Below are 57671 nucleotides of genomic sequence, written 5' to 3'. Positions count from 1 at the left end.
AACCATCGACTTTTCACCCTTGTTCCGCTCCATGATCGGCTTCGACCGGATGACCTCGGCCCTTGAAACGGCCTATCGTACCGAGCCAGGCGGCTACCCCCCTTACAATATCGAGGTCAACGGAGAGAACGCTTACCGTATCACCATGGCGGTCGCCGGCTTTTCCGAGCAGGACTTGAGTTTGGAGGTCAAGGAGAACATCCTGACCGTGTCAGGCGGTCGCCCCGAGGACACCGACTCGGCTGACCGCAAGTTCCTCTACCGCGGCATCGCCAACCGCAACTTCGAACGGAAATTCCAGCTTGCCGATTACGTGCAGGTACTGGAGGCCCGACTGGAAAACGGTTTGCTGCACATCGACCTGCGGCGCGAGATACCGGAGGCGATGAAGCCCCGGAAAATCGAGGTCAACAGCGGTGCCGGTCGCACCATCGAGGCCAACAAGACGCAAGCAGCGGCCTGAGCGGCGCGCGACCAAATACAACCGCGTTCAGTAGACGCATGCGTCGCTGTGTGTCATCGCCCAACAGAAGCACACATTCCTGACCAGAGGCACTGGCACGGTTGAATACACGAAAAGCCGGGGTTTCGCCCGGCTTTTCGCCGTCCTCGCAAATGCGACGAATCTTCCGGCAGGCACCCAACGAAGCAATTCTCTGCGTATAATCCACCACTCGTCTCGTCCGACTCGATCTGTGTGGAACTCCATGCCCCTGCTCTCCGCGCTGCCCATGGGCGCGCTGATACTGGACCACCAGCAGCGCATCATCTCCGTGAATCCGGCCTTTCTGGCCCTGCTTGGTTACGCCGACGCACAAGTCCTCGGGCGCTCTCTTGCCGATCTGGCGCACGACACCGACACTCAGTTACTCACCGAGTTGCTGAACTCCCCGCAACCCCGTGATGCCTACCAGGAGTTGCATTTCGTCAACGCCAAGGTGAAGACAGGCCCTTTGTCTATCGCCTTCACACGCTTTTTCGAAGACACGAAAGGTCTACCACGACTTCTCTCGATCATTCTGGAACACGCTCAGCGAGCCGACACGCATCCGCTTCTGGCGCACTATGCCAATGACATCGTCTCCGCCTCTCCCGACAGGATCGCGTTCGTGGATCGTGGAGGTTGCGTCAAGGCCGCGAATGCATCCTTCCTCAACGCCATCAAACGCTCGCATGACGAGATCCTCGACCATAATTTCAGGGAAATCGGGAACGACGATCCACTGACCGCGGTTCTTGACCGTTATCTCCGCGATGATCTCGACACTGGCCAGATTCACGTTGAGGATATCCGCGAGACGACCCTTGACGGAGCGTCTCGCGATGCCGAGGTGCGTCTCTTTCCTCACCGCGACGCCGCGGGCTGGGTGACCGGCGTCGTCGTCAACATCCGACAAACCACGATCGCCCGCGACACGGAATTGCGTCTGCTGCAATCGGCCGCCGTCTACGCGGCCACTGCCGAGGGCGTGCTGATCACGGATGCCGCGGGTTATATCGTCGCGAGCAACCCGGCCTTTACCCGAATCACTGGCTATAGCGAGTCAGAGGTGCTGGGCCGCAAACCCAATCTATTGAATTCCCACTGGCATCCTCAGAGTTATTTTATCGGTATGTGGCGCTTGCTGGCCCGCCGCGGCGTCTGGCAGGGCGAGATCTGGAACCGCCGCAAGGATGGCGAGATCTATCTGCAAAAACTCACCATCCGGCGCGTTCTGGACGCACATGGCAAGGTGGTCAATTTCGTCGGCGTCTTCGCCGACTGCAATCACGCACCGCAACGTCGCGCCGACTATTTAATCCATTACGACGCCTTGACCAAACTGCCCAACCGCCTGCTCTTCGAATCGCGCCTTGAACACGCTATCGAACTCGGACACCGCAAAGCCTCGCCGTTGGCCTTGATGCTGTTCGACCTGGATCACTTTTCCTACATCAACTCAAGCCTGGGTCATTTGATCGGCGATGCTCTGTTGCGTGCGATCGCGCTCCGGTTGCGGCTCGCGATCCGCTCCTCCGATACCCTGGCCCGGCTCCGTGCCGATCAGTTTGGGCTCATCTTCGAGGACATTGACCGGAGCGAGGAGATCGAGGAGATCGCACGCCGTCTTCAGGCAACCCTGTCGACCGATATCGAGGTCAGCAACCACCGGATAGCATCCACTGCGTGTATCGGCATCGCCTTCGATGCCAGCATGAAGAGCGACCGCAACGCCCTGCTCGCCCATGCCGAGTCCGCCTTAAGACAAGCGAAGCGACAGGGGATCAACGGTTTCCGAATCTCGCCGGCCGAGCCCGATGAAGCAGTCTCTGAGTACCAGTCTCTGATCGAGCGGCTCCGGAGCGGACTCGACAAAGGGGAATATCGACTGATCTATCGCCCCCGCGCCAACCTGGAAACAGGGATTCATGTGGGCGTCGAGGTACTGCTTCGCTGGGATCAGGAGGAAATCGGTACCATGCCGCCAGAACGCTTCCTGCCGTTGGCCAATGAATGCGGCTTCATGGCCGAACTCGGACACTGGGCACTCACAGTGGCCTGCCGGCAGTTCCAGCATTGGCTGGAAAATGGGTTGAGCATCGGCATTTTTTCCGTTCCTGTCTCCGAGGCACTCCTCGTGCGCGGCACTCTGCCCCAGACCCTCGAATACCTGCTGACGGAAAACCCATTGGCGGCCAGCCGGCTGGATCTGGCATTTAACGGATCCTTGCTTCAGAAACACCCCGAACAGATCGCTGAGGTCTTCGAAGGATTGTGCCGACTGGGTGTCTCGATTACGCTGGATGAAATCGGAATCGGCTCGCTCTCACCGCTGGCATTGCGGCGCCTGCCGATCAAAACGCTGAGGATTCATCGCAATTTTATCGAGTCCTTGCCCGATTCGCGCGATGACTTGGCCGTGGTCCAGGCACTGATTGCCATGGCGCAGGCGCTGGATCTGGAGATTCTGGCCGATGGGGTGCGCACCGACGAGCAGCGACAGCTCCTCCTGACCATCGGCTGTCATCAAGGACAGGGCGCACTGTTCGGAGAACCTCTGTTTAGGCCCCATTTCGAGCACGAATCCGCGCCCAAGCCCTTCGCCTTAACGCCCAGGGCGCTCGAAAATTAGTCGGCATGCCTTGCACCTCCAGGACTTGGCGTGTCTAATCCAACTCCGCGCCCCAGAAAGAGCCTTAGATTCATGCCCGCCCCCGATCTGGCGCCCATTCCAGAAAACCCCGGTCTGGTCGATGTCTATTCGCCTCTGGCCGACCGCTATGACGAAATGCGCACCGCCGATGGCGAGGTGCGTCCGCAATGGCAATATCTGCTCGATGCCCTGCGCACGCTGGGTTCCGTTGGCATTGAGGAGCGCTGGCGTGAGGCCTCGCGTCTGATTCGCGACAACGGCGTCACTTATAACCTCCATGGCGATCCGCAGGGCATGTCGCGTCCCTGGCAACTGGATCTGCTGCCGATGCTGATCCGCAGCGATGAGTGGGCGGAGTTGGAACGCGGCCTGATCCAGCGCGCCGAACTCCTCAACCTGATCCTGCTCGACCTCTACGGACCCCGCAATCTGATCCGCACCGGCCTGCTGCCGGCCGAACTGATCGACGGCAATGCCAGCTATCTGATCCCTTGCCACGGCATCGAGATCGCGGGTGGGCGCCCCTTGGTTCAGTATGCGGCGGATCTGACGCGGCTGCCCGATGGCCATTGGCGAGTCATCGGCGACCGGACGCAAAGCCCCATGGGCGCGGGCTATGCGCTGGAAAATCGCGTGGTGCTATCGCGGGTGCTGCCCAGTCTGTTCCGGGACTCGCATGTGCATCGTCTGGCCGGCTTCTTCCGCTCCATGCGCCGCACCCTGACGCGATTGGCGCCGCGCGTGGCCGAACATGCACGAGTCGTGGTGCTCACGCCCGGCCCGCAAAACGAAGCCTATTTCGAACACGCCTATCTGGCCAACTATCTCGGCTATACCCTGGTCCAGGGCGGGGATCTCTCGGTGCGCGATGGCGCGCTCTGGTTGCGTACTTTGGGGCGACTGGAGCGTATCGACGCGGTCGTGCGTCACGTCAACGATCTCTGGTGCGATCCGCTGGAACTGCGCGAGGACTCCATGCTGGGCGTCCCCGGCATGTTGCAGGCCGCCCGCGCCGGCAACCTGATCCTGGCCAACGCGCTGGGCAGCGGCATTCTCGAACACCCGGCGCTCGCGGCCTTCCTGCCCGACATTTGCCAGCAGCTTCTGGGCGAGTCACTGGTTCTGCCGGACATCCCAACCTGGTGGTGTGGCGACCCCGGCTCGCTCGCTCAAGTGCTGAACAATCTCGACCGCCTGGTCGTCAAGCTCCTCCCGTCGGCTCATCTCATGACGGGCGCCAGAGCGACGGGGCAGTTGGAACTCTTTCCCGGCGCGATGGAGCCGGCCGCGCGCACGGCGCTGATCAAGGCGATCCAGGCCAATCCAGGCGGCTACGTCGCCCGCGAACGGATTCAACCCTCGACCGCGCCGGCACTCATCGACCAGCATCTGGAACCGCGCCCCAGCGTCCTGCGTACCTTCCTGATCGCGGAAGAAGATGGCTACGCCGTGATGCCCGGCGGGCTCGGGCGTGTCGCCCTCAACCACGAAACCGCGCTGGTCTCCAATCAACTCGGCGGACTGGGCAAGGATGTCTGGGTGCTGGCCTCGGAGCCGGAACGCCAGGAAAGTCTGCTGGCCGCGTCCGATACGCAAACCCCCGCGGTCGTGCAGGAGAGCACGGTCTCCAGCCGGGTCGCCGATAATCTGTTCTGGATCGGCCGTTATGCCGAACGCGCAGAAGGTCTGGTGCGTCTGCTGCGGATCACGATTTTCAAGTTCTCGGAGCGGGCCGATTATCCGCTGTCCAAGGTCACCTCTTCGTGCCTGAGATCCCTGCTGGAGGCGTTGACCAACCAGACCCAATCCTTTCCCGGCTTCGTCGGCGCCGGCGCGGATGAGCGTCTGCGCAATCCGATCCCCGAGCTGCTGTCGCTGATCACCGACCCCGCGCGACTCGGCGGACTGCCGCGCACGCTGGAGGCGCTGGGACAGGCCGCCTACTCGGTGCGCGAACGTCTGTCGGCGGACACCTGGCGCGTCGTCAGCGATATCGAAGCCCGTCTGGCGAATCTCACCGAACATCCGCCCACCCAGTTATCGCAGGCACTCGACGAGCTCGACCCCCTGGTCACCTCGCTCGTCGCCTTCTCGGGTCTGACCCAAGAGAACATGACTCACAACGAGGGCTGGCATTTTCTGGAGACCGGACGCCGCTTGGAACGCGGGAGCGCCATCGCCAGCCTGCTGCACTCCACCCTAGTACCGGTCGCCGGCGACCAGGAAGAAAACATGGTGATCGAGGCGGTTCTCGGCATCACCGACAGTCTCATCACTTACCGGCGCCGCTATCACGCGGGAACCCGAGTCGGAGCCCTGCTGGATCTGGTGCTCCAGGACGAAGGCAATCCGCGCGCCCTGGCCTATCAACTGGCGATGCTCGAACGCCTGGTCACCGAACTCCCCCGCGGCGATCTGGCGGTCGGACGCACCGCGGCGGAAAAGCTGGTTCTCAAAAGTCTGACCGGGATCCGCCTGACCGAAATCGACCATTTGATTCAAGCGCATAAACAGGGTACCCGACGGGTCGTTCTAGCCAAGATGCTCGGCGACCTGAGTACCGAACTCGCCGCCATCTCAGATGCCATCACCGCCCAGTATTTCCGCCACGAGGAGCAGCCGCACAGTCTGTTGCGACGCACCGGGACGCTGACGTCATGAAATTCCGCGTCCAGCATCTCACCCGCTACGAGTATGCCGAACCGGTTTCGCTGTGCCATAGCATCGCCCACCTGAAACCGCTCCAGACCCGGCGTCAGCGCTGTCTGTCGAGTCAGCTCCGCGTCGATCCCTGGCCGGCCGTCATGCGCGAGCACGAGGATTTTTTCGGGAACCGGGTGAATTATTTCTCGATCCAGCAAGCCCACAACGCGTTGGAAGTCACCGCCACCAGCGAGATCGAGATGACCCCCCTCGCGCTCCCCGAATCAGACAAGACACCACCCTGGGAACGGGTGGTCGCCCGACTGTATGACAAGGGCGACGGCCTGATGACCAACGCCCGGATCTTCACCCTCCCCTCGCCCCAGATACCGCTGGACCCAGCCGCCCGCGACTATGCCGCCGCCTCCTTTCCGGCCGGGCGGCCGATCCTGGAAGCGACGCGGGATCTGATGGGGCGTATCTATCGCGAGTTCGAGTACGACCCTCACTCGACCACCATCGCCACGCCAATCGCCGAGGTCATGGAACAGCGGCGCGGCGTCTGTCAGGACTTTGCGCACATCGCCATCGCCGCGTTGCGCGGGTTCGGTCTGGCGGTTCGCTATGTCAGCGGTTATCTGGAAACCCTGCCGCCGCCCGGCCAGGTCAAACTCCAGGGGGCCGACGCCTCGCACGCCTGGTTCTCGGTGCTGATCCCAGAGCTGGGCTGGGTCGATTTCGACCCGACCAACGACCAGATCCCCGGCGAGCAGTACATTACCACCGCCGTTGGACGCGATTTTCAGGATGTTACGCCCCTGCGCGGCATCTTCTACGGCGGCGGCACCCACGATCTGCTGGTCGCCGTCGATGTCAACCGGATCGCCGACCCCGTGCCGGCGGTGCCACCCGTTTAAGCCGTGTTAAAACGCTCCATGCACCGTTTGCCCCTCGGTTGGCTGGCCATCATCATCATCATCGTTGCCGTGACCCTCGGCGCCCTGCTGTTCCTGGACACCCAGCCCCTCGTCGAGAAAGATCCCGCCATCACCGCTCAGGAACACGCCTGGGCGAGACACTGGATCGCAACCAATCGACTGCGACTGCGGGGCAGCCAATCGGGTGAATTGATCACGGTCGTCCTCACCGAGCGCGAGACCAATCTGCTCGCCAACGAACTGCTCAACCGACTCGGTCAGGGGCGCGCGTCGCTCCGCCTGGACGATGGCCGCGCTCACCTCGCCACCTCGCTGGCGCTCCCCTGGAACCCGCTCGGAGGCTTTATCAACCTGGAGCTGACGCTGGTCGAGGACGGACACCTTCCAAAGATCGAAACGGCTCGACTGGCGGGCCTTCCAATCCCTGGAGCACTGGTCCAGACGCTGGCGGATCGCGCGCTGACGGCGGTGGAGAGCACAGAGTTACTCCAGCGGGTCGAGCTGAATGACGACCAGATACGCATCGCCTATGAATGGCGTCCCGATCTACTGGAGCGGATCAGCAGCGGCTTCGTCGCCGAAACCGATTTGCCAAATCTCTTGCGCTATCAGGACTATCTGACGCGTCAAGTCGCGCGAGGACCAAGGCGTCAGCCGCTCCAGCTCGCCGACCTGCTGGCGCATCTCCTGGCCAAGGCTGGCGCGCAACCCCCGAGCGCCGATCCGATCGCAGAGAATCGCGCCCTGATCCTGACGCTCGCCGCGTACGTGAACGGACGGACCATCCGTGAACCTGCCGACTCTGCCACCAGCGCCAAGCCTCGTCATCCACGTCCGGTTCTGTTGCGCGGCCGCCGCGATCTGAGCCAGCATTTCATGACCTCGGCGGCCCTGGCGATCCAGGGCGACGACACGCTGTCCGGGATAATGGGCTGGTATAAAGAGATGTCCGACGCCAAGGGTGGCAGCGGTTTCAGCTTCGCGGATATGGCGGCCAACCGCGCGGGGATTCGGCTGGCTCGACTCGCGACCGCCGACCGAGAAAGCGCCCGGCGCGTGCAAGGGATCGCGGAACAGGGTTTGACCGAGGAAGACTTCATGCCAACGCTCGATGGACTGCCCGAAGGCATCGACCAGCGAACGTTCGCGGCCAACTTTGGCGGCACCAACCATGGAGACTATCAACGCCTGATCGTCCACATCGATCGCCGGATCGAGACCCGTCGGCTGTTTCGGGAACCCTGACGGCTCTGCAATGCCGAATCAAGACGTCCGCGCCACGGCCCAGACATCGACCTGCTCCACCCCTGCCTTGAGAAACACGCGGCTCAATTCGGCCACGGTGCTGCCGGTGGTTACCACGTCGTCCACGATCGCCACCCGCTTCCAGGGCGGCTGGCGGGTCAAGGCGAATGCCCCACGAAGATTACGACGACGCGCGCGCGGATCGAGTCCGACCTGGGGCGGCGTTGCCGCGATCCGGAGACAACCCTGTGCATCGACCGGCAAATCCAGCTCTCGACCAAGAACCCGGGCAATTTCGAGCGCCTGATTGTAGCCACGCTTGCGCAACCGCCCAAAATGCAGCGGAACCGGCGCCAGGACATCCGGCAACGCCAGAGCATGCTCCCGCACCGTCTCGGCCAGACACTGCCCCAGCAGGCGGGCATGATTGAGCCGACCGCGAAACTTCGCCCCAACCACCAGCGACGGCACGGCCGACTCATAGCGAAAGGCCGTGATACAGCGTTCAAAGGGCGGGGGTTTTTTCTGGCACCGCCCACAGAGCGTTCCTGGAGGAACCGGTCCCTCGAACGGCAGCGCGCAGCGGATGCACGACTCTCGATTCCACGGCAGCTCCGCCTTGCAACCGGCGCAGAGATCCCGACCGCCCACGCCCGGTGCCCCGCACAGTACGCAGGTCGCGGGAAACAGGACCGAGATCAGAGATGCAAAAGCGATTGGCTGAATCATTTGTAAACCAAAAAATCGAAGATTGGTTGACAAGAGAGCCACGCGATCTAGGATAGCCCTCTTTGTGCGCCAGCCGATCATGCTCGCCCGAACGCGCACTTAACACCGGTATCGCAATCCAGACCATGCCATCACTCAAGTCCGCCATCCGCCACGACTGGACCATCGACGAAATCCAGACGTTGCTCGACCAACCCCTGAACGATCTTCTGTTCAAGGCCCAGAGCACCCACCGCGCGCATTTCGATCCCAACCGGATCCAGGTCAGCACCCTGCTCAGCATCAAGACCGGCGCCTGCCCGGAAGACTGCGGCTATTGCGCCCAGAGCGCGCACCACGACACCAATCTGGAACGCGAACGCCTGCTGCCGCTCGATGACGTGCTGACCGCCGCCCGCGCCGCCCGCGCCGAGGGCGCGACCCGCTTCTGCATGGGCGCGGCCTGGCGCAACCCGACCGACAACAACCTGGACCAGGTGGTCGCCATGATCGAGGGCGTCCACGCGCTCGGGATGGAAACCTGCGTCACGCTCGGCATGCTCACCGGTCCCCAGGCGCGTCGGCTCAAGGAGGTCGGGCTGGATTACTACAATCATAATCTGGACACCTCGCCCGAGTTCTACGGCCAGGTTATCACCACCCGCACCTATCAGGACCGGCTCGACACCCTGGAGCATGTCCGCGAGGTTGGGCTCAAGACCTGTAGCGGCGGCATCCTCGGCATGGGCGAATCGCGCCGCGACCGCGCCTCCATGCTCCGCCAGCTCACCAACCTGCCCGCCCACCCGGAGTCAGTGCCGATCAACCTGCTGGTCCAGGTCGAGGGCACGCCGCTCTTCGGTCAGGCCGCGCTCGATCCCTTCGAGTTCGTGCGTGTGGTCGCCGCCACTCGCATCCTGATGCCGGCCTCCCATGTGCGTCTCTCCGCCGGTCGTCACGAAATGAGCGACGAGTTACAGGCGCTGTGTTTTCTCGCCGGCGCCAACTCCATCTTTTACGGCGAGCGCCTGCTGACCGCGTCCAATGCCGAAGCCGACCGCGATCGCGCGCTCTTTGCGCGTTTGGGGCTCGACTTCGAGGAGATCGAGGCGGAACGCACCGAACCGGGCGGCTGTCACAAAACGATTGAACACACCCACGAAAATTTTTATCGGGAACTCAAGCGTTGAATGATGGACCAGTCAACACTCATGCAGTCGGCCTCCGCGCCCAACTCGATGACCTGAAGGCCGCGCACCTCTACCGCCGCCGACGCGTCCAGGACGCCCCGCAGCAACCGCGCGCCATCGTCGATGGCCGGCCCCTGTTGAGCTTCTGCAGCAATGACTATCTGGGGCTCGCCAATCATCCCGAGGTGATCGCCGCCCTGCGGCACGGCGCCGAACGCTGGGGCGTGGGCAGCGGCGCGGCCCATCTGGTGAACGGTCACAGCGCGGCCCATCACGCACTGGAAGAGGCGTTGGCCGAGTTCACCGGCTACCCACGCGCGCTCCTCTTCTCGACCGGTTACATGGCCAATCTCGGGGTCATCGCCTCACTGGCCGGACGCGGCGACAGGGTCTTCGAGGACCGGCTCAACCACGCCTCGCTGCTCGACGGCGCGCAGCTCTCTCGCGCTACCCTGCGCCGCTATCCGCATGCGGACAGCGCCGAACTCGACCGCCTGCTCAAGGGCGACCAGACCCGGATGATCGCCACCGACGGCGTGTTCAGCATGGACGGCGATCTGGCCCCGCTGCCCGCGCTCGCGCGGATCGCCCGTGAGGCCGGCGCCTGGCTGCTGGTCGACGATGCCCATGGGCTCGGCGTGCTCGGACACGGCGGGCGCGGCTCGCTGGACCACTTCGGTCTGGCCCCGAACGAGACGACCATCTTGATGGGCACCTTGGGAAAATCATTCGGCACCTTCGGTGCCTTCGTCGCGGGGTCAGAGGATCTGATCAAAACGCTGATCCAGCGCGCGCGCAGCTACATTTACACCACAGCCACCCCGCCGGCGCTCGCCGAGGCCACCCGCGCGAGCCTGCGGCTCGCCGAACGCGAGAACTGGCGCCGCGAACGGCTCCAGATGCTGATTGCACGCTTCAGACAGGGCGCGGATCAGCTCGGTCTACAACTCACCGAGTCGCTCACGCCGATTCAGCCTCTGCTCGCCGGCAGTGCCGAGCGCGCCATCGCCTGGAGCCAGACGCTGGAAGCGGCCGGAATCCTGGTCGGCGCCATCCGCCCGCCCACCGTCCCCGAAGGCGCCGCCAGATTACGTATCACTTTCTCCGCCACCCATGCCGAAACCGATGTCGATCGGCTTCTGGACGCCTTGGCCGAACTGACAACTGACAACTGACAACTGACAACTGACAACTGGAATCCATGCCAACCCCTACCGATCACCAAGACCTCGTCATGCTGCATGGCTGGGGCATGAACGCCGCCGTCTGGGATGCCTGCCCGGCGGACACCTGGAACGGACTGAACCAGCACCGGATCGACCTCCCCGGACACGGTCACAGCCCCTTCCCGCCCGCGCTCGACAGCCTCTGGACCTGGGCCGACGCCTGTCTGGACGCGGCGCCGGACCAGGCGGTCTGGCTCGGCTGGTCGCTCGGTGGATTGGTCGCGCTCGCCGCCGCGCTACGCGCGCCCAAGCGGGTCACGGGGCTCGTCCTGCTGACCGCCACACCCCGTTTCGTGCGCGCGGCGGACTGGACGCCGGCCATGCCGGAGACGACGCTCGATCAATTCCATCAGGAGTTGACCGCCGATCCCGCCGCCACCCTCGCCCGCTTCCTCGCGCTCCAGGTGCGCGGCAGCGACGCCGCCCGCGAGGTTCTGCGCACCCTGCGCGAGGCGCTCGCCAACCGGCCAGATCCCAACCCCGCCGCCCTCTCGCTGGGTCTGGACCTGCTGCGCGACGAAGATCTGCGCGGACGACTCCCGGATCTTCGCTGTCCCGCGCTCTGGCTGTTCGGCGATCATGACGCACTGGTCCCGGCCAAGGTCGCCGAACGCATTGAGATCCTCATGCCGGGCGCGCGGACTCAGGTCATCGCCGGCGCCGCCCATGCGCCGCATCTGTCCCACCCGGTCGAGACCGCGCGGGCAATCCGATCCTTTCTCGCCGAGCCGGCGACATGATCGACAAAGGACGCGCGCGCCGCGGCTTCGAGCACGCCGCGACGCACTACGACACGGTCGCCGTGCTCCAGCGCGAACTCGCGGATCGCCTGCTGGAACGGCTCGACTATGTTCGGCTCGAACCCCAACGCATCCTGGATCTGGGCGCGGGCACCGGTTATGCGGTCGGCGCGCTGCATCGCCGCTACCGCCGGGCGCGGGTGATGGCGCTGGATTTCGCGCACGGGATGCTGCTCCAGGCACGCAAACGCGGCGGCTGGCTGCGCCGGCCCTGGTGCGTCTGCGCCGATGCCGAAGCCTTGCCGCTGGCCGATGGCGCGGTGGATCTGATCGTCTCGAACGCCACGCTTCAGTGGTGCGACCTGGAGCGGGCCTTTGGCGAGTGTCTGCGCGTCTTGCGTCCGGGCGGACTCTTCCTGTTCACCACCTTCGGTCCGGATACGCTCAAGGAATTGCGCCTAGCGTGGAGCGAGGTGGACGGCGACTCGCATGTCAGCCCCTTTCTGGACATGCACGACATCGGCGACGCGCTGGTCCGGACCCGCTTCGCCGATCCGGTCATGGATGTCGAGCGCCTGACCCTGACCTACGCGCACGCGCGCGACCTGATGCGGGATCTCAAGCTCCTCGGCGCCCACAACGCCACCCATGAACGCCCACGCGCGCTCACCGGACGCGCGCGACTCGCGGCGGTCGAACGGGCCTACGAGCGTCACCGCGACGCCGGACGACTGCCCGCCAGCTATGAGGTGGTCTATGGTCACGCCTGGGCGCCGGAGCAGAAACCCGGCGCGGGCGGTATCGCGATCCCGCTCAGTGCCATCGGCGGACGAAAACGCTCGGGCGGGCAGGCATGAGCGGCGTCTTTGTCACCGGCACCGATACCGGCTGCGGCAAGACCGCGATCAGCGTCGGGCTGATGGCGGCTCTCCAGGCCACTGGATTGCGTGTTCTCGGCATGAAGCCGGTCGCGTCCGGCTGTGCGCTGACGCCTTGCGGCCTGCGCAACGCGGACGCGCTGCAATTGCAGGAACAGGGCAGCAGCCGGGAGCCTTATGAGCGGATCAATCCCTACGCCTTCGCCCCGCCGATCGCGCCGCATCTTGCGGCCGCCGCGGCCGGCGTCGCGATCGATTTGACGACGATTGTCCGCGCCTACAGTGCGCTGAAAGCCAAAGCGGATCTGGTGGTGGTGGAAGGGGTCGGCGGCTGGCGGGTTCCCCTGGGAGTGGACTTCTCGCTCAGCGATCTTCCGACCGCGCTCGAACTCCCCGTCATCCTGGTGGCTGGGCTCAAGCTCGGCTGCCTCAATCACGCATTACTGACCGCCGAAAGCATCCAGTCCAGCGACACCCGCCTGATCGGCTGGATCGGCAATCAGGTCGATCCCGAGATGCTGGTTCTTGATGCCAATCTCGCCACCCTCACGGCGCTGATCGATGCGCCCTGCCTGGGTATCGTCCCCTGGCTCGACCAAGCGGAACCGGAGCAGGTCGCCGGATATCTGCGGGGGCTCGTGCCGTTGCGGGAAAGTCTCGCGAACGAGGGCGAGCGCTCTGCGTACACGAAAACTCCGTCAGGCACGCCCCGGACAGACCCTGCCCCAGGATCGTGCAAAAAATCATCGCCCGCCATCGCCACAGATCATCCGGCGCCTGACTCGCACTCCCAGGGCAAAATGTAACCCTGCCGCTGATGCTCGCCCGTGACCGCGCGGATGCCATAGACCTCCCGTAGATTCTCGCGCGTGAGAACCTCGCCCGGCGGGCCCAACGCGATCGGCTCGCCCCGATCCAGGAGCAGGAGCCGGTCGCAGAAGCGGCTCGCCAGGGTCAGGTCGTGGAGCACCAGGATCAGACTCCTCCCCTGCCGGCACTGCTCGCGCAGGAGCGACATGACCCGGAGCTGATGCCGGGGATCCAGCGCGGCGACCGGCTCGTCGGCCAGGATGAGCGGCGCCTCGACCGCGAGCGCCCGGGCCAGACGGACCCGCGCACGCTCGCCCCCGGACAGTTCGGTCACCTTGCGCTCGCGCAGATCCCAGACGTCGGTGGCCCGCAGCGCGCCCTCGATCGCGTCCCGATCGTCCAGTCTCGGCGCCCCGCCGCCCCGCCACCAGCTCCCGCGATAGGGATGGCGCCCGAGCGCAACCAGATCCTGGACCGAGATCGGCCACTGCACGCCGTCGTCCTGACTCAGATAGGCGAGCCGGCGCGCGCGCTCGCGCGCCGGCAGGGCCGCCAGATCCCGTCCGCCGAGCCGGATCCCGCCACGGTGCGGAAGGAGCTGCATGATCGCCTTGAGGACGCTGCTCTTGCCGGCTCCGTTGGGGCCAATGAGTCCGAGCAGTTCGCCCTCGCCCAGATCGAACGTGAGGTCATGCACCAGCGTCTTCCCGCCGAGACGGACATCGAGCCCGGCCACCTCGAATCGCGTCACAGCATGTCCCTCCGCGAGCGCAGCACCAGCGCCAGGAAGAAGGGCGCGCCGATCAGGGCCGTGACCACCCCGAGCATCAACTCTCTGGGGGTGTCGATGAGACGCAGGGCGATATCGGCGCCGAGCACCAGCACCGCGCCGCCCAGGGCGCTGGGGAGGAGCAGGCGGCCCGGCCGGTAGGCGACGAAGCGTCGCAGCAGGTGCGGGACCACCAGGCCGACGAAGCCGATAGTCCCCGTCACCGCGACGGTGGCACCGACGCTCAGGGCAGAGCCCAGGATAACGAGTCCGCGCAGCCGCGACAGGTCGACCCCGAGGCTGCTGGCCTCGGCCTCGCCGAGGGCGAGCACGTCGAGCGCCGGCGCGCACAGCAGCAAAAGCAGCAGACCGGCGAGCACGAAGGGCAGACAGAGCCGGACCTCCGCGAAGCTGCGATCGCTGATGGAGCCGAGCAGCCAGAGGACGATGTCCTGCGCGTCGGTCGGATTGGGCGCCAGGTTCAGCGCGAGCGAAGTCAAGGCCCCCGCGAGCGACGAGAGCGCCACTCCGGCGAGGATAAGCGTGAGATTGGTCGAGCCGGCGCGGGTCAGTCCATGGAGCGTCAGGGTCGCCAGCAGGGCGAAGAGCATGGCGGCGGCCGGGAGCATCCAGGGACTGAGCGCGGTGACCCCGAAGTAGAGCATGAGGACCGCGCCGAGACTGGCGCTGGACGAGATCCCGAGCAGACCGGGCTCGGCGAGCGGGTTGCGCAGCAGTCCCTGCAGCGCCGCGCCCGAGGCGCCCAGCGAGCCACCGACCAGCCAGGCCAGGACGACCCTGGGCAGTCGGATCTGACGCACGATCAGTTGCGCTTCCTCCGCACCGGTGCCGAGCAGGCCGCCGATGACCTCCGCGAGCGAGAGCGGTGCGTCGCCGAAGCACAGCGACACCAGACTGAGCAGGAGCAGCAGCGCCAGCAGTACCAGGTTCAGCGGTAGGGATGGCCGTCTGGATCCCAGCAGCGGCCAGCGTCGGCGTCTCCGAGTCAAGCGCTCAGTCCTGGCCAGGGCGGGCGCGCCCCAGGCGGTCGAGCTGAGTCACGATCTGTTCGGCGGCATCGACCAGTTCCAGCCCGCCACAGCCCCAGGTTCCGGTCGGGACGCTGATCGCGGGCGTCGCGTCCAGGATCGCCCGCAGCAGCGGATGTCGGCCATAGGCCGAGCCCGCCGGGGATCGGGCCTGATCGAAGTAACCGAGCAGAAAGAGATCCGGCGGTGACCTCACCAGCCGTTCCAACGGAAATCGGCCCCATCCGGTTTGCCCCTGCTCGGCGGCCAGGTTGCGCAGACCGAGTCGGGTGATGAGATCGTCGACATAGGTCCCCTTCCCCGCCGTGCCGCCGCTCGGACGCAGATAGAGCAGACGATCTGGACGCGTCCGGCCCGCCAGCGCCCGCATGCGTCGCTCCGCCTCGGCTGTTTTGATCTTGCCCACCTCGCCGCGCCCGATCTGGACCGCGATCCGGCGTGTCGTCTCCAGCGCATCGGACCAGTTCCTCGGATACGGAAGCGCGATAACCCGAGTGCCCTGACTGGCCAGCAGGTCGGCGTGCCGCCTGGCGGTCCAGCCTAGATAGACCAGGGCGATGTCCGGCTTTAGAGAGAGCAGATCCTCGACGCTGCCGCGATTCGCCGGATAGGCACGAGCGGCCTCGGCGACCGGGGAGACCCTGGGATCCTGGCTCTGGCGCGAGAGCGAGAGGACCTGCCCCGGATCGGCGACCTGGAGCAGGATCAGATCGGCGCAGAGATCCGTGCTGACGACGCTTGGCAGCGGCTCGGCGGCCTGGGTCGGCAGGGCGAGGAGACAGAGGATCGCGAGCAGACCCACCGACGCGAGTCGTGGCCTGGGCTTGGCGGGCGGGCGTTGGCGGTGGTTGAATTGCCCGCGCCTCCGCGTGAGATCGTCTTGGTTGACGCGGAGATACAGAGACGTAGAGGTTCTCCCGAATTTCAGTGGAACATGAAATTATTTTATACCTGAACCCGTAAGCCGAATCATCAAGTGGGACATGACCGGCCCAAACGCCGTCTTTCCATGGCCCGCGCCGGGGCAGCGATGCTGCTGCACCATGCCGAACACCGCTGCATAGCATGATACGATTCCGGTTAGTATCCCAATTCACCGGATCGAGGCCCGCGTCGCTCGCCGAAAAGATGGCACGCTTCGCCCTTCGACAAGCCTGTCCTGAGCGAAGCCGAAGGGCTCAGCACAGGCTTTTCCCATCGACTGATTTGGGATACGCCCCGATTCCAATCCTTCCCCGCGCTCCGATTTGTTGTCTATTGCCCGCCATGAACGCACATTTCTCTGAATTTCTACTCCCCGACGCACTCCTGCGCGGTCTCGCCAGCGAAGGCTACGAGACCCCCACGCCGGTGCAGTCCCAGGTCATTCCGCTCGCGATGGACGGCGTGGATCTGCTGGTCTCCGCCGCCACCGGCTCGGGCAAGACGGCCGCCTTCCTGCTGCCGATCATGCAGCGCTTTCTGGCGGTTCCCGCGCACGCGGGCGGCACCCGCGCGCTGATCCTGCTGCCGACCCGCGAACTGGCGCGTCAGATCTATATCCATTTCATGCGTCTGGGCAGTTTCACGCGGCTGACCGCCGGGGTGATCACCGGCGGCGATTCCAAGGCGCATCAGATCGCCACCCTGCGCAAGAACCCGGAGATCCTGGTCGCGACGCCAGGTCGGATGCTGGAACTGCTGCAAAGCGGTCAGGCGGATCTGCGCGATCTGGAAATCCTGGTGCTCGACGAGGCGGACCGGATGCTGGACATGGGCTTCGCCGACGACGTGCTGGCGATCCTCGGTCACTGTCGCCCGAACCGTCAATCGCTGCTGTTTTCGGCGACCCTGCATCATCGCGGACTGAAAGACATCACCGACCGGCTGCTGCGCGACCCCCAGGTTTTGGCGATCAATCCGGTGCGCGAGCAGCATCCCGATATCGCCCATCAACTCCTGCTGAGCGATAGCCTGGAACATAAACAGCGTCAGACGCTCTGGCTGCTGCAACACGAAACCTTCGAGAAGGCGCTGGTGTTCACCAACACCCGCGACGGCGCCGTCGCGCTCGGCAATTTTCTGATGGGCCAGCAGCAGCGGGTAGCGGTGCTGCATGGCGAGTTGGATCAACGCGAGCGCAACCGCGTCATGGGCCTGCTGCACAGCGGGCGGGTGAACATCCTGATCGCCACCGATCTGGCCGCGCGCGGCCTGGATGTGCCGGGCGTGCAGCGGGTGATCAATTTCGATCTGCCGCGCTCGGGGGACGATTATCTGCACCGCACCGGGCGTACCGGGCGCGCGGGGGAACAGGGCGTCGCCCTGTCGCTGGTCGGCAAGAGCGAATGGAATCGCATGGAAAGCATCGTGCGTTATCTCAACTTGACCGCCGAGACGCGCGCCATCGAGGGCCTGAAGGCCAAATTCCAGGGACCGACCAAACGCAAAGGCCCCGGCAAGCCGACGCCGGCCATGCGCAAGGCCAGAGCGGCAGCCGATAAACCGGAAGCGCCCAAGGTCAAGGACCGGCTGCGCGATCGCAAGAACATCGGCAAGCGACGCGTGCCGACCAGCACCCAGGGCGTCGAAGCCGGTCATGCGCCGCTTGCCAAACGTCCGGACGATCCGACGAAGACGCGCGGTTAGGTGATTTCCCGTCCATTTGAAGCGTTGATTCCGGTAGACGCTTTTCCTGAAATCACCTTAACTTACGTGCTTCACGCCTTCGCGGCTCAAACGGCTGGATTCAGGCCGATGGCTTGTCGGCCACCGTCAGCACATAGTCAAGCCCGCGATAAACCGTGCGCGCGTCAAGCTTGAGCGCCAGCGCGATCGGCAGACGAGCGGACGGATGCAAACGCGCGACTGCTTCGGGGTGGCGGCGCAGGTACTCATGCAATGGCGCATAGACCTGCTCGCGGATGGAATCCACCCGCACGCCCTCGAATCCAGCGCCCGTAAGCTTTGCCACATACTCGGGGAGCGGATAGACATTACCCGCCGGGATCGCGAATTTGCGCGCGACCTGCCGCCAGGACCAGCGCTGCGCGAGCCGCGCCCACCAGCCGGATTCGGCCGGCATGGGGATGATATCGGCCAGCACCAGACGCCCGCCGGGGCGCAGCACCCGCCGCGCCTCCTGAAAAAAACGTTCGCGGGTCTCGAAATGGAAGGCGCATTCCAGCGCCACCACCTTATCGACCGAAGCGTCTTCCAGCGGCATCGCGGTAGCCGACCCCAACCGCAGATCGATGCGATCCTCCAAACCAGCCTCGCGAACCCGTCGACGCGCCACCTCCACCTGAGAGGCGGTGACATTCAAGCCAACGATGCCGTCTGGACGATAGGCATCGAGCCAGAACAGATCCTGATCGGCGAACCCGAACCCGACATCGAGGACGCGGTCGCCCGACCCCATCCCGGCGCTGTCCGCCACCACCGCGGCCAACGCCTGACAGGCGTCGTCGAGCGAGCGGCCGTCCGTCAAGGCGCTTTCGTTCCAATACCCCAGATTGAGATAGAAGGCATTCTCGGTCGCCACATCGGTCCCCAACAGATCGTAAACCTCGGTGACCTTCAGACGCTGGAAAGGATTGTAGAGCCAGTTGAAATAGCCAAGGCGGTCGCGCGACGCGCCGGTCGTTGGAATGGATGGTGACATGAGTGCGGTCCGGGTCAACGTTCGGCGAGCGATCTGATTCGACCGATACTGGAAAATGTCATTTTGCTTTCGCTCTATCTCGTAAGGGGCTGTCTCAAACCCGGGGTCTACTATACGTCACCACGCATTGCGATCTTGGTGGCTTGGCGCGCGAACTCGGCGTGATGAAAGCGCATGAAGTCCTAGAATAGGATGTGCGGTCATGACGCAGCAAACGCAGTTTGACGGTTGAGGATCTGTATCAGCGGTTGACGGCTACCTGACCCGACAAACCCACCGCTTGGCGGGTTTTTTGTGGGTGACACTACGGGTGACAATGCAGGACGCGATTTAGGCGATTCGAGGCAAACTAGCGCGATCCTTGCGATCGTAAGTCGTTGAAATTTTGGAGCCGATGCGGGGATTCGAACCCCGGACCTACGCATTACGAATGCGTTGCTCTACCAACTGAGCTACATCGGCATTAGGGCGGACGATTGTAAGATCTTTCGCTGGCAGTCTCAAGCACATTTCCGTCATCAGGAGCCACGAGCGGCGGGGAAATTGTCCCCAATCGCCGTGAGTTTTTCTGTGGATAAGTTGTGTGACTTTGTGATAACGGCTTGACCGGTAAAGCGGATCTGGCCACTGATCAAAAACTCGCCACCTCGCGAAAGCGCTATTCCGGTTCCGCTTTCGCAATCCGACAGCAATTGCGCCCTTCCTGTTTCGCCTCATAGAGCGCCGCATCTGCCCGACGGTAGACGCTCTCCGGCGTATCGCCGACGATGCACTCGGCCAACCCGCATGACATGGTGACCGGGACCGGTTGGCCGTGATAGAGAAATTTCGCCGCCGCAATCAATTGACGAAGTTTTTCCGCGACCTCGAAAGCTGTCTCGATGTCCGTCTCGGGGAGCAGCAACATGAATTCCTCGCCCCCAAACCGGGCAAGGAAGTCACTTTTGCGCGTATGCTTTCCGAGCAGATTGGCGAGGATTTTGAGGACATTATCCCCGGCGTTATGACCGAAATGGTCATTGACTCGTTTGAAGTGATCGATATCCCAGATACTCAACACGGTGGGCCTGCCATAGCGTTTCCAGCGCTCGCATTCCTCGGTGATCCGTTCGTCATAGGCGAGGCGGTTATTGAGTCCGGTTAAGGCGTCATGCACCGCGCGATCACGTTCCTGACTTAAGCGTGTCCGCAGTTCTCCGCTCTCCTCATGCACCTTGTTCAGCGCCTGCCTCAGTTGATTGATCTCAATGTCCGCTGCTTTCAATCGATCCCGCTCCAGACGTTTGCGCGCATCCATATGGAGCTGAATATTGGTCAGGTACGCCTGTATCGATTGTTTAATCTGATCGATATTATCGGCAGCGTCCACCGATTGGCGGATCCCGTCGACTTCGGCGGACATGCTCTTGTCGATCGCTTCGCTTTGTCTGGCGGTCTGTCCACGGTATCCGACCGCGTCCTCGAGGTACTGGTCAAGTTCCTGGAGGCGTCCGGTGAGTTGAGAGAGGAAGGACTCGATGTCCTTTTTCTCCTGTTCGACATGCTGGCGCGTTTTGGCCATCAGTTCGGCTATATCCGCCACGGCCTGGCGGGCTGTATCCGGCGTAGGGGGCTCGCGCAAAAGGGCGGAAATGCGTTGAAACGGCTCGGATAATGTCGTCGGCAGATCCAAACGATGGAGCAGATCGAACAGCACTTGATTGAACGCTGGCGGTAACTGCGGACTGGTGTCCTGTAATGCTTGTTCCGTGCGTTCAAGTTCCGGGGTGCCGGGGTTCTCTTTGACTTCGTTCACCTGCCGACGCCCGAACAGCCTGCCAATCAACCCTTCCTGGCCGTCCTGTTGTGGTGCCGCCAACCAGACGATGAGCTGATTCGCATACGCGGAATAGGCGTCCAAAGCCGGCTTCAGATCGTTGAGCTGTCGAGCCGCGCGCAACTGTTTTTTCAGTTCGCGGGTGTTCTGCTTCAATCCAGGCGGGATACTGAGGGCTTCCAGATTGTTTTCGAGCCGAGACAGTTGGTTCTTGATGTCGTCAACGTCATCTCGCCGCTGGTCGAGACGCATCATGGAACTCGAAATTTCCGCCATCAGATTGCCGATCTGACTGGCAGTCGCGTTTTTGCGAATCGCGATGCGCAGCGACTCCAGTTGCTCGTTCAGACGTTTGTCGGATGTCTCGGCGACGAGAGTGAGTCGCGAAAGCGACTGACGAAGGATGGTTTCGACCTGCTCCCAGGCTTTTTCACGGGTCTCGATGTCATCGAGATTGGCGAGATATTTTTCTTTCCAATGGTTGGGATCAGACGTCGACATAATATTGAATTCGGTGATGCTCACAAAACGTGAAGTTGAGCGCCGGGATTCAATTTGGCGCTGATCTGACATGTCGCGCGTAGTACAGATGCCACGGAGCGTGATACCACCGGCCTTTGCGGCACTATGCTACCATTTTACAAACGCAAGGTTGTCTGGGGCCGGCGTCTCGCATGGATCGCTTGCCCATTATTTATACGAGGAATTTTCGGTGAACGTTCGTCTAATTGCCACTATTTGTTGTTTGGCGACGCTCGGCTTGGGGCTTCATGGTTGCGCGGGCAATCCATCCAGAGACATGGCTCTCTCCCCCAGTGCGGTGGTCGAGTCCACTGATCTCGAACGTCTCCCGCAAACGCTGCTGCCCGGCGCGATACGCTCTGAGGTCAAATCGTTCGCGATGGGCGCGGCTCGCAGCAAGGGCTGGACCATTACTCAATCGTCCGATGACCGACTGGTAATCCAGCAAGACGCGAACAAATTAGCTAATCTCGTACCTGGCGCGTTGGGTCCGACGGTCGGCTCTGGCTCGCAGCTCGAAGTCACCTCGTATTTCATCGAACAGTCCGGCGGGATCAAGGTCGCGACCAAGGCCGATCTGGTGAACCCGACAGCGGGCGCGAAGGGACCGACACGTACCGATTACACGGAAAACTTCCGGGATTCGCTCACGCAATCCCTGACCTCCCTGCGGAACTCCTGGTCGGAAAACCGTGGCCGGATCGCCCGTGCCACTCCGCCGGCCGATGGCTGGGCGGATGCCTGGGGCAACAAACCAACCGGCTCCACCGCAAGCGCAAGCCCGGCATCCAACCCGGCAACCCGCGACAACGGCCAAACCGAGGCAATCCGGACCGTGCAACCGCTGCCACCGAAACAGCCTGCGCCGCCGATCAACGCAGCGCCGCCCGTCCCGCAACCGGTCACGAAGCCGAATCCACAACCCAGTCAATGGGTCGCCGAACGGCCAGTCCCTCTGCGGCCCGCTCCCGAACCGCGCCAACTCCCCGCTGGTGCCGCTCCGGTCGTGGATGCGACGACATCCCCCTCCGGTTCCTCGCTTGCGACTGACGCATCCGTCCCAAAGGCACCCATCGCACCCGCGAACGCCATCCCTCGCCAGAAAAACATGATGGCGCTCCCGAGCCGCTCGCCGGTTGCCGGCTCTGTCAGTTGGGCCGCCTATGCGGAACAGTATGCGCGTCAGCGCGGTTGTCAGGTTGGGGGGCTAGGCACCGAGTTGATCGAGTCGCGCACGGATGGTGAAATCCACAAGGTTCCCTGCGTCGGCAGCGACAGTTTCCTGGTCAAGTGCCAGAACGGAACCTGCCAGGGGCTGTTATAACCGCGACGGCGCGATGGACAAGCCATCGCGCCATTCGCTCCAACGTCCGTCATAAAGCGTGAACGGTTGGCATCTCAAGCTCCTGGCGACCGGACTTCTGCTGTTGCACCTCACCGTCGCTCAGGCGCTGCAAAATCCTGCGGTCTTGCTCTTCGGAGCCACCTTGACGGACGCCCGTGCGTTTGCCGTCGAGCATGCCGCGCGTCGGGGCTGGAGCATTCGAGAAGTGACCGCGAACGCAGCCCTGTTCGAGCAGGTTCTCGACGGCGAGGAAACGGATGGAATCCTGGTCGTCCAGCGTCTGCTCCAAATCCGCGCGGAATTTGCCGAGGAATCGGCTGGGGTTCGCGTCTCTCTGCAAGCCGAGGAGGTGGAATGGCCGGAGACGGATCGGGAGTGGATGACCGATGTCACGGGACGCTATGCCGACAATCTGACAAACGCGCTGTCCTCGCTGCGAGGCAAATGGGATGTCCGGCGCGAAGATTCCGCCGGCCTGCCCGAAGCGCCGTCGTCTCCCTTTCGTGACGGCGTTCCGCCTGACGCCAGCCGGATGACAGCCGAACTGATCGGCACCTGGGCCTATGCCGCGGAACGCTACGCCCAGAGTCGCGGGTGCGAACTGGGCGAGCAGGCGACACAATTGGAGTCGAGCGGTCAGGAGTGGGAACAGCACCGGGTTTTCTGCCAGGATGGCTCTCAAATCGTCGTGCGGTGCCGTCACGGAGACTGTACGACCCGCTTCTGAGTCATCGTCAGTCTTGCGCATTCTCATTGGCTGTCGGTGCCAGGATACGGAGAATGCCCCCGCATGAAACTTGCTCAAACCATCGCGCTCACCATCGCCCTGACGGGCCTCGCGGCCTGCGGACCGTCGGGCTCCCACCAGGAATCTGTCGGCGAGGCCCTGCTCGAAGTCGCCGAGCAAGGCGATCTGGATGCACTGGACCAACTGCTCGCGAAGCATCGCCAACCCGACGTTCGGGACAGTTGTGACTGGACGCCGCTTATGAAGGCCGCTCTCTACGGACATACGCCGGTCGTTGCGCGCCTGCTCGATGCCGGGGCCAGCGTCGATGCCATGGACAAGGGCGGCTACACGGCCATGATGCTCGCGGCATCGAACAATCATGCCGAGGCGGTGGATCTTTTATTGCGGCGCGGCGCGATGGTCGACCATCAGGAGTCCACCGAGGGCTGGACCGCTTTGATCTGGGCCGCCAAACAGGGCCATCTCAAAAGCGTCGATACCCTGCTGCGTTATCACGCCGACCGCACGCTCAAGGACTTCAAGGGCAAGACCGCCTTGGATTGGACCAGCGAAGGCGGATACGTCGAGCTATCAAGCCTGCTTCAGGCCGCGGACCATCGTCAGTGATCAAAGGCCGGCCAGCGCATTCAGGGACTTGACCCGCGAAGGCAAAGGATCCTTCTTGGACCAGCGTCCTTTCCGCGTTAAGCTTCGCGCATGCCGAGCCTGCGCGCAAAACTGGCGGAACATGGATTCGAGTCCAACGACGACTACGAATTCCAGCTCCGCTGTCTGCTCGAAAGCCCGACGCGGGGGGTACGAACACTGAACATCGAGGGCGATGGCGAACGTCGCAAGACGGCGTTCGCCACCGCGCTTGCCCATGCGCTGGACTATCCGCACGTTCTGTACCACGATTTTACCGACGAGCATCCGCCGCTGCCGGAGATCATCCTGCCACCGAGCCGCGATGAACTGGGCCGGGAGGAACCCCCGATCGCCCCGCTGGATCAGATCGTCAGCGAGGCCTGCGCGCAAAGCGAGGGCGAACCGACGGTGCTGATCCTCGATCAGCTGCACGCCGCCGACTTCCGCGAGCATATCCGCGTCCACCGTCTGGTCCGCAGTGGCGTTTGGACTGTCCTCGATGGCCGCTATTTCGCGAATCCGCGCCATCTGCTGCTGTTTCTGATTTCGGAAGAACCGCTCTACCATTCGCTGCAGAAAGAGAGTTTCCGGATCTGGATCGGACGCGTCTCCGAACGACAAGTGGGTTATTGTCCCAGCGATTTCGGTCTCGATCAAAGCTCCCAGCCACTCTTCGACGCATTCGCCGACCTTTTTGGGATGCTTGGCAATGCGCCGACACGCAGTGAATTTACGCATCTTCTGCGGGATCTTCGACTTCATGCGCGTTCGGTCGAGCATCTACAGCTGAGTCTGTACGGACGAACCGAAGGTCTCGATCGCCAAGCGCTCGCAGCCCCCTCGCTCGCCGGAGCCCTGGCCAGGGTCATGGATGCGGCCCGGACGATGCGGGCTGCGGAGTCGATTGCATCCGGCGCGGAAACAAGCTTCACCGGGTCTGATGACCGACCCAGACCACCCCAATAGGGCTCATTACTCTGAGGTTAAGCCATGAATCGCAAACAACGCATTGAGGCGAAGCTCAAGGAATCGCTCAACCCCATCATGTACCTGGATCTCGTCGACGAAAGCTACATGCATACGGTTCCGGCAGGATCCGAGTCGCATTTCAAGGTTCTGGTGGTCAGCGATGCCTTTGAGAACACCCCGATCATCGACCGTCATCGGCTCCTCAATCAACTCCTTGCGGACGAGATGCAAAACGGCTTGCATGCCTTGACGCTCCACGCCTGGACGCCGGAGGAATGGTACGCGAAGGGTGGAGCCCCCGAATCGCCCCCCTGCATGGGGGGCTCGAAAGCGAGTTAAACCCGTCTCTGCCGGACTCAGGGTAGCGGCGCTTCGTCGACCAGCGAGGGTTGCCGCTCGAAGTATTCTCGGGTCAGGCGGAAGACCACCGGACTGAGCAACAGCAGCGCGATCAGGTTCGGAATCGCCATCAGCGCATTGAGGGTATCGGCGACCAACCAGATGAAGTCCAACTGAGCGAGAGCCCCAACGGGAATCATGAGCACCCACAAAATACGAAATGGCGTGATGATCCGCTCGCCGAACAGATATTCGGCACACCGCTCGCCGTAAACGCTCCAGCCGAGAATCGTGGTGTAGGCGAACAGAACCAGTCCGATGGCGACGATGTAGGAACCAACGCCGGGAAGCGACTGCTCGAAGGCGGCGGATGACAGCGCGGCGCCATTCAATCCCGATGTCCAGGCTCCGGAAACCACAATCACCAGCCCGGTGATGCTGCAGATGACCAGGGTATCGATGAAGGTGCCGATCATGGCGACCGTCCCCTGTGCGACGGGATCATCGGATTGCGCGGCGGCGTGGGCGATCGGCGCGCTGCCGAGTCCAGCCTCGTTGGAAAAGATCCCCCGGGCGACGCCGAACTGGATCGCCGCGGCGACGGTCGCGCCAGCAAAACCGCCCGCGGCGGCCGTTGGCGAGAATGCCTGAACAAAGATCAGTTCCAACGCGGGTCCGATCTGATCCAGATTGGTCGCCAGCACGACCAGTCCACCGAGCACATAGGTGACGGCCATGAAGGGTACCAGCGCGGCCGAGACCTCGCCGATGCGCCGGATGCCACCCAGCAGTACCAGTCCGGAAAAGACCGCCATCACCACGCCGCTCACCCAGAGCGGGACGCCGAAGGCGCTCTGCGCCGCATGCGCGACCGAGTTGGCCTGTACCGTATTACCGATGCCGAACCCGGCGAGAAATCCGAATACGGCAAAGGCAGTGGCCATCCAGACCCATTTTCGGCCCAGCCCAAGCTTGATGTAGTACATGGGTCCACCCAGGTGGTTACCTTTTCCATCCACCTCGCGGTAGTGCATCGCCAGCACCGCTTCCGCGTACTTAGTCGCCATGCCCACCAGCGCGGTACACCACATCCAGAAGATGGCTCCAGGGCCGCCGAGAAAGATCGCGGTCGCCACGCCGGCGATGTTGCCGGTGCCAACGGTCGCTGACAGCACCGTCATCAAGGCGTTGTAGGGCGTAATGTCGCCCGCTCCCTGCTGCTTGCGGCCCCGCCAGAGCATCCGAAAACCAAAGCCAAGTTTCAGGAGCGGCATGAAGCGCAGCCCGATCATCAGGAAAAAACCGGTGCCCAGAATCAGCACCAGCATTGGCGGTCCCCAGACGAGACCGTTTAACGCACCCACCCACACCGTGATCAGTTCCACATCGATCCTCCCGGATTCAACAATGCCAATAAAACGCGCGTCACTATACAAGATGAATGACTCCCTTTACCGCAACCGTCCTCGGGTCTTATGCTCGCCGGGTTTAAGAGACTTCGCCCGCGCGCGGACCCATGCAAGGAATCACCGATGAAGCTACTGATCGATTTCTTCCCCATCCTGTTATTTTTCATTGTCTACAAACTGACCGACATCTACGTCGCCACCGGCGTGGCGATTGCCGCCGCCGCGCTCCAGGTCGGCTGGTTCTGGCTGCGTCACCGGCGCGTCGAAACAATGCATCTGGTGACGCTGGCGTTACTGGCGGTCTTTGGCGGTCTCACCCTGGCGCTCCATGACCCCATTTTCGTGATGTGGAAGCCAACCCTGGTCAACTGGCTGTTCGCGGCGGCCTTTCTCGGCAGTCAAGTGATCGGCAAGCGTACCCTGATCGAGCGCATGATGGGGCATGCCATCGAGATTCCAGCGAACATTTGGGCACGCCTGAACCTGCTCTGGGCGGGGTTTTTTCTCTTCCTGGGGCTGACCAATCTCTTCGTGGTCTACATCGCAAGCGGATTTTTCGACGCTCAACAGGCGTTGATCGGTGCCAGCGGCCAGACCGCGATCGATCTCTCCGACTGCGCCTCGGCGTATGCCGGCGAGCTGCTGGAACTGTGCCAGGTCGCCAAGGATGGCGAGGAAGTCTGGGTGAACTTCAAACTCTTCGGTATGATGGGCATGACGCTCGCCTTCGTGATCGCACAGGGTCTTTACCTGGCCCGTCATGTGAAGGAAGAACCCCAGACACTGGAGACCGATTGACGTGCTCTACGCCATCATCGCTGTCGATCGCCCCAACAGCCTGCCGGATCGCCAGCGCGCCCGGCCCGCCCACCTTGCGCGCCTGCGGGCACTGCTGGACGAAGGGCGGCTGGTGCTGGCCGGGCCTCATCCCGCCATCGACAGCCCGGAGCCCGGCGATGCCGGTTTTTCGGGGTCGCTCATCGTGGCGGAATTTGCGGATCTGGGCGCGGCGGAAACCTGGGCCGCTGCGGATCCTTACCGCGAAGCGGGTGTCTATCGAGAAGTCCGGGTCAAACCGTTCAAGCAAGTCTTTCCTTAATGTTTTAACGTTCCGTTAAAACCCAATCTTTTCATTTCAATGGAAGCCTTCGTTATGAAGACAGCTCGTCTGCCTCTTTTGCTCTGTGTCTTGTTTGCCGCGGGAAGCAGTTTCGCGGAAGACGCCAAGGACACCGATTCGCCCGACACGCTGATTGCCACCGTCAACGGCTCCCCTTACCCGCTGGATGTCTTCAGGATGTTCTATCTGGAACGGATGCAGCAGAATCAGGGCGAGAACAGTCCTGCCTTCCAGCAACAGGCATTCGACGAATTCATGGGTCTGGTCGTCGCCTCTCAGGAAGGCGAGCGCCGCAAACTCGAAGGCGAGCGCAATGTCGTCGCGGCGCTGCAACTGGAGCGCATGAAGGTGATGTCCAACGCCGCGCTGTCCGCGATGGCCGAGGAACTGAAACCCACCGAGGACGAACTCAAGGCGGCTTACGAGAAGGTCAAGGAACAGGCCGTGCGGACGGAGTACAAAGCCCGCCATATCCTGGTCAAGGACGAGGAAGAGGCCAAGAAGATCATCAAACAATTGGAGAAAAAGGGCGATTTCGCGGAATTGGCCAAGAAGCACTCCACCGGGCCAACCGGCAAGGACGGCGGCGATCTCGGCTGGTTCGACCCCAAACAAATGGTTCCGCCCTTCGCCGAGGCGATTGCCGCCATGAAGCCTGGCGACTATTCCAAGACGCCGGTGCAAACCCAGTTCGGCTGGCACGTCATCAATCTGCAGGAAACTCGCAAGGCCGAGCCGCCCTCCTTCGAGAACGCGAAACCTCAGTTGACCGCCCTGGTACAACGTCAGAAGATCGGCGAGAAGATCGCCGAGATGCGTAACAGCGCCATGGTCGAACTCAACGAAGAGATCGTGAAGGTCACGCCGAATGAGGATGCGCCAGAGGCCGCGCCCGAGAAAAAATAACTCCCCGAACGCCCGCGTTCAGCGCCCTCTCCCCCGTTCGGGGAGAGGGCCTTCATTCGGTTCGGAACCTGATCGAGCGATTCGATGCGCGGTTCGGCCACTCTCCTGTTCCGCCAAATCATACTGAGATGGCACTCGCAATTCCGATCGACGACTTTGGTCGATCAGCGTTTCAGTCATTGCATTAGCGAAAACTTATATTAGAATATGATTATGTTTCGACTCATCGAGAACGACCATGATCACCTGTCACACCATGCGCGCGGCCGTCATCCTGTCCGCAACGCTGTTTGTCTCCGGGGCGCTTCTGCTCCTGCTCGCCGAAACCACGGGGTTGATGATCCCGACCGCCCATACGGCACTGCTGCTGGTTTTCACCGGCGTCATGACCCTGGCCGTTGCGTTCGCCATCGCGATCCTCCCCGGCAACGCCCAGCGACTCGGTAACTGTCTGCACTAAACCGTGGTCCCGGCATAACCGACGGCGTCGATACCTTGGTTCGGTCTGGCCGAGGTTGGCGCTGAGGCGGTTAAAGCCAATTTCCGGGAAAGTCGGTACCCGACCGAAAGCTCCGGAAATCACCTAAGGCGATTGCTCCGAAAGCACAGGCAGCGAGCCGATCGCCTGTTTTGGCCCCATCATCAGCCTGGCAGCCATTCCCGGCTCCAGTCCAAACTCCTCCTCGACCATCCGGTTCCAGGCTTCGCGCTTGAAGGCCCGTTCATCCGGCACCTTGCGATGGACCAGGTTGTAGTGACAATCGATGCAGGTCTTCCCCTCGGTCTCCTCGCGATGAATCGCCGCCGTGTCGGCGCGTTTGCCTAAAATCGCCTCCTGAGTGTGGCACCTTGAACAGGTGGCCGAATCGCGTTGGCGAAACCAGGCACGCGCCGCGAAGGCCGCCTCGGGCAGATGCAGGGTGTTGATGACCGGATCGTCATAGTCAGGCCCCAGAAACTGCTTGATCAGATCCTTGATGCCGACCGCATGGTCCCAGGTCGCCGCGAGCAATCCTTCCGAGACATGACAATCCCCGCAGGTGGCCCGCACACCGGAGGCCGAGTCGTAATGTACCGTCTCCCGATAACTGTCCTCGGCATAGGTCATGGAATGACAACTGGTGCAGAACTCGTTGCGGCTCGTGAAATGGTCGAATTCGATCAGAAAGGCCATCAGGAGCACCCCGCCGAGTCCGCCGACCACCAGCGCGATCAGCACATGCCGGGTGATGAACAGTGGCGCGCCAAAGCCGGACATCAGCGACCCTCCCCCACTCCGAATCCAAGAATCGTGCTGGACTGATCGGGACGATTCAGCCATTGATGCTGCTCGCGGTCGGTCAGATGCGCCTCGACCAGTTCAGCGGCCCGCGCGCCCGCCACCGCCCGTGCCTCGGGCAGGAAGCGCGCGTAGAAGTTACGCCCGACCAGATACATCCCCTCCCACCAAGCGTGATTCGGACTCATCATGGACGCGCCATGACGGGCGCGAGCGCCTTCGTCATGCCAAAGTTCCCAATAGGTGAATTCGATGGGGTCGTCGAAGGGCGTCGGCGTCAGCAGACCCTGTTCGTAGAGTCCCGCCATGATCGCCCGCGCCGGCTCGCCGAACTTGCCGTTAAACAGTTCCACCACCCCATCGAACTGCTCCATGAAGCCCTGGGTGAAGGTCTTGCCGTGACACTCCAGACAAACCATGCTCATCGCCTGACGACGGCGCTCCGGGGTCGCAACCGACTTCACCTTGCCAAGCGTTCCATCCGGGCGCGTTAGCTCGCTGCCGCGTTTGGGCACCGGCTCGCTCGCGGGCAATTCCAGCTTGCCGCCGTCCTCGAACACCACCAGAAACTGACGCTGCGAGACCGGCGAATTCAGGCTCCAGGAATTGCGCATCCCGACATCATGGCTGGACGGGAGCTTGCCAGCCGCACCCATGTGGCAGGTCACGCAGGTTGGCGCGGCGGTGTAGTCGCGCCCCGCGACCCATTCTGGCGCCTGCAGATTCATCTCGTCGCGCTGAGCGGCATAGAGCATGCCGTGCTTGGATGCCTCGAAGATTTCCTTGTCCGGCGAGTCGGGACCGGAATGACAGCGCACGCAGGCCTCCGGCTCGCGGGCCTGGGCCTTGGAAAAGCGATGACGGCCGTGACAGGAGGAACAGGAGCCTTTCGACCCGTCAGGATTGATGCGGCCGATGCCGGAATTGGGCCAGGTCGCCGCATCGAGCGTCCCGTCGCCCTTCACCTTCACCCGCGAGCCATGACACTGATCGCAGGAGGCCGCCCGTATGCCCGGACCGCCGACGTTGTCGGCCAGCGCCGGGAGCCGTTCCTCGATCATCGCGAAGGCCTCCGCGTGGACCGATCCCTGCTGCTCGGCGTACTCCTTTTCATGACAACGGCTGCAATCCTTCGGAGACACGATGGTCGCGATGATCTGTCCCTCGTGCTCGATCGCGTCCACGTCCGCGCGCTCGGCCTGGTGACAATCCATGCAGTTGACGCCCGCCGCCTGATGCCCACTCTCACGCCACTCGCTAGCCAGTCCCGCCGAGGCCTTGGAGTGACAGCTCACGCAGTCTTTTCCCGCCTCGTGCCCCCAGTTGCCCGGATCGAGCTTGACCTTGTCCGCGAGCGCATGACCGCCGCCAACCAGGCAAGACAACAGAAGGATCCATGCCCAATGCAAGGACTCCGATAACGCGGGTTTTGACATGAGAACGACCTCGTGATCCGGTCTTGATGCAATTGAACGCGGATTATAGGAATCAAAACGATTCGGGCAATCCGATTCGCGCGCGATCTTATTTCAAGTCAATTAGCGATCCATTAAATAACCATATTCAATGATACTGGCGATCGCCTTTTATTGACCTTGCGCACTATCGTTTCCAATAGGGCTGACAAACAATGCAGTCAGCCGCGCGGAGAGTGATTCGTGTCTTGATTCGGCGGACGCGGACTCGCCTGAACCTAAGCCACTGTCCAGTGACGCGGTTGACAACGATAACCACCAACAGAAGAGGAGCGACACCGCATGCGTATCCGACTCGCATTGTCATTCATGCCCCTGGGTCTTGCGCTCGGCATCGGCGCTGGCCCGCTGGCCCCGCTCGCGCTTGCCGAGGAGGCCGAGCCAATCCACCGAATCTCGTCCGAGGTTTGCGAAACCTGCCATAAAGATATTTATCAGCAATGGAAAGGCTCGATGCACGCCCAGAGCACCGCACTTTCCGACCCGATTCACGGCACTTTTTATAAGATGGAAGTCGGCGATCCGACCGCCGAGGGGATGCTCCACCAGAAATCGGGGAAATTCCCGCTCTGTCTCCAGTGCCACGCCCCGAACGCCGCGCGCGACCAGACCACCAAGCTCGACGCACACACCGCCTACAGCGAAGGCGTCAACTGCGTGGCCTGCCACACCCTGAAAAGCTACCAGGGCATCAAGGACGAGAAGGGCAAGATCCGCTATGGACTCAAGGCGTATGAAGTCGCCGATACGCTCCAGGCCCCCGCCGGCTTCCCGCGCGGACTTCAGAAACTGACCGCGGCGGACGATCCGTTCGGCGGCGCCGTCGACGAGTCAGCGGACAGTCAGAAGCCGAATCCGCATCTTGGCGAGGCGGTGGAACTGGACGGCAAGCAGATCCCGGCGTTGACCATGGAGGCGAATCCAATCCAGCTTCGGACCTCCGACGCCTGCATGGGCTGTCACGACCAGCGCGACAACCCGCAAGGTGTGCCGCTCTGCCAAACCGGCAACGAATTCGTCGCGGGCGGCAGTCAGGTCGCCTGCCAGACCTGTCACATGCCCGTCGCCAGCGGTTTTGCCGATCACAGCATGGGCGGCGGTCATCACGAAGGCATGCTCAAACGCTCGATCATCTTCGATCTCAAGAGCAAACCCGCGGGCGACAGCATTGAGACCACCGTCTGGATCCGCAACCTGCAACCGCATGCGATGCCCACCGGCGCGCCCTTCCGCAACCTCAATCTGAAATTGACCGCCTATAACGCCAGCGGCGAGGTGGTGTGGGAGAACGCCAAGGGCCATCCGGCCAAGGACGATCCGCAGGCGTACTTCGTCTATGGTCTGGCGGACGATAAAGGCAACCCGGCGCCGCCCCCGACGGCAACCAAGGCGGGCAAGGACAGTCGGCTGAAAGCCCACGAGACCCGCGAGCTGGTTTACAAAATACCCGCCGAGGGCGTGGTTCTGGTCCGTGGCGAGCTTTACTACAACCTGCTGTGGCCGTCACTGGTCGAGAAGTTCACGGAGTTACCGAAGGATGTCACGGCGCCGGTTCTAATCGCCGTGGCCGAAAAAGAGATTGCCGAAAAGTAAGCGGGAGGGTTTTCCAGCGGCTTGAGTCTTCGGGACGTGGTTGAGACACGTCCCGAAGCATCTGGAAAATTGGCACTTTGTCGCGATCAATCACCCACTCGGCAAGAGCCGGCATCGTCGATCATTCGGCACCCTCTGCATCGCTACCGAAACAGCGAAAAGACCGGCCGTCCATTGAGCGGCTGAAGCGGGCGCGCGTTCGCGCCCACCGCTTGGGCGATCCGCTGAATCTGCCAGGGACTGACTTCGAGCGCTTCCTTCATGACAAACCACAGCACGGGCTCGGTACAGGGCGGCGTGACCAGCGATCCGACATAGCGAAAATAACTGTGATCGGTCGGTAACAGAAAGATTGGATTGATCCCGACCTGGCGGTGCCTCACCTGTTCCCCGTTGCGCATCGGCAGATGTTCAAGGATGCGCGACAGGATGCGGTTCTCGCGCTCGCCCGCGCGGACTGGCACCGCGACGATGACGTATCCCCCCTGACGATCGCGATGCACCAGATGGATTTCAGCCTCTGGCGTGACGCCATTGAAACCGTGTTCTCCCGGCACATGAAAATTGAATTCCTCCAGGTCGTAGGCATCGCCACGCACCAGCAGGGCGCTCCCGGGGGGCGAGAGAATATGCACGCCATGCCCGCTATTGACGGCCTCAAGACGTTGGGAGCGATACTGAAAACTCAGTGGGGTAAAGGCAACCGGTTGCGTTTGCGCCAGATCGACCGGGGATTGCGACAACCCCTTGACGCAGGTCTCGTTTGCCGCGTCCAGATCGCCCCAGTGCGCCGGACCCGACTCGCCCGCATAGCTCCATCGCGGGCCGGAATCGTCTGGAGCGGCGACGGCAACGCTCGATCCGCTCCCGGCAGTCGCGACCAGCGTGGCCAGAAAAACGAAGGATCTGCGCAGCGCTCGGGCGCAACCGTGAATCAGGATCGAATCGGCCATGCTCTCAATCCCCGCGCTTTTTGATACGGTTGATCGGGACCACCTGGACGCTCTGGGGCTCGTCGGCATAATAGGGACGCTCGCCGCCGCGCCCCTGTTCGTCGGCCAGTTCCTTTTCGCGCGCCGCGATCAAACCCAGGCACTTCCGCACGTCCTGAATGGTGGCATCCGACAGCGGATGCCGCATTCCAGGCGGCGGCGTCACATCCTTCACGATGGCCGACAGAGTCCAGCGCATGGCGATCAGGATTTCCTGTTCTTTCGTCAGGTCGGTCATGGTGTCTCCGATTGAGGTAATGGTTTGGGGCGATTCCTAAGGTTGATTTCCTGAAAACAATCGCCCCACAGAGAGGCAGTGAATGGACAGGATTAACAGGATTACGCAAGATGGACAGGATTTCGTAAAAGACTGTTTTTTCATCCTGTTAATCTTGAAACATCCTGTTAATCCTGTCTATTTGAAGCGTTGGGCTTGGGTATGAATTTTCCCGGACAGCGCCTTATGCTTGACCGAGCAGGGCCGCAAGTCCGGCCTCGTCGAGCACCGGGATGCCAAGCGCCCGCGCTTTGTCGAGCTTCGAGCCAGCGGCCTCGCCCGCCAGCAGATAATCGGTCTTGCTGGAGAGGCTGCCCGAAACCCTGGCGCCGAATCCTTGCAACTGCTCCTTGATGTCATCGCGCGGGCGACTCAGCGTCCCCGTGATGACGAAGGTCTTTCCGGCCAGCGGCGATGCGCCCGCCGCGCTGACTTCAGGTGCGGTCTCCGGCCAGTGAATTCCAGCCGCCAGCAGTCGCGCGATGGCCTCCCGATTGTGCGCCTGGGCAAAAAACCCGACGAGATGGGCCGCGACCACGGGTCCGACGCCTTCGACCAGACGGGTGCTGTTCCAATAGAGATCCTCCAACTCGACCGCGCACAGCGCCTGGAGACTCCCGAAGCGCTCCGCCAGCCGGGCCGCGCGCGCCGGCGTCAACCCGCGAATCCCGAGTCCGCCCAGCCAGTCCGCCAGGGCGCCGTCCGTCTCCTGCTCCGGGTGCTCGGCCAGAAAACGGTGCAGTGCGGTTGCGGTTTCGAGGCCGATCCCCTTGATCCCGCGCGCGCGGAGGAACTCGGATTCGTGCGCCTGCATCAGGGACGCCATCCCGTCGAAGCGCGCGGCCAGAGCCTGGGCGGTGGTCTCGCCGACCTCCCGAATCCCGAGCGCGAAGATGAAACGGGCAAAGCTGGTCTCCTTGCTCCGCTCCAGCGCGGCGAGCAGATTCGCGGCCGATTTCTCGCCCATGCGTTCGAGTCTGGCGAGTTGTTCCGGTGTCAGACGATAGAGATCGGCGGGCTCGCGCACCCAGTCCAGATCCACCAGCTGCTCGATCAGCTTTTCGCCCAGGCCCTCGATATCCATCGCGCGGCGCGAGGCGAAATGCCGGATCGCCTCTTTGCGCTGGGCGGGACAATAGAGTCCGCCGGTGCAGCGGGCAATCGCCTCGCCCTCCGGCCGGATCACGTCGGAGCCGCAAACGGGGCACTGGCTCGGCAGTTCGACCGCGCGGGCATCCGGCGGACGCCGCTCGGGGACGACCCGCACGATCTCCGGGATCACCTCGCCGGCGCGGCGCACGATGACGGTATCGCCGATGCGCACATCCTTGCGAATCACCTCGTCCATGTTGTGTAGTGTGGCGTTCGCGACGATCACGCCGCCGACCTGAACCGGCCGCAGCCGCGCGACCGGCGTCACCGCGCCGGTGCGTCCCACCTGAAACTCCACCGCCTCGACCTGGGTGAGTTCCTCCTGGGCCGGAAACTTGCGGGCGATCGCCCAGCGCGGGTGATGCGCGGTCGCCCCGAGGCGGACCTGATCCGCCAGTCGATCAACCTTGAACACCACGCCATCGATGTCGTAATCCAGCGCGTCGCGACGTTGGCCAAGCGCATCGAAGTAGTCGCGGCAGCCGTCTAGCCCCCGCACCTGTTGCAGTTCTTTTGAGATCGGCACGCCCCAGGCCGCCAGGCGTTGCAGCATGGTGAACTGACTCTCGCCAGCTGACTCCGAAAGTTCGCCCCAGCCATAACAGCAGAAGGTCAGCGGCCGCCCGGCGGTGATCCGCGCGTCGAGCTGTCGCAGGCTCCCGGCCGCGGCATTGCGGGGGTTGGCGAAGGGTGTCCGACCCTTGCGCCGCATCTCCTCGTTCAGCCGTGCGAACCCGGCGCGGGTCATATAGATTTCCCCGCGGACATCCAGGATTGCAGGCCAGTCCTCACCGAGCAGTCGCAGCGGAATCGTCTGGATGGTGCGCGCGTTCTGCGTCACGTCCTCGCCGGTCGCCCCATCGCCCCGCGTGGCGGCCTGCACCAGGATGCCCTGTTCGTAACGCAGATTCACGGCCAGACCGTCGAGTTTGGGCTCGGCGAGATAGAGGATCAGATCGTCGCCATGAAGGGACTTGGCGAGACGCTGGTGGAATTCCAGCAACTCGGCATCGCTCATCGCGTTATCGAGCGAGATCATGGGGACGCGATGGCGGACGGCGAGAAACTCGGGGCGGGGTTGACCGCCGACCCGCTGAGTCGGCGAATCGGGCGTCACCAGCGCCGGATACTCGGCCTCCAGCGTCTGGAGTTCGCGGATCAGGCGGTCATACTCGGCATCCGAAATCTCCGGATCGTCGAGCACATAATAGCGATGATTGTGGTAACGGATCCGGGCGCGCAGGGATTCGGCGCGCGGCTGGGCGTCAGCGGGGAGGTTCACCGCTGAGCGGTCCTGGACCAATGCAGCTGATGGTTGAACACCGCCTTGCGCATCTCGTCCTGCTTCTTCACCGTCAGCGAGCGCCGGGAGTCATCGAGGACATCGCCATCGAGCGAGATGGCCAGCTTGCGCGCCGCGGCAATCATCTCGTCGAGGATGGTCATGTCTTCCGGGTGACCATCCAACTGCGCGAACAGCATAAGACCCGGGGTCGAGAAATCCTCCATCTCATCGAAGGGGAAGGTTCCCGGCTTGACCATGTTCGCCATGCTGAAATAGACCCGGGTCTCGTCGTCGAACTCGTCGAGACAATGAAAGATGTCCATCTCGCCCGGATGCAGTCCGCACGACTCGGCCACGTCCAGCAGCGCCGGCCCCTGAAACGGCTGCCTACGTGCACTGACGCTGACCTGAATCAACAACGGTTCAAGTTTAAAGGCCGGCGCAACTGGCTTGGGCTCGGGACGAGATGCATCCTCGCTCTCGACGTCATCGTCGCCCCATTGGTTCTCAGAGCGCGATGCCGATCTTGAGGATCTTGAGTGGACAAAGGCGCGGTCTTCACGGTCTTCATCCAGTGCGCCAAGCGTTGGTTCCTGTTTGCCTTTGGGGATACCATAAGGCGAATCGACATCCTCTCCGACATCGAAATCCTCCTCGTCTCCCTCTTCTTCCTCTTCTTTCTCGCGGTGGCGTTCCCACAGATAGAGAAGAAGAATTAGCAGGGAGCCGACGACAATCAGGATCAGGCGGATGGTATTGGGGTCCATGCGAATTCTGGTTGTAAAATCAGTTTGAAATGCGTTCTTCGAGTATATCAACGTGCGTCGAGGCTGTGTTGCCCCGAAATGATGTTAATCAACATGGAAAACTTCCCAGGGATCCGGGGAAATCAACATTGAATTTTTTTCCACCCCGGAGTCGCGCAACCGACCGGCCTTTTGGCCGGAGCAACCTGGGGCGATCAGGATGGAATTCATTGCCGACATCAGGCGGCGTCATTTGGTCGACGGGGAGAGCATCCGCGCGATTGCCCGCGGGCTTCAGCGCTCGCGTCCCACGGTTCGCAAAGCGCTGACCGCACTGACGGAACCGGTCGACCAGCGCCAGCATCAACCCTGCCGAAACTGGGTGAGGACCAGGCCCGGTTAGAGCAATGGCTGGAGATCGAGTCCGGTTGACCGAGGCGTCAACAGCGCATGGCCAAGCGTCTGCTCGAAGGGCTCCAGGTCGAGGGGTATCAAGGCCCTATGGCCCGGTGCAGCGGTTTGCGAAGCGCTGGAAGGCGCCGCGCTCCAGTCATCCGGTCATCACGCACGCCTTTGTGCCGTGAGCCTTTCCGCCGGGGGAGACCTGCCAGTTCGACTGGAGCCATGAAGAGGTGGCGTTGGGCGGGGTCGTGCAGACCCTCAAGGCGGCGCACGTCCGACGCACGGACAGCCGGCAGATGTGCGTGGCGGCCGATCCCCGCGAAACCCAGGAAATGGTCTGCGATGCGCCTGTTCGCGCCTTTGCCTGCTTCGGCGAGGGCGTTGGTGCATAAACCTGCCGAGAACGGCTAAGCTACCCGGGTTTCGGCTTTTTAAAAAGGTGTCGATATGTCCTCGACGGCTCCCGACGGTGGTGAAGGCGCCTCCCCCAAGAAAGCGAAATATCGCATCACCAACTGGTCGGAGTACGACCGGGCACTGGTGGCCCGCGGGGATCTCACCTTCTGGTTCGATCCGGAGGCGATCGCGCAGCGCTGGACGCCGGAGCCAACGGGCCAGCGAGGTGCGCCGTGGCGCGACTCGGACTGGTCCATTCAAACGTTGCTGGTCTTGAAGCAAGTGTTCCACTTGCCCGATCGTGCCCTGGAGGGGTTTGGACGTTCCTTGATGCGCTTGATGGAGTTGGACTTGCCGATCCCGGATCACACACACCTGTCGCGTCGCGCCAGGGCCTTGAGGGTCCAGATCCCGCGCCAGGAACGCACGGGGCCGATCCATGTCGTCGTCGATTCCACCGGGCTCAAGGTCTTCGGCGAGGGGGAATGGAAGGTGCGCCAACACGGCGCCGGGAAGCGGCGCACCTGGATCAAGGTCCATTTGGCCGTCGACGCCCACGCCAAGGACGTCCTTGGCGTGGCGGTCACGACGCCCGCTTGGACGGATGGCGACGTCTTTCGGGAACTCGTCGAGCAGGTCGACGGGGTCATTGAACAGATCGATGCCGATGGGGCCTACGATACCCGTGAAGCCGACGACGTGGCGGCACAGCACCAGGCCAAGTTGATCGTTCCGCCCAGAGAAAACGCGGTGGCCTGGGACGTCGATCACCCGCGCACGCAGGCACTCGCCGAGATCCAGGGGAAGGGCCTGGCCGCGTGGAAAAAGGACACCGGGTGTCACCGGCGAAGCCTGGCCGAAAATGCCATGTACCGCCTCAAGCAACTCTTTGGGGAGGCGGTCGCCTCACGTCTTTTCGACGCCCAGGTGAACGAGGTTCATGCGCGGATCGCCGCCATGAACAGGATGACCTACCTGGGAATGCCGGTTTCGGTGCGGGTTGGGGTCGCTGTGTCCTGAGAAAATGGGGAAAGGGGAATCCTGCCCCAATGCTTTTTTATGCACCAACGCCCGGTCGTATTGGAGTTGCCGGCCTTGGGCAAGGCGGTCCAGAACAGCGGAATGGCCAGACCATGAGAGGCCACGCCCAACACCAGCAGGTTGATCTCTGCGCGTCCCAGCTTCCAGTTGGTGCGCTCGAGCGTCAGGATCCGGGGGATCTCCTGGGGCAGCAGCGAGGCCACGGTGCGGGCAATGTCGGCCTGATCGATCACGAACTGGCGAAAGAATTTGCTAGACTTGCCCGAGTAGACACCATGATTCCTTGACCCGTGAATGCAACGGGAGACGGCTGATGTGAGCTTGATTTTCGAGTGGGATCAACACAAAGACATCCGCAACACCAGCAAACATGGCCTAGCGCTCACTGACGTGACTGTCGTTTTCGACGATCCGCTCGCCAGAATCTTCCCTGATATCTGGCACTCGCAAGGGGAGCGGCGCGAGATCATGATCGGCCATTTGACCGATCGCAAGTTGTGTTTGGTCGTCTTCACAGAAGTCGATGACAGCCGCATCCGAATCATCAGCGCCAGACTCGCAACGCCGCAAGAGCTAAAGAGATTATGAACGAAACGCAAGATGAACTATTGCCGGAGTATCACTTTGACTACTCGGAGGCGAAACCCAACCGCTTTGCCGGACACGTAACCATCGCGGTGACGCTGCGAGCGGATGTGGCGGCCTATTTCGAGGCGCGTGCTGCGGCAAAAGGATTGCCGCTGGATGAAATGGTGAACGATATGCTGAAAAAAGACATCGAGTTGATCGAGTCTGTCAGCATGGCCACATGACGGTCCTCTCCGAAACGAGGTAATGAAAAACACAGCACTCGCGTTAGTTTACCCCCCGCAATCTCGGATCGAAGGCATCCCGCACCACGTCGGCGAACAGGTTAGCCGCTAACACCAGGGTGAACATGAACACGAAGGCGGCGGTCAGCGACCACCAGACCACCGGGTCGCGCGCTAATTCCAGGCGGGCGCTGTTGATCATGTTACCCCAGGAGTTCATGGTCGGATCGACGCCGATGTTGACATAGGACAGCACCGCCTCGGCCAGCACCAGTCCGCTGAAGTCCAGCACCACCGTGATCAGTACAATGTGCATGACGTTCGGCAACAGATGGCGGGCGAGGATAGTGAAATGCCCGACTCCCAGGGCGGAGGCGGCCTGCACGTAATCGACTTCCCGCAGTTTCAGCGCCTCGCCGCGCAGCAGCCGGCACAGTCCGGTCCAACTGGTGACGCCCAGGATCAGACAGAGGAAGAGCAGGCGCAGATCGGCGCGCTCGACCAGACTCGCGAAGTCGTCCGCGTGGTTGCTCATGTAGACCTGAAGCATGAGGATGGCGGCGGCGATCAGCAACACGCCGGGGATCGAATTCAGGGTGGTGTAGAGATACTGGATGACATCGTCCACCCAGCCTCGGAAATAGCCGGCGGCGATGCCGAGCAGGAGGGCGGCGGGGAGCATCACCAGGGTGGTGAGGGTGCCGATCAGCAGGCCGGTGCGGATGCTCTTGAGGGTCTGAAAAAAGACATCCTCGCCCACTTTGTCGGTGCCCAGGATGTGATAGTTCGCCGCCAGTTCGGCGGCGACGAAGCCGCAGACCAACAGCAGACCGAGCATCGCCAGCGCGGTGCGCCAGGGGATCGCGGTGCGTCCAGCCAGGATGTCGGCCCGGATCGCCGCCAGCGGCTCGCCACGCCGACGTGCGAGCAGCCAGAGAATTCCGGCGCCAATCAGACCCCAGGCGAGTAGCCCCTTGAACATCCCGAGCAGCGCGCGGAAGGCGATGTCCAGGCCGCGCTCGGTCGTGGGATCGGCGAGATGGCTGCCGCCGTGTTCGAGTCGCGGATAGTCGCGGATCAGGGTGCCGTCGGGCAGTTGAATGGCCTCCTTGACGAACAGATGCGTCGCAAAGGGCGCCGAATAGGTCTTTTCCTGACGCTCGCGCAATCCGCTCAACGCCACGTCGAACAGACTCAGAACCTCGGGCGCGTACTGCACAGTTTGAGGCTCGACGCTAGACGACGGCTGATCCGTTTTGAGTCGGAAATGCACCGTATCGAGCAATCCGATTAGGCCGTATGCACTCAGCACGACCAGGGTCGCGACCCCGACCCGCGAGCGCACGACGCGCCGCCAGGGCGCGCGCAGGTGTTCGTGACGCGCGGCATGGAGACCGAAGATCAGCCCCAGCGCGATCAGCAGAAAGACCAGCGCATCGGTCCAGAGGACAACTGGCATCAAGGGCATGGCAAACGCGACCTCATTGCAACTTGACCCGCGGATCGACCAAGGTATAGGAAAGATCGGTCAGGATCAGCCCCAGGATGTAGAGCACGGCGCCCAGAAACACCATGGAGCGGACGATGGCGAAATCCTGATTGCCGATGGCGTCGATGGTGTAGCTGCCGAGCCCCGGAATGCCGAAAAAGGACTCGGTGATGAGACTGCCCATGAACAGCAGCGGCAATACCACCACCACGCCGGTCAGGATGGGGATGAGTGCATTGCCCAGCACATGCCGAAAGAGCACGCGGCCTTCGCTTAAGCCCTTGGCGCGCGCGGTGCGGACATAATCCTTGGCGATCTCTTCCAGAAAGAGCGTGCGATACCAGCGGGTGCCGGCGCCGATGCCGCCGATCACCCCGACGATCACCGGCAGGATTAGGAATTTCCAGGCGTGCAGCCCCGTGTCGTAGCCTGAGATCGGGGCGAGATGGAACAGCTTTCCGAGGATGAACTGACCGCCAATGATGTAAAACAGGCTGGAAATGGACAGCATGGCGACCAGCAGCACGACGCTGCCAATATCCACATAGGTCGCCCGGAACAGGACGATGAAGAGCGCATAGCTGATATTGAAGGCCAGCCCGACCAGCAGCACGGGAATCGCGATGGCGAGACTGGGCCACATCCGCTGCGAGATGTCGTAGCCGATGTCGCGCCCATCGTCGGAGGAACCGAACTGGAAGGCGAACAGCCGGACCGATTTCTCGAAAAAGATGGTGTCGGTCAGGCGCGCGATTCCGGTCGCCTCGGGATTAAAGATCAGGGGTTTGTCATAGCCATGCGACTGTTTCCAGGTCTGGACGGCCTCCTCGGTCACCCGTTTCTCGCCCAGATGCATGCGGGCCATGTCGTCGGGCGAATTGACCACGAAAAAAAGCACGAAGGTGATCAGATTCACGCCGATCAGAATCGGAACGGCATAGAGCAGTCGACGCAGGAGATAGGCGGTCACAGGGCGGTCCTCCGTTCGCGCCGGCGCACCAGCCACCAGGCCGGCAGCACCAGCGCCACCAGCAGACCGGCGCCGACCCACAGCGGCCAGAGCACCGGCTGGTTCCAATCCTGGCGCTTCTGCTTCCGCAGTTCAGGATCGATCCGGCGATATTTCAGGGTGTTGTTGGCCATCTGGTTGGGATAGGCGTTCGCCATCCATTGATGATGCAGGCTGAATGCCTTGGGATGGAAGCCCCAGATCCAGGGCGCGTCGGTGCGCGCGATCTCGACCAGCCGATCAAGGATGGCCTGACGCTCGGGACCGTCGTCCATGAATTTCATCTCGTCAAACAGTCGGTCGAACTCGGGGTTGGCGTAATTGGCGGCGTTCTCGCCCTGATGCTCGACCTTGCCATTGGGGCCATAGAGCAGAAAGAGGAAATTCTCGGGGTCCGGATAGTCCGCGTTCCAGCCGAACATGAAGACCTGTCCGGTACCGTTGCGCAGCTTGTCCTGGAAACGGTTGTAGTCGGTCGAGCGGATGACGAGATCGATCCCGAGCTTGGCGAACTGCTTGCGGATCCAGTTCAGGCGCGCGCGGTCGTCCGGTCCGGTCGCGACCGCCTCGTAGTTGATGGTCAGCGTGCGGCCGGTCTCGCGCTCGATGCCGTTCGGGTAGCCTGCTTGCTCCATCAGCACCTTCGCCTCGTCGAGACTCCGGCGTACTGGCCGACCGTCTCGCCATTCATAGACGAAGGGGTTGATCCCCGCCTCGCCCTCGCGATAGCCGAAGATGCCCGGCGGAATCGGTCCCTGCGCCACCACGCCACGTCCATTGGTGAAGATCGAGATGAACTCCTCGTAATCCAGTGCGATGGAGATGGCGCGACGCAGCAGGCGGGCGCGCGGCGAATCGCCGCCGATGACCGGATCGAGCATGTTGAAGCCCAGATAAAAGCTGGAAGGCTCCACCGAGGTCAGCAGCGAGATTCCTTGTTCGCGCATCGCGTCGGTCAGGATCGGCTCGCCCTCGACATCGATCTGCACCGCCTGATCGAAGGCATCCGATGCGATCCCTGAGCTGTCGTAATAGCCCTGAAGGAATTTGTTCCAGCGCGGGATCTCTTCTTTCTCGATGCTGTAGATGGCGCGGTCGATGAAGGGAAGCGGTTTGCCCGCGTCGGCCAGGATTCCGGATTCAGCGTCGCCCGGCATCCCCTCGGTTGGATAGGCTTCGCCATGAAAATGCGGGTTGCGCTCCAGCACCATACGCAGATTCGGATTGTTTTCGCTCAGGAAAAAGGGGCCGCTGCCGACCGGATACCAATCGAGCGTGATGTTGCGCTCTGCCAGCCCCGGCTGCGCGTAAAAGACCTCGGCCTCCCAGGGCATCGGGGCGAAAAAGGGCATCGCCAGCCAATAGGCGAATTGCGGATATTTCCCCTTGAGACTGATCCGAAAGCGGTCGCGATCCACCGCCTCGACGCCCGCCAGACTGGACCGGCGCAAGGTCGCGGCCTGTTCCAACGGCCCCTGCCCTGCCGCCGATTCAAGCTGCCCGGCAAGCTCCTGAAAACCGACAATATGCTGACCCATCACGCCCGCGATCGGCGAGTGCAGCCAGGGCGCGGCGAGCCGTTTGATCTGATGGACGAAATCCTCGGCGGTCAGTTCGCGGGTGCCGACCTCCGGAAAGTCGGCCAGACGATTGATGCCATCCAGATCCGCCGCCGTCAGTGCGTGATACCGAAAGCGCCCTTCGGTATCCCGGGCGAACGCCGGATGCGGCTGAAAACGCATCCCCGGCCGGATGCGAATCAGATAATCGCTGCGGGCGATGTCCGCGGCGGGCGCATCCTCCGGCAATGACTGGCCTGCCGCGTCGAAATAACGCGCCACCGGAACCTCGGCGGCCGACAGCGGAACCAGACGATAGGAGCGCAGCAGGAAATGATATTGAAGCGGCGGTTCGTAGATCTGCGCCAGAAAGGCGTACTCGTTGGCGCTGTAGGAGCGTGCGGGATCCAGATGCTTGGGCCGTTCGTCGAACGAGCTGTACACCGTGTTGCTGTCGGCGTCCGACGCCGGATAGGGATTGTTCCAAGGCGAGTCCCCACAGCCGGCGACCAGAAAGATCGGCAGCAGGATCGTCCAAATCCGGATTTTGTTGCTCAACCCAAGCGCTCCCGGTGTATCGCGTTAAACCGCGTCCAGTGCGGTATGCGATGTTTTTTGATTGGATTAACCTTGGCCGCATCGACGATTGTCGGAGCGAACGCGGTTTAAGACATTAAAAATATAAAATTTTAAACCGCGTCTCTAGTGAGGCTGGTGAAATCCCCAGAGCCAAACACAAATTGAAAATTACGCATATCGCGCTGGACGCGGTTTAGCAACCGACAAGGTTCGCAGTATGGTCGAATTCTGTCCTGGGCGCCTGCCGATCGCACCCATCGAGCGCGCTGTGGCCGAACCATTCCTGAACATGGCGGCTTCGATCATCGATCCGGCCAGTGTTCCGGGGGCGGGTATCCCGCCCCCCATGTCGCAGATTGCTTGATGGCGCCAAATGCTTGCAGATGCGTTGTCGTTGTCGTAATCGAATCATCGACAACGACAACGACAACGAGCAATGGCCGAAACGATGATCGACGCCAACATGGCTACAGCAGTCCAGGTTTGCCTTGTCGATAGCGATCCAGCTCCGTTGCGAGTACCGCGACGTGCTCCCGCTCCTCGGCCGCCAGTTCACGGTAAAGCGCCGCCTCGGGCGAGTCTTCAGGTTCCTGTTCGCCACGTTCCGTAAAAAACTCGACGGCGCGTTCTTCGCAGGCGATCGCGATCCGGAACAGGTTGATCGGATCGTCGGGATGGCTCGCGATGCCCGCGTAGAGGGCGGCTCGCTCCACCTGGAAGGTGTCGGACGGCGATGGAATGTCCACATGATAGCGGCGGGCAAGCGTCGCCATGTGCTCCGCTTCCATGCTGGCGAAGCGTTGAAACAGATCCTTGAGCACGGGCTCCGGCGTTTCGCTGGCGGCGCGCCGGTAGAAGGCCATGCCACCCAGCTCGATTTCGAAGGCGGCGCGAATCGCCGCGAGAGCGGCGGTCCCCTCGATCCGGCGCGAGTCGAGGGCCGTCAAGACCCCGCCGCAAGCAGGACACACGCCGTAGGGGAAGGCAAAGCCCTCGCTGACCTTGCCGCACGATTCGCAACGCCACTCCAGCCGCGCGTCGGCACAGCAGACGTAACTGTCGCCACCGTCATCCAGTGGGGAGTGGCATTTCGGACACAGCAGACGGTCTGCTTGATCCGGCTCGGTCGCCCCAGGTCCGATGCCGAGAGGTTCCTGCCGGACGGCGGAGGGTGCCAGGTCCGCGACATCGGTCGCGGTGATGGGCCACTTCTTGCCAAGACGCAGATAGGTCTCGATCGATCTGGCCGCGCGCCGTCCGGCGCCCATCGCGAGGATCACGGTGGCGCCGCCATTCACGATATCGCCGCCGGCGAACACGCCGGGCAGATTGGTGGCCTGCGTCGATGCGAGTTTGCCGTCGTCGGCCGTGATGTAACCACGGGTGTCGAGCGCGAGATCCGGGGTGGATTCGGTGACGAGCGTGTTCGCCCGGGTGCCGAGCGCGGAGATGACGGTATCGCAGACGATGTCGAAACGTTCGCCGGTCGGCAGGGGCCGGCGGCGTCCCCGCGCGTCGGGTTCGCCCAGCGCCATCTTTTCGACCGTCATGCCCGTCACGTTGCCCTCGGTATCGGTGAGAACCCCGACCGGGCCATGGAGAAAGAAAAACTCGACGCCCTCTTCCCGGGCGTGGCGGAGTTCTTCGACGCGGGCCGGCGCCTCGGCCTCGGAGCGTCGATAGACGCAGGTCACCCTTTGCGCGCCGAGCCGTTTCGCGACACGCAGACAGTCCATGGCGGTATTGCCGGCACCGACCACCGCCACGCTCTGACCGATGCGGATCGGGGTATCGACATAGGGAAACCGGTCGCCTCCCATCAAATTGACACGGGTGAGAAATTCGTTGGCGCTGTAGACCGTGGCGGCGTGCTCGCCTGGAATGCCGAGAAAGGTCGGCGCGCCGGCGCCAATGCCGAGAAAGACGGCGTCGTAGCCCATCTCCTGGATCAATTGAGGAACCGTGAAGGTGCGACCGATGACCTTATTGGTCGCGATCTCGACCCCCTGGTCGCGCAACTGTTGGACCTCGCGCGCGATGATCTCGCGGGGGAGGCGGAAGGCGGGGATGCCGAACTGGAGGACGCCGCCGACCACATGGAGCGCCTCGTAGATCGTCACGTCGCAGCCCGTTTTCACCAGATCGGCCGCGGCGGCCAGACCGGCGGGGCCAGATCCGCAGATGGCCACCTTGCCGAGCGGTTTCTCGAATGGGATCGGCGCGATTCTGGCCGGGTTGGCATGATCGCCGACGAAACGTTCCAGGCGTCCGATGGCGACCGGCTCCACCTTGGAGCCAATGATGCATTGCGCTTCACACTGCGTCTCCTGGGGACAGACGCGACCGCAAATGGAGGGAAAGGCGTTGGACTCGCGGATGACGGCCGCCGCGCCATCGATGTCGCGTACCAGGAGATGGCGGATGAAACGCGGAATATCGATCTGCACGGGACACCCGGCAATGCATTTGGGGTTGCCGCACTGGAGACACCGCTCGGCTTCCTGTAGGGCCAGGTCAAGCGTGTATCCGAGATTCACCTCTTTAAAATTCCTCGCGCGTTCTTGCGGATCGCGCTCCGGCATCCGCGTTTGTTTCGGTTCGATCTGTTTGATTTTTTTATAATTTCGCTTGTCTTCCTCGAACAGTTTCCGTTCGAGTTCGCAGACATGCGCGTAGCCCTCGCTGGCCGTCGCCTCCTGCGACTTGAAGCGTTTTTGCCGCGCCATCAGCTCCTGGAAATCGACCTGATGGCCATCGAAATCGGGTCCGTCGACACAGGCGAACCGGACCTGTCCGTTGACGCTCACGCGACAGGAGCCGCACATCCCCGTCCCGTCCACCATGATGCTGTTGAGGCTCACCAGGGTCTTGACGCCGAAGGGGCGTGTCGTTTCGACGCAGGCCTGCATCATCGGCGGCGGGCCGATGGCCACCACCAAATCGGGCGGATCGCGCTCCAGAAGCTCCCGTAGCGCCTCCGTGACGAAACCCGGCCTGCCATAGCTGCCGTCATCGGTGCAGACCATGAGTTCGTCGCAATAGTCGCGGAACCGGTCTTCCCAGAAGACCAACGGCTTGGCGCGGAACCCGACGATGCCGGTGGTGCGGTTTCCCGCCGCCTTGAATGCGCGCAGTTGCGGATAGATCGGCGCGATGCCGAGACCGCCGCCGACGAGCGCCACATGCCCGACCTTCTCGATGTGCTGGGGCCGGCCGAGCGGACCGACGAAATCGGCGAACCGGTCGCCCTCCCGGTAGTGGTGCGCCATCTCGCGCGTGGTCTTCCCGAACGCCTGGATGACCAGGGTGACGGTCCCCGCGCGGCGGTCGAAATCGGCGACGGTCAGCGGGATCCGTTCCCCGCCCTCGTGCAGTCGGAGCATCACGAATTGACCGGGCTGCGCGGCCTGGGCCACGTCGGGGGCCAGAACTTCCCACAGGAACGTGGTCTCGGAAAAGACCTGGTGACGCACGATTCTGTACATAGATCAACGCCCTTGGCGTGTTAATGAGGGGAGACCATTGTTTCGACTTGGTACGCCAGACAGTCTGGATGCGCACTCGGATGAAGGTTCCAGCAGGGTTTGTGTGACCGGCGTGCCTGATCCCTTTCACGAGTTGTCGAGTTTCTGTAGTCTTACGGATCTTTAACCTGGGGCGTTATGATCGCACGGCGCCCATGGCACCGAAAACAGCAAATCCCGGCGCAGACCGCGCCGCCCCACGAATCGGAGAACTGACCCATGGGGTTCCTTCAAGACAAGCGTATCCTGATCACCGGCGTGGCGAGCAACCGCTCCATTGCCTGGGGTTGCGCCGAGGCCATGCGCCGCGAGGGCGCTCACATCGCCCTGAGCTACCAAAACGACAAGCTCAAATCCCGTGTCACGGACTTTGCCGCTCAATTGGGCTCGGACATCGCCCTCCCGCTCGACGTGAGCACCGACCGGCAGATTGCACACTTTTTCGCGGAGCTGGAGGAACGCTGGGACGGCCTGGACGCCATCGTCCATTCCATTGCCTTTGCCCCCAAGCACGAATTGGAAGGCGACTACGTGGACGCACTGACCCGGGACGGCTTCACCACCGCCCACGAGATCTCCTCCTACAGTTTCGCCGCCCTCGCCAAGGCCAGCCGGCCATTGATGGAGGGACGCAATGGCGCGCTCCTCACCATGACCTTTCTCGGATCCGTGCGAGCCGTGCCATACTACAACGTGATGGGACTCGCCAAGGCAAGCCTGGAGGCCAATGTCCGCTATCTGGCCGCCTCGCTCGGCCCCAAGGGAACCCGCGTCAACGCCATCTCGGCGGGACCGGTCTACACCCTGGCAGCGGCGGGCATCTCCCACTTCCGCGCGATGCTCAATCAAGTGGAGAAACACACCCCGCTGAGACGCACCGTGACCACCGAGGAAGTGGGAAATGCCGCCGCTTTTTTGTGCTCGGATCTGGCAAGCGGCATCACCGGGGATATTCTGTACGTGGATACTGGTTTTAACATTTTGGGGCTGGGGTGAGAAATAGCCCGGATTATCCATAAAAAGGCGACACTCGTTTAACCAATTGATAAAATTGGTGTTCCGCCAAGAACGCTTCGGAGAAGCCAAACGAGGTCACCCATGTTGAGTGCCTTGCATGTCACCCTCTTGGGTGACGATCGGTTCCGTCATGAACCGTGTCTGCCGCGACGTCCTGCCTCGGGGTTTGAACGTCCTCCCGGTCTGCAAGCCCAGTTCCCATTCCATTGTCGAGGCGTGGGCGGATTTCCTCCACCGTCGCGGCGGTCTCCGCACCCGGGGCGTTCGCGCTGGAACGGACGACAGCGCGCGCCAGTTCCATCGCCCAGTCTTCGTGCAGGATGTCCTGGACGTCATGCCGAATGCGGTCTATCCCCCGCGCATTTTTTCGGGATTTCGCGTAAGGTAGCGCCCCATATCGCTGACGACATTGAACCGAATCCCAATGGACGACACCCTCAAACGACTGCTCGACGCCGAGATGCGGGCCGAACGGCTCGCCAAACAGGCGGAAGAAGAACAGGAACACACCATTCAGCAGGCCATGGCCGACGCCAAGGCCGATAACGACCGTTTCACCGCGCGCATCCCCGATCTTCATCGGTCCTTCATCGCCAAGGCCGAAGAGCGCGCCGAGCAGAACATCGCCGAGCTGCGCCGCCGCTACGACGAGCGACATAACCAGCTCCGCGATCAAGCCGAACAGCGCGAGGAGCCAGCCATGGAGGCCGCGTTCCAGATACTCATTGGCCCCGAACGTTAGTCGGTCACGCGAGCGTCCCTTTCACCATCTTCTTAGCCCGTCGCCTGAAGCGAAGATTAAACCCACGCCATGAGCAATGCCGCCGCGCAAGCCTATCTGAACACGCGGGTGTCCGTGATGTCGACGCGATTGTTCGCGCCGGAACTGATCGAACGATTGCCGCGGATGACGCTCGCTGAGCTGGCGGAACACTTCGGTTTATCCGCCATCCTGGACGAACAACCTTCCGCCGCGACACGCGGGCGTGCGATCGAGCAAAGCTTGCTTCAGGTTCTGATGTCGGAATTACAGGTGCTGGCGCGGCCGATGAATGCCAGCGAGCGCTCGCTGGTGCTGGCCTGGGGTCGCAAATATGCGCTCTTTAATCTCAAGACACTGCTTCGCGGCAAGCTCTACGACCTGGATCAACAGGAAATCCGCGACCACCTGTTCGATCTGCCCGACACGATCCGCCTGTCTCACCAGGAGTTGTTCCGGGCCGAGAACGCGCTGGAACTGTTGCGCCAGCTAGAAACCGGCCCCTACCGCCAGATCGCCCGCCAGGCCCGCGAGGTCTATGAAAAACATCGCGAACCCTTTGCTCTGGAGGGGGCGATCGATCAGCGTTATTACACCGGCATCGTCCGTCAGATCATGGGGTCGGATAACCATCACCTGGATTCGCTGCGGCGCCTGATGGGCGCGGAACTTGACCGCGTCGCGCTCCTGTGGCTGTTGCGTTTCCGCTTTACCTATCAGCTCTCGGCCTCCGAAACATACTACCAACTGGTGCCCTCAACGCGCCTGCTCACCCGTGAGCGGCTCCTGCATCTGGTCAATCTCGACACCTTCGAGCGCATCCTGGAAGCGCTGCCAGCACCGCTCGACTCGCTGCTTGCGGACAGCAAATCCATCGGCGAGGTGCAACAACGCATCGGTCGCTACACCCAACTTGAGACGCGCGGGATCCTCTCTCGCAGCCAATCGGCCGTGGCGCGCGCCCTTGCCTATCTGATGCTCCGCGAGTCGGATCTGCTCATGCTGTTCGCGGTCGTGCGGGGGCGCCTGCTACAGTTTCCGGACGCGACCATCAAGGCCGCGCTCGAACTGACTCAACCGAGCTGCGCCGAATCGCGGGCCGCCTGACCCATGACATCCCGACGCGCGCACCAGCGTTCATCACCGTCCGAGCGAGCGATCCAGTCATGTTGATGCCCATGCCGATGAAACACGTCCGTCTGCTGGTCCTGACCGAGGATCTGCCGCAGGCGTCAATGGCTCTCGCCGCAACCGAGAGTTTCCACCCGGATACCCGCCCCCCGACGGAGTCCCGGCTCGACGCCCTGCCTGGTCGCGAGTATCGCGAGACCTTCAGCCAGGCCCAATCCAGGCTCGCCAAGATCACCCGGCTCATCCCGCTGGAGGCAACGCCCGACATCGGTGCCGTGCGCGTGGTCGACTTTGACGAACTCAGCGCGCTGAACGTCTGGCTGGGCGATCTGTGGGATGAAACCTCCAGTTACGAGGAGGATTTCCACCGCCTGGACGACACGGAACGGCTGGTCAGGGAGCAGCAGGCCGCGCTGGAAAATTTCACCCATCTGAACATCGATCTCGACATGCTGCGCAACAAGACGCGCTTCCTCGAATTCCACGTCGGTCTGGTGCCGCGCGAGAATCTGCGCCAACTGGAGGGCGCCGCCAGCCTCGCGGGCCATATTCTTTATGTCTACATGCAGCAGGGCGACCATGCGCATGTCGTGATCGTCGGACCCGCCGGCGACAAGGAGTCTGCGCTCGCGCCGGTGCTCGCCGCCGCCAGCTTCCAGACACTGCCCATTCCGCTCGAACTCGATCGCAAGCCCGCCGAGCTGCAACAGGATTTCGCGAATCAGCGCCTTGCCATCGCCGAACAACGCCAGTCGCTCCAGGACACCCTGAACCGCTGGGGCGAGCCCTTCCGCGCCAAGCTGCTGGCAGCCCGTCACACCCTGATGCTGGCCGAACCCCTGGTCACCCTGGATGCTTCGCTGCGGAGCGCCGGACATCTCGCGCATCTGGCGGGTTGGGTACCAGCCCGTGCCGTCGCGCATCTGGAGCAGGGTCTGCGCGAGACATTGACCCTCCCCTTCGATCTCACCAGCCGCGATCCGCGGCCCGACGAGCGCAAGCTGGTGCCCACAGTGCCGATCAAAAGTCGTCTGCTCGCCCCTTTTGCCCTGCTGGTCAACCAGTACGGCATTCCCGCCTATGGCGAAGTCGATCCAACCCCGCTGTTCGCGGTGACCTTTCTGTTGATGTTCGGCATGATGTTCGGCGACCTAGGGCACGGTGCCGTGATTGCTCTCGCCGCCCTCTGGGCGCGCAACAAGCTGCCGAAGTTTTATCTGTTTGGCGTCTTCGCGGGCATCTCGTCGATGATCTTTGGTCTCTTGTTCGGTAGCGTGTTCGGCTATGAGGAGATCCTGCCGGCGCTCTGGATGTCCCCGCTGCACGATCCGATCCTGATGCTGGAAGTCGCGCTTGGCTGGGGCATTGGCTTCATCGTCATCGCCTGCCTGCTCGGGATTTACAACCGGCTCGCGATCGGCGATCCGCTGGGGGCGGTCTTCGAGCGGCACGGCCTGGTCAATCTGCTGTTCTATCTGGCCTTTCTCTGGGGCGGTTTCGGTCTCGCCACGACCGGCTCGTTCGGGACGCTGCCCGCCCTGCTGGTCATTGGCTCACTGCTCACGCTCGCGGCCTTTCAATGGCACCACCTGTCCGCGCCCACCGGCGAGAAGGCACTGGTCGTCGCCATCGAGACACTCGACACCGTCATCGTCTATCTCTCGAACACGCTCTCCTTCCTGCGCGTCTCCGCCTTCAGCCTGAACCACGTCGCCCTGTCGCTCGCCATCTTTACCCTGGCTGGCATGATGGGGAGTTTCGGGCATGTCGTGACCGTGATCCTCGGCAATGTCTTCATCCTGGTTCTCGAAGGCGGCATCGTCATGATCCAGGTCATGCGTCTTCAGTATTATGAAGGCTTCTCGCGCTACTTCTCGGGCGATGGACACGCCTTCCTGCCCCTGCGTCTGCGGCGGGAATCGGTGTCTTCCTGACCGCAATCACCTGACAACTGACAACTCTAACGGAGCATCCCATGTACTGGCTCGTCGCACTCATGTCCCTGGCTATCCTCGGCCTCATCGTCTCCGGCATTGCGCTGGAGATCCGTCCCGCACTCGCCACCCGTATTCGCCCCTGGTATCGGCCCGCGATGGGGACGCAGCTGATCGCCTTTGTCGGCGCCCAACTCGGGCTCCTCTTCATGGGCGTCTCGGACGCCATGGCCCAAACCGAAGCCGTGACCGCCGTCGCCCCCGAGATGTCGATCGGCATGGGGCTCGCGATTCTTGGCGTCGGCATTCCGACCGGCCTGTCCACCATCGGCGCGGGGATCGCGGTCGGTCCCATCGGCGCGGCCTCGCTGGCCGCCGTCATGGAGCGTCCAGAGGCGCTGGGCCGCACCTTGATCTTCCTTGGACTGGCCGAAGGCATCGCGATTTACGGCCTGGTCATGAGTATCCTGCTGCTCAACCGGCTCGGCTGATCGTCACCCGATGAACATCGAGCACGAGCCAGGCGCTCCGACGCGCATGTTGTTTCTCGGTGAGGATCGCCTCGCGGACGGCTTTCGGCTGATCGGTTTCGAGACCTACCCGAACCCTGACCCTGTGGACGTTGACCGCATCCTGCGCGATCTGCAACGCGGGCGCGAAAAGGCGTTCGTCGTGGTGGACGAGGCCGTGATGAGTCAGGACATCCCTAATCTCAGGCGGGTACGACGCGAGGGTGGGCGCATTGTCGTCATCGCCGTTCCCGCGCTCAACGCGCCACCCAAACTCACGAGCGAGGTGGCCGCCCGCCTCGCCGCGCTGTTTGGCTCCGCCACCCTTCAATCCGGTCAAACCGGGGAGCGAGAGGCATCGTGAATCAGGTAGAAGAACTGGAGCGGGCCATTCTGGCCCGCGCGGAACGACTGGCGAGCGAATTCCGCGAGCGCGCCGGACGCAGCCGCGACAACATTCTGCGCGAGGCGGCCGAGCGTCTGCGCCTGCGCGAGGCGCGCGAGGAAGCCATCGCCAAATCGCTGGCCGAGCGCAGCTTCCGCCAGCGAGTGCAGGCCAGCGAGCTGAAGATGCAGACCCATCTCGACCGGGTCCGCTGGAATCTGGTGCAGGACGTGGAGCGCATGCTCGCCGAGCGGATGCGCACCTTCATGGCGGACGAACCGACCTATCGGGCCTGGATCGACCAGCGGATCGTCGAGGCGGCCGAACTCATCGAGTCGCCGGAGTTGCTCGTCTCGGCCAACGCCCCGGATCAGCGCCAGCTCAATACGCGCTGGGCGCAAATCGTCGAGGCGCTGCCGCCCGGCAAGACCGCCATCCTCGCCCCCGTCGCCGAGGCCATCGACACGCTCGGCGGCGTGCTGATCGCCAGCCAGGACCGGCGTATTCGCGTCGACCAGACCTTCGAGGGACGGCTTGCGCGACTCCAGCCCCGGATTCAGCAAACCATCCTGGAGCGCCTGCTGCCGGGCGGATTCGAGACCGGCAACCTCTTTACCGGATGATCAGACCATGAGCGAAACCACCAGAGTTGGCGTCATCCGCGACATCAACGGCCCCATCGTGACCATCGACCTGCCCGGCGTGCGTAGCGGCGAGCAGGTCAAGATCGGCGAACTCGGACTCTTCGGCGAGGTCATCTCGCTGAATGGCGAGCAGGCCATTGTGCAGACCTACGAATCCACCGATGGGGTACGACCCGGCGAACCGGCGGTCGGACTCGGCTGGCCGCTGTCGGTCGAGCTTGGCCCCGGACTCATGGGCGGCATCTTCGACGGCGTGCAGCGTCCGCTGTCGAAGATCGCGCTGGAATCCGGCGACTATATCCGTCGCGGCATCAGCGTCCCGGCACTCGACCGCGCTAAGGAATGGGAGTTCGAGCCCAACAAGGCGCTCGAAGCCGGCACCAAGGTCGGTCCCGGCACCGTGCTCGGCACCGTGCAGGAAACCCTGACCGTGCTGCACCGGATCATGGTCCCGCCCGGCGTCTCCGGCGATCTGGTGGAGATCGCCCCGGCGGGCGAGTACGACATCGAATCGACCATCGCCCGCGTGCGCGATCATAAGGGCATCAGTCATCGACTCAGCATGTACCAGCGCTGGCCGGTGCGTAAACCGCGCCCCTATCTGCGCCGCGACGACGGCGTGTCGCCGCTGATTACCGGACAGCGGGTTATCGACACCTTCTTTCCCCAGATCAAAGGCGGCAAGGGCGCGGTGCCCGGACCCTTCGGTGCCGGCAAGACCGTGGTCCAGCAGCAGATCGCTCGCTGGTCCAATGCCGATATCGTCGTCTATGTCGGCTGCGGCGAGCGCGGCAACGAACTGGTCGACGTGCTCGAAACCTTCCCCGAACTCGACGACCCCTACTCCGGGCGCAAGCTCATGGAGCGCACCCTGCTGGTCGCCAACACCTCCAACATGCCGGTGGTCGCGCGCGAGGCGTCGGTCTATGTCGGCATGACGATGGCCGAGTATTACCGCGACATGGGTTATGACGTGGTGATGCTGGCCGACTCCACCAGCCGCTGGGCCGAGGCGCTGCGCGAGGTCTCCGGCCGGCTCGGTCAGATGCCGGTCGAGGAAGGCTATCCCGCCTATCTCGCCTCGCGTCTCGCCGCCATCTACGAACGCGCTGGACGGGTGGAAACCTACGACTCCGGCACTGGCTCGGTCACCCTGATCGGCGCGGTCTCCCCGCCCGGCGGCGACTTCTCCGAGCCCGTCACCAGCCACACCAAGGACATCATCGAAACCTTCTGGGCGCTCTCCAAGGAACTCGCCGACGCCCGTCATTACCCGTCGATCGACTGGGTGACCAGCTTTTCGAGCCATGTCCACACCGCTGCGCAGTGGTGGCACAAGGAAATCGACCCGGACTGGGAGAAACGCCGCGGCACCGCGCTCGCTCTGCTCGCGCGCGACGCCGAGCTGTCGCGCATCGTCAACCTGGTCGGCCCCGAAGCGCTCTCCAGCGCTCAGCGTTGGGAGCTGGAAGGCGCCTCGTTGGTCAAGGAAGGCGTCTTGCAGCAGAGCGCGCTGGACGAGATCGACACCTTCTGTTCGCCCGCCAAGCAATACGCCCTGCTCGATTTGGCGATCACCATCTATAAACGCGGCGAAGCGCTGATCAAGCTCGGCGTCCCGGTCACCGAGTTACAGAGACTCCCGCTGCTCGCCAAAATGCGACGGATCAAATCCATGTATACCAGCGATCAGCTCGATCAGATTCAGGAATTCCGCAAGGAAGTCGATCAGGCGATGGAAGCGATTCGGATTGAGTATGCGAAGCATGGGGAGGTGGAGCGGGGGTAGGAAACCTATTGAAGCTCCGTCGGCTGGGATGAGCTTGCGAATCCCAGCCTGCTAGCGACCGGGCTATGCTAGAAATAACACATCAAGAACTACCCGTTGAAGCGCATCAGACATTAAAAGAGATCGACAAAGACGGACCTTTTCCTTATGCAAAAGATGACTCTGTATTTCATAACAGAGAAGGCAAGTTACCTCTCAAAGAATTGAATTATTATCGCGAATACACCGTAAAAACACCGAACGCCAGCGACAGAGGCGCAAAAAGAATCATCATTGGAAAAGATGGCAAAAAATATTTTACTGATGACCACTACCAGAATTTCAAGGAGATCAAAGCATGACAACATCGTTAAAAAATAAGGTTTCCGATCAGTTATTAAACGGCTTTCCATCGTCCTCTTTTAATATTATTTTTATTGATGGCGATAACATTCAAGATAAAAACACACTTTTGAAGGAATTTTCTGAAAAGCTTAAATTTCCTGACTATTTCGGTTTTAACTGGGACGCTTTTTCTGATTGCATGACGGATCTTTCATGGCTCAAGCCAGAAAACGGCATCTCGATTATCTATAAAAATCCGCATAATTTTAGAAGCCATCATCCGGAAGATTGGAAAATTGCCAACGAAATACTGCTTGATGCGATAGATTATTGGGACGAGCAAGACAAGATTATGATTATTACTTTTTTGTAGGCCGCGTAGGATGGGTAGAGTGACCGCGCGCTGATCTCTCGGATTCGCACTGAAGGTCGTCGGTCACGAAACCCATCGAACCACTACGCTGGCTTATTCTTTTCTCTTCAACATCGGTACATGCTAGATGGAAGCTGAAGGATTTGTCTACGTGATGACAAACCCGGCGATGCCAGGTTTGCTAAAAGTTGGCATGTCGGAGAGAGCCCCCCATGTCAGAGCTCGAGAAATAAGTTCCCACGAAGGCTTACCATTTGAGATGCAACTTGAATATTATGCCCTGGTCAAAGGCATCCCATTACACACAACTTTCCGTGTCCGGCATCTCCCTGGCCTATTTGATCCCGGCGGCGAAGTCCATGATGCGCTGCATGCCCAGCCAGATCGTCTTCAAACCGGGCTCGCCATCGCCCTTGCG

The 57671-nt window shown here is 62.3% G+C and carries 53 protein-coding genes, 1 tRNA gene and 1 pseudogene (1 of these 55 running past the window's edge); 35 read left to right on the top strand and 20 right to left on the bottom strand.

Features of this window, described 5'->3' with window-relative positions; translation table 11 throughout:
- The 5 genes from CCR95_RS12775 to CCR95_RS12755 form a co-directional block, all read left to right on the top strand.
- A protein-coding gene (locus CCR95_RS12775) for an Hsp20 family protein (protein ID WP_201094906.1) crosses the window boundary here: on the top strand, positions 1–463 show its 3' portion. The gene continues 5 nt to the left of window position 1, outside the view; only the last 463 of its 468 coding nucleotides appear in the window; the start codon falls outside the window, past its left edge; it ends in the stop codon at positions 461–463.
- Between the two features lie 244 nt (positions 464–707).
- Positions 708–3113, top strand: coding sequence for an EAL domain-containing protein (locus CCR95_RS12770; protein ID WP_201094903.1), 2406 nt, complete (start codon positions 708–710; stop codon positions 3111–3113).
- A gap of 72 nt (positions 3114–3185) precedes the next feature.
- The gene (locus tag CCR95_RS12765; protein WP_201094902.1) at positions 3186–5795 is read left to right on the top strand and encodes a circularly permuted type 2 ATP-grasp protein; all 2610 of its coding nucleotides are present in this window, start codon (positions 3186–3188) and stop codon (positions 5793–5795) included.
- Positions 5792–6694 carry a transglutaminase family protein gene (locus CCR95_RS12760; protein WP_201094900.1) on the top strand — a complete coding sequence of 301 codons (903 nt, stop codon included), beginning with the start codon at positions 5792–5794 and terminating at the stop codon, positions 6692–6694. Before CCR95_RS12765 ends, CCR95_RS12760 begins: the two co-directional genes overlap by 4 nt.
- Before the next feature lie 18 nt (positions 6695–6712).
- Positions 6713–7960, top strand: a complete 1248-nt coding sequence (locus CCR95_RS12755) for a YfiM family lipoprotein (protein WP_201094898.1) — start codon at positions 6713–6715, stop codon at positions 7958–7960.
- Between the two features lie 18 nt (positions 7961–7978).
- Here CCR95_RS12755 and CCR95_RS12750 read toward each other — a convergent pair whose 3' ends face one another.
- Positions 7979–8689, bottom strand: a complete 711-nt coding sequence (locus tag CCR95_RS12750; protein ID WP_201094897.1) for a ComF family protein — start codon at positions 8687–8689, stop codon at positions 7979–7981.
- Positions 8690–8814: 125 nt separating this feature from the next.
- Here CCR95_RS12750 and bioB point away from each other — a divergent pair, with 125 nt between their 5' ends.
- The 5 genes from bioB to bioD are packed head-to-tail and all read left to right on the top strand — an operon-like array spanning position 8815 to position 13508.
- A complete protein-coding gene (bioB, locus tag CCR95_RS12745) occupies positions 8815–9858 on the top strand; it encodes a biotin synthase BioB (protein WP_201094896.1) in 1044 nt (347 codons plus the stop codon).
- Entirely contained in the window at positions 9855–11033 is a 1179-nt protein-coding gene (bioF, locus tag CCR95_RS12740; RefSeq protein WP_201094895.1) for an 8-amino-7-oxononanoate synthase, read from the top strand. The genes bioB and bioF overlap by 4 nt, the downstream gene beginning before the upstream one ends.
- Before the next feature lie 26 nt (positions 11034–11059).
- Complete coding sequence (gene bioH / locus CCR95_RS12735) at positions 11060–11824, top strand: pimeloyl-ACP methyl ester esterase BioH (protein WP_201094894.1); 765 nt, start codon at positions 11060–11062, stop codon at positions 11822–11824.
- On the top strand, positions 11821–12681 hold the full coding sequence (gene bioC / locus CCR95_RS12730) for a malonyl-ACP O-methyltransferase BioC (RefSeq protein WP_201094891.1): 861 nt from the start codon (positions 11821–11823) through the stop codon (positions 12679–12681). The genes bioH and bioC overlap by 4 nt, the downstream gene beginning before the upstream one ends.
- Positions 12678–13508, top strand: a complete 831-nt coding sequence (gene bioD / locus CCR95_RS12725) for a dethiobiotin synthase (protein WP_201094890.1) — start codon at positions 12678–12680, stop codon at positions 13506–13508. Before bioC ends, bioD begins: the two co-directional genes overlap by 4 nt.
- Here bioD and CCR95_RS12720 read toward each other — a convergent pair.
- The 3 genes from CCR95_RS12720 to CCR95_RS12710 are packed head-to-tail and all read right to left on the bottom strand — an operon-like array spanning position 13469 to position 16132.
- Positions 13469–14263, bottom strand: coding sequence for an ATP-binding cassette domain-containing protein (locus CCR95_RS12720; RefSeq protein WP_201094889.1), 795 nt, complete (start codon positions 14261–14263; stop codon positions 13469–13471). The genes bioD and CCR95_RS12720 overlap by 40 nt on opposite strands.
- Positions 14260–15291 carry a FecCD family ABC transporter permease gene (locus CCR95_RS12715; protein WP_201094887.1) on the bottom strand — a complete coding sequence of 344 codons (1032 nt, stop codon included), beginning with the start codon at positions 15289–15291 and terminating at the stop codon, positions 14260–14262. Before CCR95_RS12715 ends, CCR95_RS12720 begins: the two co-directional genes overlap by 4 nt.
- A 4-nt stretch (positions 15292–15295) precedes the next feature.
- Entirely contained in the window at positions 15296–16132 is an 837-nt protein-coding gene (locus CCR95_RS12710; protein ID WP_201094886.1) for an ABC transporter substrate-binding protein, read from the bottom strand.
- Positions 16133–16596: 464 nt separating this feature from the next.
- Between CCR95_RS12710 and CCR95_RS12705 the strand changes: the two genes are divergently transcribed.
- Entirely contained in the window at positions 16597–17958 is a 1362-nt protein-coding gene (locus CCR95_RS12705; protein WP_201094884.1) for a DEAD/DEAH box helicase, read from the top strand.
- A gap of 100 nt (positions 17959–18058) precedes the next feature.
- Here CCR95_RS12705 and CCR95_RS12700 read toward each other — a convergent pair whose 3' ends face one another.
- The 3 genes from CCR95_RS12700 to CCR95_RS12690 all read right to left on the bottom strand — a co-directional run bounded on the left by CCR95_RS12700 (position 18059) and on the right by CCR95_RS12690 (position 21290).
- Complete coding sequence (locus CCR95_RS12700; RefSeq protein WP_201094876.1) at positions 18059–18973, bottom strand: SAM-dependent methyltransferase; 915 nt, start codon at positions 18971–18973, stop codon at positions 18059–18061.
- A 386-nt stretch (positions 18974–19359) separates the two neighbouring features.
- Positions 19360–19435: transfer RNA gene (locus CCR95_RS12695), tRNA-Thr, on the bottom strand.
- Between the two features lie 196 nt (positions 19436–19631).
- Positions 19632–21290: a sensor domain-containing diguanylate cyclase gene (locus CCR95_RS12690; protein WP_201094873.1), complete on the bottom strand. Its 1659-nt coding sequence runs from the start codon at positions 21288–21290 to the stop codon at positions 19632–19634.
- 298 nt (positions 21291–21588) lie between these two features.
- Here CCR95_RS12690 and CCR95_RS12685 point away from each other — a divergent pair, with 298 nt between their 5' ends.
- From CCR95_RS12685 to CCR95_RS12665, 5 genes are all read left to right on the top strand, one after another.
- Positions 21589–22635, top strand: coding sequence for a hypothetical protein (locus CCR95_RS12685; RefSeq protein WP_201094871.1), 1047 nt, complete (start codon positions 21589–21591; stop codon positions 22633–22635).
- A 58-nt stretch (positions 22636–22693) separates the two neighbouring features.
- On the top strand, positions 22694–23383 hold the full coding sequence (locus tag CCR95_RS12680; RefSeq protein WP_201094869.1) for a hypothetical protein: 690 nt from the start codon (positions 22694–22696) through the stop codon (positions 23381–23383).
- A gap of 63 nt (positions 23384–23446) precedes the next feature.
- Positions 23447–24013, top strand: coding sequence for an ankyrin repeat domain-containing protein (locus tag CCR95_RS12675; RefSeq protein ID WP_201094862.1), 567 nt, complete (start codon positions 23447–23449; stop codon positions 24011–24013).
- 90 nt (positions 24014–24103) lie between these two features.
- Positions 24104–25000 carry a hypothetical protein gene (locus CCR95_RS12670; protein WP_201094860.1) on the top strand — a complete coding sequence of 299 codons (897 nt, stop codon included), beginning with the start codon at positions 24104–24106 and terminating at the stop codon, positions 24998–25000.
- A 24-nt stretch (positions 25001–25024) separates the two neighbouring features.
- Positions 25025–25342, top strand: a complete 318-nt coding sequence (locus tag CCR95_RS12665; RefSeq protein WP_201094857.1) for a BolA family protein — start codon at positions 25025–25027, stop codon at positions 25340–25342.
- Between the two features lie 17 nt (positions 25343–25359).
- Here CCR95_RS12665 and CCR95_RS12660 read toward each other — a convergent pair whose 3' ends face one another.
- Positions 25360–26727, bottom strand: a complete 1368-nt coding sequence (locus CCR95_RS12660; RefSeq protein ID WP_201094855.1) for an amino acid carrier protein — start codon at positions 26725–26727, stop codon at positions 25360–25362.
- Between the two features lie 147 nt (positions 26728–26874).
- Here CCR95_RS12660 and CCR95_RS12655 point away from each other — a divergent pair, with 147 nt between their 5' ends.
- The 4 genes from CCR95_RS12655 (at position 26875) to CCR95_RS12640 (ending at position 29237) form a co-directional block, all read left to right on the top strand.
- Positions 26875–27549 (top strand): septation protein A, encoded by a 675-nt coding sequence (locus tag CCR95_RS12655; protein ID WP_201094853.1) that lies wholly within the window; start codon positions 26875–26877, stop codon positions 27547–27549.
- A 1-nt stretch (position 27550) separates the two neighbouring features.
- Positions 27551–27850 (top strand): YciI family protein, encoded by a 300-nt coding sequence (locus CCR95_RS12650; protein ID WP_201094851.1) that lies wholly within the window; start codon positions 27551–27553, stop codon positions 27848–27850.
- Between the two features lie 54 nt (positions 27851–27904).
- Positions 27905–28777 carry a peptidylprolyl isomerase gene (locus CCR95_RS12645; RefSeq protein ID WP_201094849.1) on the top strand — a complete coding sequence of 291 codons (873 nt, stop codon included), beginning with the start codon at positions 27905–27907 and terminating at the stop codon, positions 28775–28777.
- A gap of 238 nt (positions 28778–29015) precedes the next feature.
- A complete protein-coding gene (locus CCR95_RS12640; RefSeq protein ID WP_201094848.1) occupies positions 29016–29237 on the top strand; it encodes a hypothetical protein in 222 nt (73 codons plus the stop codon).
- Positions 29238–29360: 123 nt separating this feature from the next.
- On the opposite strand, the gene CCR95_RS12635 is transcribed toward CCR95_RS12640, so the two are convergent.
- Together CCR95_RS12635 and CCR95_RS12630 are read right to left on the bottom strand one after the other, a co-directional pair.
- Positions 29361–30035, bottom strand: a complete 675-nt coding sequence (locus tag CCR95_RS12635; protein WP_201094846.1) for a cytochrome c3 family protein — start codon at positions 30033–30035, stop codon at positions 29361–29363.
- Positions 30035–31492 (bottom strand): multiheme c-type cytochrome, encoded by a 1458-nt coding sequence (locus tag CCR95_RS12630; RefSeq protein ID WP_201094839.1) that lies wholly within the window; start codon positions 31490–31492, stop codon positions 30035–30037. The genes CCR95_RS12635 and CCR95_RS12630 overlap by 1 nt, the downstream gene beginning before the upstream one ends.
- Positions 31493–31813: 321 nt before the next feature.
- Here CCR95_RS12630 and CCR95_RS12625 point away from each other — a divergent pair, with 321 nt between their 5' ends.
- On the top strand, positions 31814–33124 hold the full coding sequence (locus tag CCR95_RS12625) for a cytochrome c family protein (protein ID WP_201094837.1): 1311 nt from the start codon (positions 31814–31816) through the stop codon (positions 33122–33124).
- Positions 33125–33267: 143 nt separating this feature from the next.
- On the opposite strand, the gene CCR95_RS12620 is transcribed toward CCR95_RS12625, so the two are convergent.
- The 4 genes from CCR95_RS12620 to zipA all read right to left on the bottom strand — a co-directional run bounded on the left by CCR95_RS12620 (position 33268) and on the right by zipA (position 37597).
- The gene (locus CCR95_RS12620; RefSeq protein ID WP_201094835.1) at positions 33268–34077 is read right to left on the bottom strand and encodes a carbonic anhydrase; all 810 of its coding nucleotides are present in this window, start codon (positions 34075–34077) and stop codon (positions 33268–33270) included.
- A gap of 4 nt (positions 34078–34081) precedes the next feature.
- A complete protein-coding gene (locus tag CCR95_RS12615) occupies positions 34082–34354 on the bottom strand; it encodes a segregation and condensation protein A (protein WP_201094833.1) in 273 nt (90 codons plus the stop codon).
- Between the two features lie 223 nt (positions 34355–34577).
- Positions 34578–36827, bottom strand: a complete 2250-nt coding sequence (ligA, locus tag CCR95_RS12610; protein ID WP_201094831.1) for an NAD-dependent DNA ligase LigA — start codon at positions 36825–36827, stop codon at positions 34578–34580.
- Positions 36824–37597, bottom strand: coding sequence for a cell division protein ZipA (gene zipA, locus CCR95_RS12605; RefSeq protein ID WP_201094829.1), 774 nt, complete (start codon positions 37595–37597; stop codon positions 36824–36826). Before zipA ends, ligA begins: the two co-directional genes overlap by 4 nt.
- 828 nt (positions 37598–38425) lie before the next feature.
- Here zipA and CCR95_RS12600 point away from each other — a divergent pair.
- Complete coding sequence (locus tag CCR95_RS12600; RefSeq protein ID WP_201094827.1) at positions 38426–39394, top strand: IS5 family transposase; 969 nt, start codon at positions 38426–38428, stop codon at positions 39392–39394.
- Here the strand turns inward: CCR95_RS12600 and CCR95_RS12595 are convergent.
- Complete coding sequence (locus CCR95_RS12595) at positions 39346–39648, bottom strand: hypothetical protein (protein ID WP_201094825.1); 303 nt, start codon at positions 39646–39648, stop codon at positions 39346–39348. The genes CCR95_RS12600 and CCR95_RS12595 overlap by 49 nt on opposite strands.
- A gap of 61 nt (positions 39649–39709) precedes the next feature.
- Here CCR95_RS12595 and CCR95_RS12590 point away from each other — a divergent pair, with 61 nt between their 5' ends.
- Positions 39710–40003 (top strand): BrnT family toxin, encoded by a 294-nt coding sequence (locus CCR95_RS12590; RefSeq protein WP_201094824.1) that lies wholly within the window; start codon positions 39710–39712, stop codon positions 40001–40003.
- Entirely contained in the window at positions 40000–40227 is a 228-nt protein-coding gene (locus CCR95_RS12585; RefSeq protein WP_201094819.1) for a hypothetical protein, read from the top strand. The genes CCR95_RS12590 and CCR95_RS12585 overlap by 4 nt, the downstream gene beginning before the upstream one ends.
- Positions 40228–40270: 43 nt before the next feature.
- On the opposite strand, the gene CCR95_RS12580 is transcribed toward CCR95_RS12585, so the two are convergent.
- The 4 genes from CCR95_RS12580 to gltA form a co-directional block, all read right to left on the bottom strand.
- Positions 40271–41695: an ABC transporter permease gene (locus CCR95_RS12580; protein WP_201094817.1), complete on the bottom strand. Its 1425-nt coding sequence runs from the start codon at positions 41693–41695 to the stop codon at positions 40271–40273.
- A 13-nt stretch (positions 41696–41708) separates the two neighbouring features.
- Positions 41709–42686, bottom strand: a complete 978-nt coding sequence (locus tag CCR95_RS12575; RefSeq protein WP_201094815.1) for an ABC transporter permease subunit — start codon at positions 42684–42686, stop codon at positions 41709–41711.
- On the bottom strand, positions 42683–44842 hold the full coding sequence (locus CCR95_RS12570) for an ABC transporter substrate-binding protein (RefSeq protein WP_201094813.1): 2160 nt from the start codon (positions 44840–44842) through the stop codon (positions 42683–42685). Before CCR95_RS12570 ends, CCR95_RS12575 begins: the two co-directional genes overlap by 4 nt.
- A 488-nt stretch (positions 44843–45330) precedes the next feature.
- The gene (gltA, locus tag CCR95_RS12565) at positions 45331–48348 is read right to left on the bottom strand and encodes an NADPH-dependent glutamate synthase (protein ID WP_201094811.1); all 3018 of its coding nucleotides are present in this window, start codon (positions 48346–48348) and stop codon (positions 45331–45333) included.
- Between the two features lie 258 nt (positions 48349–48606).
- Here gltA and CCR95_RS12560 point away from each other — a divergent pair, with 258 nt between their 5' ends.
- From CCR95_RS12560 to CCR95_RS25855, 11 genes and pseudogenes are all read left to right on the top strand, one after another.
- Positions 48607–49383 carry an enoyl-ACP reductase FabI gene (locus CCR95_RS12560; protein WP_201094802.1) on the top strand — a complete coding sequence of 259 codons (777 nt, stop codon included), beginning with the start codon at positions 48607–48609 and terminating at the stop codon, positions 49381–49383.
- Positions 49384–49828: 445 nt separating this feature from the next.
- Positions 49829–50146: an ATPase gene (locus CCR95_RS12555; protein WP_201094801.1), complete on the top strand. Its 318-nt coding sequence runs from the start codon at positions 49829–49831 to the stop codon at positions 50144–50146.
- Positions 50147–50215: 69 nt separating this feature from the next.
- Positions 50216–51271: a V0D/AC39 family V-type ATPase subunit gene (locus tag CCR95_RS12550; RefSeq protein WP_201094800.1), complete on the top strand. Its 1056-nt coding sequence runs from the start codon at positions 50216–50218 to the stop codon at positions 51269–51271.
- Positions 51272–51348: 77 nt separating this feature from the next.
- Positions 51349–53229 (top strand): V-type ATP synthase subunit I, encoded by a 1881-nt coding sequence (locus CCR95_RS12545; protein ID WP_242523221.1) that lies wholly within the window; start codon positions 51349–51351, stop codon positions 53227–53229.
- 41 nt (positions 53230–53270) lie between these two features.
- Positions 53271–53720 (top strand): ATP synthase subunit C, encoded by a 450-nt coding sequence (locus tag CCR95_RS12540; RefSeq protein WP_201094798.1) that lies wholly within the window; start codon positions 53271–53273, stop codon positions 53718–53720.
- Between the two features lie 10 nt (positions 53721–53730).
- Positions 53731–54102 carry a V-type ATP synthase subunit F gene (locus tag CCR95_RS12535; protein WP_201094797.1) on the top strand — a complete coding sequence of 124 codons (372 nt, stop codon included), beginning with the start codon at positions 53731–53733 and terminating at the stop codon, positions 54100–54102.
- Entirely contained in the window at positions 54099–54746 is a 648-nt protein-coding gene (locus tag CCR95_RS12530) for a V-type ATP synthase subunit E family protein (RefSeq protein ID WP_201094796.1), read from the top strand. The genes CCR95_RS12535 and CCR95_RS12530 overlap by 4 nt, the downstream gene beginning before the upstream one ends.
- 7 nt (positions 54747–54753) lie before the next feature.
- Positions 54754–56556, top strand: coding sequence for a V-type ATP synthase subunit A (locus CCR95_RS12525; protein ID WP_201094794.1), 1803 nt, complete (start codon positions 54754–54756; stop codon positions 56554–56556).
- A gap of 65 nt (positions 56557–56621) precedes the next feature.
- Positions 56622–56897: a guanyl-specific ribonuclease gene (locus CCR95_RS12520; RefSeq protein WP_201094792.1), complete on the top strand. Its 276-nt coding sequence runs from the start codon at positions 56622–56624 to the stop codon at positions 56895–56897.
- A complete protein-coding gene (locus CCR95_RS12515) occupies positions 56894–57253 on the top strand; it encodes a barstar family protein (RefSeq protein ID WP_201094791.1) in 360 nt (119 codons plus the stop codon). The genes CCR95_RS12520 and CCR95_RS12515 overlap by 4 nt, the downstream gene beginning before the upstream one ends.
- A gap of 127 nt (positions 57254–57380) precedes the next feature.
- A pseudogene (locus CCR95_RS25855) lies at positions 57381–57515 on the top strand (GIY-YIG nuclease family protein); the annotation flags it as partial.
- Positions 57516–57587: 72 nt separating this feature from the next.
- Here the strand turns inward: CCR95_RS25855 and CCR95_RS25310 are convergent.
- Positions 57588–57671, bottom strand: an 84-nt coding sequence (locus CCR95_RS25310; protein WP_242523135.1) for an IS4 family transposase, incomplete at its 5' end; no start/stop codon positions are given.

Origin of the sequence: Thiocystis minor (genome assembly GCF_016653465.1) — a bacterium.
Taxonomy (GTDB): Bacteria; Pseudomonadota; Gammaproteobacteria; order Chromatiales; family Chromatiaceae; genus Chromatium; species Chromatium minus.
The sequence above is the reverse complement of the archived record's forward strand: the minus strand, read 5'-3'. Positions and strand labels throughout refer to the sequence as shown.

Bases quoted from the DNA above. Each gene is read 5' to 3' on its own strand.
- CCR95_RS12770 (WP_201094903.1), top strand. From the start codon at position 708: ATGCCCCTGCTCTCCGCGCTGCCCATGGGCGCGCTGATACTGGACCAC.
- CCR95_RS12765 (WP_201094902.1), top strand. From the start codon at position 3,186: ATGCCCGCCCCCGATCTGGCGCCCATTCCAGAAAACCCCGGTCTGGTC.
- CCR95_RS12760 (WP_201094900.1), top strand. From the start codon at position 5,792: ATGAAATTCCGCGTCCAGCATCTCACCCGCTACGAGTATGCCGAACCG.
- CCR95_RS12755 (WP_201094898.1), top strand. From the start codon at position 6,713: ATGCACCGTTTGCCCCTCGGTTGGCTGGCCATCATCATCATCATCGTT.
- CCR95_RS12750 (WP_201094897.1), bottom strand. From the start codon at position 8,689: ATGATTCAGCCAATCGCTTTTGCATCTCTGATCTCGGTCCTGTTTCCC.
- bioB (WP_201094896.1), top strand. From the start codon at position 8,815: ATGCCATCACTCAAGTCCGCCATCCGCCACGACTGGACCATCGACGAA.
- bioH (WP_201094894.1), top strand. From the start codon at position 11,060: ATGCCAACCCCTACCGATCACCAAGACCTCGTCATGCTGCATGGCTGG.
- bioC (WP_201094891.1), top strand. From the start codon at position 11,821: ATGATCGACAAAGGACGCGCGCGCCGCGGCTTCGAGCACGCCGCGACG.
- bioD (WP_201094890.1), top strand. From the start codon at position 12,678: ATGAGCGGCGTCTTTGTCACCGGCACCGATACCGGCTGCGGCAAGACC.
- CCR95_RS12705 (WP_201094884.1), top strand. From the start codon at position 16,597: ATGAACGCACATTTCTCTGAATTTCTACTCCCCGACGCACTCCTGCGC.
- CCR95_RS12700 (WP_201094876.1), bottom strand. From the start codon at position 18,973: ATGTCACCATCCATTCCAACGACCGGCGCGTCGCGCGACCGCCTTGGC.
- CCR95_RS12690 (WP_201094873.1), bottom strand. From the start codon at position 21,290: ATGTCGACGTCTGATCCCAACCATTGGAAAGAAAAATATCTCGCCAAT.
- CCR95_RS12685 (WP_201094871.1), top strand. From the start codon at position 21,589: ATGGCTCTCTCCCCCAGTGCGGTGGTCGAGTCCACTGATCTCGAACGT.
- CCR95_RS12675 (WP_201094862.1), top strand. From the start codon at position 23,447: ATGAAACTTGCTCAAACCATCGCGCTCACCATCGCCCTGACGGGCCTC.
- CCR95_RS12670 (WP_201094860.1), top strand. From the start codon at position 24,104: ATGCCGAGCCTGCGCGCAAAACTGGCGGAACATGGATTCGAGTCCAAC.
- CCR95_RS12665 (WP_201094857.1), top strand. From the start codon at position 25,025: ATGAATCGCAAACAACGCATTGAGGCGAAGCTCAAGGAATCGCTCAAC.
- CCR95_RS12655 (WP_201094853.1), top strand. From the start codon at position 26,875: ATGAAGCTACTGATCGATTTCTTCCCCATCCTGTTATTTTTCATTGTC.
- CCR95_RS12645 (WP_201094849.1), top strand. From the start codon at position 27,905: ATGAAGACAGCTCGTCTGCCTCTTTTGCTCTGTGTCTTGTTTGCCGCG.
- CCR95_RS12640 (WP_201094848.1), top strand. From the start codon at position 29,016: ATGATCACCTGTCACACCATGCGCGCGGCCGTCATCCTGTCCGCAACG.
- CCR95_RS12635 (WP_201094846.1), bottom strand. From the start codon at position 30,035: ATGTCCGGCTTTGGCGCGCCACTGTTCATCACCCGGCATGTGCTGATC.
- CCR95_RS12630 (WP_201094839.1), bottom strand. From the start codon at position 31,492: ATGTCAAAACCCGCGTTATCGGAGTCCTTGCATTGGGCATGGATCCTT.
- CCR95_RS12625 (WP_201094837.1), top strand. From the start codon at position 31,814: ATGCGTATCCGACTCGCATTGTCATTCATGCCCCTGGGTCTTGCGCTC.
- CCR95_RS12620 (WP_201094835.1), bottom strand. From the start codon at position 34,077: ATGGCCGATTCGATCCTGATTCACGGTTGCGCCCGAGCGCTGCGCAGA.
- CCR95_RS12615 (WP_201094833.1), bottom strand. From the start codon at position 34,354: ATGACCGACCTGACGAAAGAACAGGAAATCCTGATCGCCATGCGCTGG.
- zipA (WP_201094829.1), bottom strand. From the start codon at position 37,597: ATGGACCCCAATACCATCCGCCTGATCCTGATTGTCGTCGGCTCCCTG.
- CCR95_RS12600 (WP_201094827.1), top strand. From the start codon at position 38,426: ATGTCCTCGACGGCTCCCGACGGTGGTGAAGGCGCCTCCCCCAAGAAA.
- CCR95_RS12590 (WP_201094824.1), top strand. From the start codon at position 39,710: ATGCAACGGGAGACGGCTGATGTGAGCTTGATTTTCGAGTGGGATCAA.
- CCR95_RS12585 (WP_201094819.1), top strand. From the start codon at position 40,000: ATGAACGAAACGCAAGATGAACTATTGCCGGAGTATCACTTTGACTAC.
- CCR95_RS12580 (WP_201094817.1), bottom strand. From the start codon at position 41,695: ATGCCCTTGATGCCAGTTGTCCTCTGGACCGATGCGCTGGTCTTTCTG.
- gltA (WP_201094811.1), bottom strand. From the start codon at position 48,348: ATGTACAGAATCGTGCGTCACCAGGTCTTTTCCGAGACCACGTTCCTG.
- CCR95_RS12560 (WP_201094802.1), top strand. From the start codon at position 48,607: ATGGGGTTCCTTCAAGACAAGCGTATCCTGATCACCGGCGTGGCGAGC.
- CCR95_RS12555 (WP_201094801.1), top strand. From the start codon at position 49,829: ATGGACGACACCCTCAAACGACTGCTCGACGCCGAGATGCGGGCCGAA.
- CCR95_RS12550 (WP_201094800.1), top strand. From the start codon at position 50,216: ATGAGCAATGCCGCCGCGCAAGCCTATCTGAACACGCGGGTGTCCGTG.
- CCR95_RS12545 (WP_242523221.1), top strand. From the start codon at position 51,349: ATGAAACACGTCCGTCTGCTGGTCCTGACCGAGGATCTGCCGCAGGCG.
- CCR95_RS12540 (WP_201094798.1), top strand. From the start codon at position 53,271: ATGTACTGGCTCGTCGCACTCATGTCCCTGGCTATCCTCGGCCTCATC.
- CCR95_RS12535 (WP_201094797.1), top strand. From the start codon at position 53,731: ATGAACATCGAGCACGAGCCAGGCGCTCCGACGCGCATGTTGTTTCTC.
- CCR95_RS12525 (WP_201094794.1), top strand. From the start codon at position 54,754: ATGAGCGAAACCACCAGAGTTGGCGTCATCCGCGACATCAACGGCCCC.
- CCR95_RS12520 (WP_201094792.1), top strand. From the start codon at position 56,622: ATGCTAGAAATAACACATCAAGAACTACCCGTTGAAGCGCATCAGACA.
- CCR95_RS12515 (WP_201094791.1), top strand. From the start codon at position 56,894: ATGACAACATCGTTAAAAAATAAGGTTTCCGATCAGTTATTAAACGGC.